This is a genomic window from Bacillus sp. FJAT-26390 (assembly GCF_001682865.1).
In the GTDB taxonomy this organism is placed as follows: domain Bacteria; phylum Bacillota; class Bacilli; order Paenibacillales; family Paenibacillaceae; genus Pristimantibacillus.
Window position 1 is genome coordinate 1 of the sequence record NZ_MAQX01000032.1, and the last position, 57,671, is coordinate 57,671.

At 47.6% G+C, this 57,671-nt stretch carries 36 protein-coding genes and 1 pseudogene; 5 read left to right on the top strand and 32 right to left on the bottom strand.

The window, feature by feature from the left end; genetic code table 11:
* Window positions 1-112 precede the first annotated feature (112 nt).
* Window positions 113-1,423, bottom strand: a complete 1,311-nt coding sequence (locus tag A7975_RS21015; RefSeq protein ID WP_082198354.1) for an anti-phage deoxyguanosine triphosphatase — start codon at window positions 1,421-1,423, stop codon at window positions 113-115.
* Between the two features lie 97 nt (window positions 1,424-1,520).
* Between A7975_RS21015 and A7975_RS21020 the strand changes: the two genes are divergently transcribed.
* Window positions 1,521-2,075 carry a guanylate kinase gene (locus A7975_RS21020; protein WP_065386431.1) on the top strand — a complete coding sequence of 185 codons (555 nt, stop codon included), beginning with the start codon at window positions 1,521-1,523 and terminating at the stop codon, window positions 2,073-2,075.
* Window positions 2,076-2,132: 57 nt separating this feature from the next.
* Here the strand turns inward: A7975_RS21020 and A7975_RS21025 are convergent, their stop codons facing one another.
* The 11 genes from A7975_RS21025 to A7975_RS21070 all read right to left on the bottom strand — a co-directional run bounded on the left by A7975_RS21025 (window position 2,133) and on the right by A7975_RS21070 (window position 14,665).
* On the bottom strand, window positions 2,133-4,544 hold the full coding sequence (locus A7975_RS21025) for an ABC transporter permease (protein ID WP_065386432.1): 2,412 nt from the start codon (window positions 4,542-4,544) through the stop codon (window positions 2,133-2,135).
* A 5-nt stretch (window positions 4,545-4,549) separates the two neighbouring features.
* The gene (locus A7975_RS21030; RefSeq protein WP_176707778.1) at window positions 4,550-5,308 is read right to left on the bottom strand and encodes an ABC transporter ATP-binding protein; all 759 of its coding nucleotides are present in this window, start codon (window positions 5,306-5,308) and stop codon (window positions 4,550-4,552) included.
* Window positions 5,309-5,404: 96 nt separating this feature from the next.
* Complete coding sequence (locus A7975_RS21035) at window positions 5,405-6,835, bottom strand: sensor histidine kinase (protein WP_065386434.1); 1,431 nt, start codon at window positions 6,833-6,835, stop codon at window positions 5,405-5,407.
* Window positions 6,836-6,849: 14 nt separating this feature from the next.
* Entirely contained in the window at window positions 6,850-7,554 is a 705-nt protein-coding gene (locus A7975_RS21040; protein WP_065386435.1) for a response regulator transcription factor, read from the bottom strand.
* 169 nt (window positions 7,555-7,723) lie between these two features.
* Window positions 7,724-8,089: a zinc-binding dehydrogenase gene (locus A7975_RS21045; RefSeq protein WP_065386436.1), complete on the bottom strand. Its 366-nt coding sequence runs from the start codon at window positions 8,087-8,089 to the stop codon at window positions 7,724-7,726.
* A 17-nt stretch (window positions 8,090-8,106) separates the two neighbouring features.
* A complete protein-coding gene (locus A7975_RS35010; RefSeq protein WP_157265606.1) occupies window positions 8,107-8,265 on the bottom strand; it encodes an alcohol dehydrogenase catalytic domain-containing protein in 159 nt (52 codons plus the stop codon).
* A 39-nt stretch (window positions 8,266-8,304) separates the two neighbouring features.
* Complete coding sequence (locus tag A7975_RS21050; RefSeq protein ID WP_065386437.1) at window positions 8,305-9,231, bottom strand: Rossmann-fold NAD(P)-binding domain-containing protein; 927 nt, start codon at window positions 9,229-9,231, stop codon at window positions 8,305-8,307.
* 141 nt (window positions 9,232-9,372) lie between these two features.
* Complete coding sequence (locus A7975_RS21055) at window positions 9,373-10,203, bottom strand: carbohydrate ABC transporter permease (protein WP_053372635.1); 831 nt, start codon at window positions 10,201-10,203, stop codon at window positions 9,373-9,375.
* 12 nt (window positions 10,204-10,215) lie between these two features.
* Window positions 10,216-11,115, bottom strand: a complete 900-nt coding sequence (locus tag A7975_RS21060; RefSeq protein ID WP_053372636.1) for a carbohydrate ABC transporter permease — start codon at window positions 11,113-11,115, stop codon at window positions 10,216-10,218.
* Window positions 11,116-11,192: 77 nt separating this feature from the next.
* A complete protein-coding gene (locus A7975_RS21065) occupies window positions 11,193-12,509 on the bottom strand; it encodes an ABC transporter substrate-binding protein (protein ID WP_483295929.1) in 1,317 nt (438 codons plus the stop codon).
* 62 nt (window positions 12,510-12,571) lie between these two features.
* Entirely contained in the window at window positions 12,572-14,665 is a 2,094-nt protein-coding gene (locus tag A7975_RS21070; protein ID WP_065386439.1) for an amylo-alpha-1,6-glucosidase, read from the bottom strand.
* A 258-nt stretch (window positions 14,666-14,923) separates the two neighbouring features.
* On the opposite strand from A7975_RS21070, the gene A7975_RS21075 reads away from it, so the two are divergent.
* Window positions 14,924-15,934, top strand: coding sequence for a LacI family DNA-binding transcriptional regulator (locus A7975_RS21075; RefSeq protein WP_065386440.1), 1,011 nt, complete (start codon window positions 14,924-14,926; stop codon window positions 15,932-15,934).
* Between the two features lie 263 nt (window positions 15,935-16,197).
* Window positions 16,198-18,597: a lamin tail domain-containing protein gene (locus A7975_RS35015; protein ID WP_082198356.1), complete on the top strand. Its 2,400-nt coding sequence runs from the start codon at window positions 16,198-16,200 to the stop codon at window positions 18,595-18,597.
* 67 nt (window positions 18,598-18,664) lie between these two features.
* Here A7975_RS35015 and A7975_RS21085 read toward each other — a convergent pair whose 3' ends face one another.
* The 12 genes and pseudogenes from A7975_RS21085 to A7975_RS21135 form a co-directional block, all read right to left on the bottom strand.
* A complete protein-coding gene (locus A7975_RS21085) occupies window positions 18,665-20,593 on the bottom strand; it encodes a 3'-5' exonuclease (protein ID WP_065386441.1) in 1,929 nt (642 codons plus the stop codon).
* Window positions 20,594-20,683: 90 nt separating this feature from the next.
* The gene (gene hutH, locus A7975_RS21090) at window positions 20,684-22,216 is read right to left on the bottom strand and encodes a histidine ammonia-lyase (protein WP_065386442.1); all 1,533 of its coding nucleotides are present in this window, start codon (window positions 22,214-22,216) and stop codon (window positions 20,684-20,686) included.
* A gap of 170 nt (window positions 22,217-22,386) precedes the next feature.
* The gene (locus A7975_RS21095) at window positions 22,387-24,177 is read right to left on the bottom strand and encodes a hypothetical protein (RefSeq protein WP_065386443.1); all 1,791 of its coding nucleotides are present in this window, start codon (window positions 24,175-24,177) and stop codon (window positions 22,387-22,389) included.
* Entirely contained in the window at window positions 24,152-25,093 is a 942-nt protein-coding gene (locus tag A7975_RS21100; RefSeq protein ID WP_065386444.1) for a hypothetical protein, read from the bottom strand. Before A7975_RS21100 ends, A7975_RS21095 begins: the two co-directional genes overlap by 26 nt.
* Window positions 25,090-25,362: a hypothetical protein gene (locus A7975_RS21105; RefSeq protein ID WP_065386445.1), complete on the bottom strand. Its 273-nt coding sequence runs from the start codon at window positions 25,360-25,362 to the stop codon at window positions 25,090-25,092. Before A7975_RS21105 ends, A7975_RS21100 begins: the two co-directional genes overlap by 4 nt.
* 191 nt (window positions 25,363-25,553) lie before the next feature.
* Complete coding sequence (locus A7975_RS21110; RefSeq protein WP_065386446.1) at window positions 25,554-26,480, bottom strand: patatin-like phospholipase family protein; 927 nt, start codon at window positions 26,478-26,480, stop codon at window positions 25,554-25,556.
* Between the two features lie 201 nt (window positions 26,481-26,681).
* Window positions 26,682-28,076: an amidohydrolase family protein gene (locus tag A7975_RS21115; protein WP_065386447.1), complete on the bottom strand. Its 1,395-nt coding sequence runs from the start codon at window positions 28,074-28,076 to the stop codon at window positions 26,682-26,684.
* 224 nt (window positions 28,077-28,300) lie between these two features.
* Complete coding sequence (locus tag A7975_RS35020) at window positions 28,301-29,020, bottom strand: galactose-binding domain-containing protein (RefSeq protein WP_255314510.1); 720 nt, start codon at window positions 29,018-29,020, stop codon at window positions 28,301-28,303.
* Window positions 28,997-30,151 (bottom strand): annotated as a pseudogene (locus tag A7975_RS35025) (family 8 glycosyl hydrolase); the annotation flags it as partial. The pseudogene A7975_RS35025 and the gene A7975_RS35020, both read right to left, overlap by 24 nt.
* Window positions 30,152-30,927: 776 nt before the next feature.
* Window positions 30,928-36,378, bottom strand: a complete 5,451-nt coding sequence (locus A7975_RS35030; RefSeq protein WP_255314420.1) for an immunoglobulin-like domain-containing protein — start codon at window positions 36,376-36,378, stop codon at window positions 30,928-30,930.
* Window positions 36,379-36,629: 251 nt separating this feature from the next.
* The gene (locus A7975_RS21130; RefSeq protein ID WP_065386449.1) at window positions 36,630-37,502 is read right to left on the bottom strand and encodes a glycerophosphodiester phosphodiesterase; all 873 of its coding nucleotides are present in this window, start codon (window positions 37,500-37,502) and stop codon (window positions 36,630-36,632) included.
* Window positions 37,503-37,756: 254 nt separating this feature from the next.
* Window positions 37,757-38,233, bottom strand: a complete 477-nt coding sequence (locus A7975_RS21135; protein ID WP_065386450.1) for a GNAT family N-acetyltransferase — start codon at window positions 38,231-38,233, stop codon at window positions 37,757-37,759.
* A 444-nt stretch (window positions 38,234-38,677) separates the two neighbouring features.
* Here A7975_RS21135 and A7975_RS21140 point away from each other — a divergent pair, with 444 nt between their 5' ends.
* Window positions 38,678-42,571 carry a glycosyl hydrolase family 18 protein gene (locus tag A7975_RS21140; protein ID WP_065386451.1) on the top strand — a complete coding sequence of 1,298 codons (3,894 nt, stop codon included), beginning with the start codon at window positions 38,678-38,680 and terminating at the stop codon, window positions 42,569-42,571.
* Window positions 42,572-42,630: 59 nt separating this feature from the next.
* Here the strand turns inward: A7975_RS21140 and A7975_RS21145 are convergent, their stop codons facing one another.
* Both A7975_RS21145 and A7975_RS21150 read right to left on the bottom strand, forming a co-directional pair.
* Complete coding sequence (locus A7975_RS21145; RefSeq protein WP_141680380.1) at window positions 42,631-43,188, bottom strand: GNAT family N-acetyltransferase; 558 nt, start codon at window positions 43,186-43,188, stop codon at window positions 42,631-42,633.
* Between the two features lie 105 nt (window positions 43,189-43,293).
* On the bottom strand, window positions 43,294-44,046 hold the full coding sequence (locus tag A7975_RS21150; RefSeq protein WP_065386452.1) for an SDR family NAD(P)-dependent oxidoreductase: 753 nt from the start codon (window positions 44,044-44,046) through the stop codon (window positions 43,294-43,296).
* A gap of 169 nt (window positions 44,047-44,215) precedes the next feature.
* Here A7975_RS21150 and A7975_RS21155 point away from each other — a divergent pair, with 169 nt between their 5' ends.
* Window positions 44,216-44,857: a TetR/AcrR family transcriptional regulator gene (locus A7975_RS21155; RefSeq protein WP_053372652.1), complete on the top strand. Its 642-nt coding sequence runs from the start codon at window positions 44,216-44,218 to the stop codon at window positions 44,855-44,857.
* Window positions 44,858-44,917: 60 nt separating this feature from the next.
* Here A7975_RS21155 and A7975_RS21160 read toward each other — a convergent pair whose 3' ends face one another.
* From A7975_RS21160 to A7975_RS21185, 6 genes are all read right to left on the bottom strand, one after another.
* Window positions 44,918-48,808 (bottom strand): Ig-like domain-containing protein, encoded by a 3,891-nt coding sequence (locus A7975_RS21160; RefSeq protein WP_065386453.1) that lies wholly within the window; start codon window positions 48,806-48,808, stop codon window positions 44,918-44,920.
* A 399-nt stretch (window positions 48,809-49,207) separates the two neighbouring features.
* Window positions 49,208-52,963, bottom strand: coding sequence for an alpha-L-arabinofuranosidase C-terminal domain-containing protein (locus A7975_RS21165; protein ID WP_065386454.1), 3,756 nt, complete (start codon window positions 52,961-52,963; stop codon window positions 49,208-49,210).
* Window positions 52,964-53,199: 236 nt separating this feature from the next.
* Entirely contained in the window at window positions 53,200-53,853 is a 654-nt protein-coding gene (locus A7975_RS21170) for a M48 family metallopeptidase (protein ID WP_065386847.1), read from the bottom strand.
* Window positions 53,854-54,031: 178 nt separating this feature from the next.
* Window positions 54,032-55,180: a response regulator gene (locus A7975_RS21175; protein WP_053372656.1), complete on the bottom strand. Its 1,149-nt coding sequence runs from the start codon at window positions 55,178-55,180 to the stop codon at window positions 54,032-54,034.
* Window positions 55,155-56,984, bottom strand: coding sequence for a sensor histidine kinase (locus tag A7975_RS21180; protein WP_065386455.1), 1,830 nt, complete (start codon window positions 56,982-56,984; stop codon window positions 55,155-55,157). Before A7975_RS21180 ends, A7975_RS21175 begins: the two co-directional genes overlap by 26 nt.
* A 313-nt stretch (window positions 56,985-57,297) precedes the next feature.
* Entirely contained in the window at window positions 57,298-57,666 is a 369-nt protein-coding gene (locus A7975_RS21185; protein WP_141680382.1) for a hypothetical protein, read from the bottom strand.
* Window positions 57,667-57,671: the final 5 nt, after the last annotated feature.

Genomic DNA, 57,671 nt, shown 5'->3' on the forward strand with positions numbered 1-57,671 from the left:
CTTGCCCACTATTGCAAGTGTTTTTTAAAAATAATTTAAATTACTATATTTGAGCGTTGTAATATTCTGCAACTATTAGATGAAGCAACAGCTTTCACTGCTGCTCCATATGTTAAATATCAAACAGCCTGCCGCCCGCTGCTTCATATAAACGGGAATACATTTTTAGCGCATAAGTATCTGTCATTCCTGCTATATAGTCGCAAACGAGCCTTGCATTCACCCTGTCGGATGATGGCTGCCAGCTCCGTTTTCTATCCTCAGGAAGCAGATTCTTATCATTCATCATCGCTTCAAAGAGCTTCTCGATAATTTTACCGCCGCGCCATTCAAAGGTTTGAACCTTTTGAGAGAAAATCACATGGTCGGTAACAAGGCTTTTCAAATCTTCCAATAGCTGCATCGCATCCTCAGCAATAACCGCCTTGTAACGCAAACGGTTAGAGGCGAATGCTGGGTGCGGCTCTACGATACTAATTTCATTAATGAAACCGGACACCAGATCCGCGAAAAACGGCTTCGTTTTACTTTTAGGACTGCTATTCTCCATATAGAGACGTAGGGCTCCAGCAATTCTGGCCGATGAGATGGACATATGCCGCTTAGCGATCTCGTTTAAATGGTCGGCATGAATCAGATTCAGCTTAAAAGCATCCTCCAAATCATAAGTCGCGTAAGCGATATCGTCAGCTAATTCAATAATGGAGCATTCAAAGGTTTTATTTAAAGTCTTCTTATGCTTCCCCTCTTGAAAATCCGTTACCTCCAAGAAGTAGGCCTTCTCTTCCGGCGCAAAGCTTTGGATCACCCACTCAAATACCGGCTCGTCCTCTTCAAACACGCTGCTTTTGGGCGGCTTTCCCGTAATCGCCGGATTGTTTACTTGCTTCATGCTGGCCGGGTATTTCAAAATCGACAATAAAGCCGCTCTCGTCAGATCCAGTCCCGCTTCCAAGTCTCCCTCTCTATTCGTTAATAACCGAAAGGTATGCGCGTTGCCTTCAAAATTTAGCCCAAATGCACTCATGCATTTGTTCAATGCGCGTTCTCCTTGGTGTCCGAAGGGAGGATGCCCCAAATCATGGGCTAGAGCGGCAGCTTCAATAAGGGAGATATCGATTTTGTTTTCCGACTCTTTGAAGATTTTGTTTTTTTCATTTAAGGTTGTGGCTATTCCTCTGGCAATTTGAGATACTTCAAGAGAATGGGTAAGACGCGTTCTATGAAAATCGCCTTCGCTGATCCCAATAACCTGCGTCTTGGATTGCAAGCGGCGAAACGCAGCAGAATGAATGACCCTGCCAAAATCGCGTTCAAAATCATCCCGGATCGATACCCTTTGCTTCGCATTTTCCGTATTGATATGCCTCTGAATATCCGTATCATTATAAAATGAATTCGAAGAATGTTTATATAAAATCATTGGCTCGCTCCCAGCTGGCTTTGTTTACAAATATTTTAACAATATATGGTCCCTATTAGAAGCAATAGATGAAGAAATCATAAAGGAGCGCTTCCGTTTGGGAAAAATACTTGCATTTTATGGCCCTTCCGCGTCAGGAAAGTCCGAAATACAGAAGGAGCTAAGCCATAACGGCTTCCGCAAAATCATTACGGCAACGACAAGGCCTCCTAGGCCAAACGAAGAAGACGGGGTTCATTATATTTTTATGGATGCCGCGCAATTTGATCAGCAAGTTCAGGCAAATGCCTTCATCGAGTGGACGCAGTACAACGGACACTTTTACGGCACGCTCAAATCAAGCATCGAGCATATATTGAATCAAGATGAAACGGCCCACATCGTACTAGACTTAGCCGGCGTTCTATCCCTGAAGAAGCTGTACAAAGATATCGTGGCTGTCTATGTTGGCGCTAATCTAGAAACGATTGCGAGAAGGCTGGAAATGAGAGGCGGTAGCGCGGAGGAAATCGGCAAAAGGGTTAAAAAAGCGGCAGAGGTTGAGCTGAGCAGCGAGTATATCCAGCATGCTGATGTCATTGTATGGAATCATGATGGCGTTGACTTCAACGATACGATGAAGAGCGTTAACGCATTGATCGGAACCAATTAATCATATTCATTTAAAAATAGGCCGAGCCCCGCACAAGTGCGATGCTCGGCCTTATCGTTATTCGACAACAAGTATTCGCGGCGATGTCTTCTGGATTACTTTTGACGATAGCCATGAACCAAAGCCCGCTGCAATTACGCTTAACAAAGCAACTGCTATGATTCCTCCCCATTCCCGAATTAGCGGCAGCTGCACGATTCCATAACCCGAGAAGAGGTCAGACAATAAGATAGGCAGCACATAAACGCCCACAACTATTCCGATCACAACTCCGATTGCAGATAGCGCCACGATCCCTGCCGAAATGGCTCTTCTCATTTGATTCGAAGTCATGCCTATGGATTTATAGATCCCGTAGCTTTTGCTTTCCTTCCTAATGCTCATCCGGCATATGCTGTAAATAATCATGAAGGTAACGCCAACAAACAGCAGCCCCATCATGCTCATTGGCAAGATCAAAATAGTCGCCGCATCCTTATAGACCGAATCCAATAAAGTCTGCTGGGTTACCGCTGAGATCGAATCCTTGTATTTCGTATTTAATTGCTGTACGATCTGATCCGCTAGCGTACTGTCGGCTAAGTTAATGAAACAAAGCTCCGCCGCGTTATAATTTTGATTATATTTTTTAACCACATCCGCCGTAATTCTTGCTGAATAGGACATGTTCGCTATGGCCTGGTAGACGCCCGTAACGGTAAGCGTATGTTTATGGCCCTCGATATACACATCTACTACATCGCCAACATCCTTGCCAAGACTTTTGGCAACGTTGACGCCAAGCGCAATTTCGTTGCTGTTCCGCGGGTTGTACCCTTTTAGGACCGCCATTCCCATATGATCAAAGCTTCCGTCAAGGACATCCATATTCCCATTAATAGATTCACGCTTAGCTCGTTCAGCGCCCGGCATCTGGTCCGGAGCAAATACCCCATTCAGTGAACTCATCCATCCGATGTTTTTGATTCGTGGATCAGCCAGCACCTCCTTCTCCAAATCCGCCCGTGAAAAAGCCGACTTATTAAAGATCGTCACTGCAACATGAGAGGAGTCGTATCCCCACAACGGCGCCGTTTGCTGTATAGCAAAAATACTGTTTAGCAAAACAAAGCCCAATACGAGCACCGCTGACGTAATCGTGGTGAGCACTACAATGAGGACGGAATCCTTCGCATTTTTCAAAATAGGCCTAAGTCCAATGACGAAAGGGAGCGGCATTCGCTCAAAAATGCTTTTTGCGCCGCTTATGACTTGAAGGCGTTTGATCATTTTATTGTTTTCCATCTCGGACATGCCATACCGAATAGCTTGCATGGGCTGTACATAACGCGCTTTGCTAGCATAGACCAACACGCATAGCAGAACCGCGATAAAAACAACGACTCCAGCTAGCATAGCCATATCATACCCCTGAATCGCGACCCATAAATCCCCTGCTTTTAAATACGAAAGCGAGCTCTCTACTATCATTTTTGACAAAAAATAGCTGATCCCAAGTCCCGGAATAATAGCTATAACAGAAAGAAACGCATACTGCATCACATATATAGCGATCAGTTTGTTCGAAGACAGCCCCAGCGACTTTAATACTCCGATCGTTTTATAATTGGATAAAATGGCGTCGGAAATCGTAAAGCCAATCGTATATAACGCAACCAGCATCATGACGACGCCAACAAAAATCATTACAAAGCCTATTAACTTATTAATAATGAAATAGAAGGATGAGATCGCTTCAAAATCGGTCTTCGACTCCAAGTAGGGAGTTCCGAGACCCTCCTCGAAGCTATGCCAATATCGGCTGCTCTCGCTATAGTCATCGTAACGCAGCCCGAGCATGTACATGTCCTCACCCTGCAGCGTATCGAGCTGCTTATGATAATCCGTGCTGTTCATCCAAATCCGTGCACCGGTTGCAAAGGGACCGCCGTATGGAATATCGACTACAACAGCGGATACCTTAAGCTCAAACATGCGCTCGCCTGTTTTGAAGCCAATGCTGTCCCCGATTGCAATTTTATTGGTCATCGCCATTGAAGTAGGAATCCATATGCTTCCCGCCTCTGGACTAAGCGCTTCGCCCCCCTGTGCAAAAACAAAACGGTCTACCTTTGCCTGCGCCGCCGGCGTATTCATCATAAACAAATATAAATTCGCAATTTCTTTCCCTTGAAAGGTTGCGCCGGACAAATTTCGGTAAGGCAGGAGCTCGGACACCTTCATCCCGTCCTGCTTATCCCACCAGCTCTTGATCATTTGGGGATCATGCAGCTGATTCATCAGCGTCAATATTTGATGGGAGCCATTTGTTTTGCGGTGGATATCCATAAACACATTTTTAGTGTTTGAAATAACCGTAACGGAGGTGGCAAGAAGCAAGGTCGATAATAAAATTAACAAGGCTATTATCCCGTTCTGCAGCTTCTTTTTTCTTAAATGAGCGTAACAAAGCGACCATACTGCATCCATATCGGTTACTCCTTCCCCGACACATAGGAGAAAATAATGTGCTCGCGTTCCGGAATACTTGCTTGGTCAAACTTATCAAACTCTAAGATGCCGCCTATTTTGCCGTCTCGAATTAAAATAAGCCGGTCTGCCCTGCAAGCTGCTTTAATATCATGGGTCACCATGACGACCGACTGGCCTTGACGGTTCATCTTCGTTAAAATATCGAGCACCGCCACGCCTTGATCATAATTCAAGCTTCCTGTAGGCTCATCCGCAAAAATAACGTCAGGCGAATTAATGAGCGCTCTGGAGATGGCCGCTCTTTGCTGCTGTCCGCCAGAGGCCTGCGCTGGCATGCGGTTGCTTAGCGCCTCTATATCCAGCTGCTTCAACAGAAGAAGCGCCTTGCTCTTTAATTCGCTTTTGCGACAACCCGCCACATACCCGGGCATTACGATATTTTCGAACAGGGTAAGGTCGGGCACCAAATTAATGCTTTGATAAATGTAGCCTATTTTTTTCGCTCTAAATTGTGCCAGCTCTTTCTCGTTATATTGGTCAATGCGCTGCTCCCGAAAATAAACCTCGCCAGCCGTTACACTATCCAGCCCGCTTAATAAGTAAAGCAGCGTCGACTTGCCCGAGCCCGAATTGCCCATGATGACGGTAAAATCGCCCTCATAAATGTCTACATCCATGTTTCGAAGCGCATGAAACTGCTCGCTCCCGGTCGAATAGGTTTTGCATAGGTTCGCTGCGCGAATGATTGTTTTTTTGGACACCGATAAGCCCTCCCGTATTGCTGTCATCTAGTCATTGTAAGGGGCCGTTGTTGATAAATACTTATCAGGATATTAATAAAGTATTACAGCATCGATTTAACAGATGGGGATGAAAAAACTAAATACCGTTCCTTGATCCTTTATGCTTTTAAAAGATATCGACCCTTTATGCGCCTCAATAATGTGCTTGCAGATCGAAAGCCCCAGCCCGTTCCCCTCCTGATGCGGTTTGGTACTCTGCTGCCCTTTGAAATAACGCTCGAATATAAACGGCATGTCCTGCGGAAGAATCCCTTTGCCTGTGTCTGCAATCGTTATTTTTAAGCTCCCGCCTTCAAGCTCGACGCTCATCCGAATCGAATCGCCCGCCGTCGTATGCTTTAATGCATTCGCAACCAAGTTGGAAATGACCTGCTCTAAACGGTTAGCGTCAACTTGAATGAGCACATTCGCAATTTCCGGCGGCTCTATGAAAGCAACTCCGGTAGAGCGAACATAATGGCTAATCGGCTTGATAATGGTCGACAGTACGTTTTGGCTGTATTGCTCTGTAAGCTGTATCGAAATTTGGCCCAGCTCCTTTAAAGCATGCAGGAGAAGGTCCTCTACGAGCCGCGCCATTTTGTCCGTATTCGTCTGCATGATTTCAACATAACCCATGACCGATTCCATATTGGGGCAAATCCCTTCAAGAATGGCGTCTATGTATGCTTTGACCGTCGTTAGCGGCGTTTTAAGATCATGCGAAATATTAGTAATAAGCTCCTTTTGCGCCTTTTCATGCTCTGCCTGCTGCTCGCTCAGAAACATAATCTCCAAGCGCATTTGGTCGAACACCGCATAAACCTCGCCTATCTCATCAAGCCTTCCATACTCGGCCTTTTGCTCGTAATCGCCTTTCAAAATCGCTTCAGAATGATCCTTTAGCTTGTGAACGGGGCGAATGATATGGCGGTTGATTTTAAAGCGAAGAAACACAAGCAGCATGATTAATAGGATCATAAACGAAAGAATCATGAGGATTCGGATAAGCGGCACTTCGTGGGCTTGTTCATTCTCGATAACGCTTGCTGGCATCGTAAAAATAGCATTTCCGATTTGTTCTCTCGTTTGATCATCTACGATTGGAAAAGCAATGTTAAACTTATTCTTTTGCACATTGGAGGTGTATAAATCATAGTGAAGTGCCGTTCTAACATCAACCTTCGATAACCCATTATTGTCTGGAAAGGTGCTGAAGCGAATGCTGCCGTCCAGCCCCGCGTACAAGAAAGACAGATCGTTAGCGTTACTCATCTTATTAAGAGTCTCACCGATCGCTTCGTCCTGTATTTCAGCATGATGCCTTTCCAGATAAAAGATGATCTCGCTTACCTTTAAACGTACTTGATTAATAACATAGGCAGAATCTGCCTTATCCTTGCTGCTGTAGCTGTCGATAAGCAAAGAAGCACCACAGCCGATTATGATCGCCAGACAAATCAAAACAGCCGTAAACCACGTTTTAAACCAGCTTTTTAAATACATAGGCTTCTCCTATCTCACGCTTCATCCATGCTGAACTTATAGCCGATGCCCCAGACCGTTTTAATATAGGCAGGGTTTGAAGGATCCGCTTCGATTTTTTCCCGTATCCGGCGAATATAGACGGTTATGGTGCTTTCATCTCCGTACTCCGCGTAGCCCCAAATCGCATCGAGCAGCTGACTCTTTGAAAATACTTGATTGTTATGCTTAGACAGGTAAAATAACAGCTCAAATTCCTTGGCAGACAAAGCGATCTCCTTGCCAGCCACCGTTACGCTGTACGCCTTCTTGTCAATGACGATGTTGCCGAATATCAGACGATCATCAACCGGGCTAGTCGTTCCGAAGCTGTCCATTCTGCGTAAATGGGCATTTATTCTAGCGATCAGCTCGCTCAAAGAGAAAGGTTTGGTCATATAATCATCCGCCCCAAAGCCAAGGCCCAGAACCTTATCCGTGTCGCTCCCTCTCGCGCTCAGAATAAGGATCGGCGTTTGGCTCTTTTGGCGAATTTGGCGGCATAGCTCAATGCCATCCACATCCGGAAGCATAATATCCAAAACGATAAAATGCGGCTGCCAGCCGTCTAAAGCATTTAACGCGTCTCTGCCATTTTCAGCAATTAGCGCTTCGTACCCGTTGATCGTGACATAATCCTTGATGATGCGGGAAATGTCCTGCTCATCTTCGATAATGAGTATTTTGCGTGGTCGATTCATCGTTTGCTCTCCCATACGAATTCATTCAGAAATAGTTTGCGGGCGATAGCTTTATAGATCTTGCAACTTATTCGACAACTTCCAGCATTATCCTTTGCGTATGCTATTGCACAAACAAAAAAAGCGTCCTGCCGCCTGGGCATGAACGCTCTCGAAATTCCGCTTCGCATTATTTGATTTTCACTACGATTTTCCCTCTGGCATGATGGGACTCGCTCAGCTTATGGGCATCCCTTAATCCTTCTTGCGTAAAAGCAAACACATGGCCAACGATCGCTCTTATGCGGTTGCCTGCCATCAGATCGGCTATTTCTTGAAGCTGCTTGCCGCTCGGATTTAGCCATAAGGAACCGTCTTTTATGCCTTTCTCTACTGCTTTAGCTTCATCTGGAGGCGATACGATCGATACGAGCCTCCCGCCCTTTTTTAACACCTGAAAGCTATTTTCTTGGATGGTTCTTCCCATCGTATCAAAAACGATATCATAGTCTGAAATCACCGTTTCAAAATCAACCTTGGCGTAATCGATGAACACATTTGCGCCCAGCGATTTTAGAAGCTCTTCGTTTTTTGAGTCACCTGCGCTCCAACCTCTGTTACAATGCCCGCTGCGTCCCAGCCGAGAATGATCGGAAATTCAAATGGCAGCATTTCTTTTAAATAACCTTCTCTTAGCTTCCAATCAATCGGGTTGATGGAGGTGGCAAACATTTCAATCAGCGCCTGATTGTCGCATATACGCCCGAGATATCATGCACAGCAACCTGGTTTGAGCAAATACAGGAGCAGCGCTTTTTGAACATGCATCCTATTCTCGGCTTGCTGATAGATGACGGAGCGATCCGATTCAACGAGCTCTGCTTCAATCTCATAACCCGGATGAATGGGCATATCATGCATAATATAAGGAGAAAATCCTTTCAGATTATTCCGGTTCAGCTGATACGGCAGCATCTGCTCCATTCTATGGTTTTTCTCTTCCTCGTAATGGCTCTCGTGAAAAAACTCCATATCGACCCATGTGTCCGTATAAACAAAATCAGACCGCGATACCGCCTCCGACAAATGAGCCGCATTTTCGACGTATCCGCTTTGATAGGCAGCTTGCATTAGCTCCTCATCCCATGAAGGCGTATTTACGATAGGCGTTACAAGGAGAAGCTTGACGCCCATTGCGGTGCAGCCTGCTACCAATGAATTGGCTACATTGTTGTGGATACCGACATACGTCAGCGTTATTCCCTCAAACGTCCCCGCTACCTCATAAATCGTCATCAGATCCGCTAAGGCTTGGCATGGATGATATTTTTCACAGCAGCCGTTAATGACAGGAACGCTCGAATACTGGGCTAGTTCGAGCACGTCGGAATGTTTTTTCAGTCTAGCCATGATCACATCGCAGTTTCTTGACGCATACCGGGCTTCATATTGGATCGGGGATATGCTGAAATTGCTTGAATCCCAATCCATAACGACCGAGTATCCGCCCAATTGGTTGATGCCGGATTGGAAGGACAGGCTAGTTCGCGTAGAGGTTTTCTGAAAAAGCATAAGCAGCCCTTTTCGCTCAGTTGCATGATAGAAGCGCTCTGGGCTTTGTTTCATTTCCACAGCTTGATGGATAATGGATTGAATCATGTCCTTGCTGAATTCTTTTAACGATAATAAGTGGATCATCGGTTCACCTCGGTTATGAATATTTATACGTAATAATGAATTTATATTCATGTTATATGCGATGAAGAGGCTTTGTCAACTTGCAGATAAAAAAAAGCTCTGCAGATTACTCTACAGAGCTTACTTTTAACGAGCTTATGGCTATTTCCCGCCGGTGAACGTAATTCCTTTAATAAAGAATCGATTGAAGAAGGCATAAATCAGCAGCGCAGGGAGCGTGAAGACCATAGATGCCGCCATAATGTAATTCCAATGACTGATGTACTGCCCCTTGAAGGTATTGAGTCCAAGCGTGAGCGTAAACATCGACTTATCGGACATGAACATAAGCGGCTTAAGGAATTCATTCCACGCTCCCATAAATACGAAAATCGTCTGTGCCGCTAACGCAGGCACTGCCAGAGGAAGGGCAATTCGGAAAAACACGCCGAACCGATTGAGGCCATCCATCTCGGCTGCCTCCTCCAGCTCCTTCGGAAAGCTTAGGAAAAATTGCCGCATCATAAAAATAAACGTCGCATTCGCCATCATCGGCAGCGTTAATGCCGCATACGTGTTCAACAAATCGAGCTGCTTCATAATTAAGTATGCCGGCACGATCGTGAGTTGGCCCGGAATCATCTGTACAGCCAAAATAAGAATGAACATGACCTTGCTTCCGGTAAATTCAATCCGCGCAAGCGCATAACCTGCCATGGAGTTGAACAGCGTATTGCACACCGTAGCAACTACGGCAATCAAGGCACTGTTGTACATCCACCTGAGGAACAGCGGTTCTTTTACGAAAATGTCGTAATAGTTCTGAAAGGTGAACTGTTTGGGAATAAAGTTGATGCCTCCTGATACAATTTCGCTTAGCGGCTTAAACGAAGAGGAAAGCGCCCATAGAAAGGGAGCGACCGTAACGCAGCCGTATGCGAATAACAGGAAGTAGAGAATCGCCTTTCCCCATTTGGATTGTTGAAATACCACCTAATCGCCCTCCTAGTTCAGCTTCTCTTCGGCGAACAGCTTGCGCTGAATCAGCGTAACGAGCATAATGACCGCAGCCAGCATGACAGCGAGCGCGGATGCGTAGCCGAAGTCGAGATTTTTGAAAGCATATTGATAGATCAGCAGCGCTACGGTCAAGGTGGAGTTGTTCGGACCGCCAGAGCCTGCCGAGAAAATATAAGATTGATCGAAGAGCTGAAACGTACCGATAATACCCATGACGACCGTAAAGAAGGTCGCCGGTTTAATTAACGGGAGCGTGATAGAGATGAATCTCCGCCAAGCCCCTGCCCCGTCCAGCATCGCTGATTCATACAGCGCGTCAGGAATATCCTGAAGCGCAGCTAGAAAAACGACCATAAAAAACGGTGCGGTGGACCATATATTCATAAGCATAATCGCCTTCATTGCGACCGCAGGATCTCCAAGCCAGTTATAGCCATGCAAACCGACGAATTCAAGCACACGGTTCAAAAGACCGTTTGAATTGTATATCCACATAAAGATTAGCGACAATACAGCCGATGACGTAACGGTCGGCATAAAGAATACGATTCGGAAAAAGTTTTTGTATCTCAATTTAGCATTCAAAATAACGGCAAGCAAAATAGCAAATGCCGTCTGCAGCGGTACTACAAAGAGTGCGAAGGATGCCGTGTTCTTAAGCGCGATCCAAGCGCGTTCGTCTCCGGCCATTCGGGTAAAGTTGCCTGTCCCCACCCATTTGTAGCTGACGTCGCCAAGCAGATTAACCTTGTGTCCCGAAAGATAGAGCGAATAGAAAACGGGCAAGAACAAAAAAGTGCCCAGCACTAAAATCGTTGGAAGCAAAAACAGATAGCCTGTTGCATTATTTTTCAGCTTCTTTCTCCATGAAGAAACTTGGGTCATGCTACACCTTCTCCTTTCGTATCAAAATGAAAGAATGAAGGAGGGAGACTGTCGATGCTCTCCCCCCTTCCTTTCGTTTACTTAGCTGCTGCGATTTCCTTATTCGCAACGGTTTCGGCTTTTTTCATAGCATCCTCAAGCTTCGAATTGCCCATAAAGGTATCAACGAATTGATTATTGAAGTTGCTCATAATTGTTGGCAGTGTAGAACCAGCTTGCCAAGGCGTTGCATAGGACGCTCCCGCCACAATTGCGCTGCGCATCTCATCCTTGTCATATCCTAGCTCTTGTGCGACCGACTTCCGCGTAGGAAGCGCGAAGCCTTTGCTGGTCCAAGTCTTCATGCCTTCCTTGCCAGTCAAGAAAGAAATCAACTGCCAAGCTGCCTCTTTCTTCTCCGATTGCTTGTTCATCACATAAGCAACCGTGAAGGCCATCGTGCCTTTAGTGCCGTTTACAGTTGGCAGCTCCGCTGTTCCGTAATCCAGATCCTTGTAGTTGGATTCGAGGAATGGGATCGCCCAGTTTCCTTCGAATACGATCGAGGCTTTGCCTTGGCCGAACATCTCTCCGCCCCAGCCAGCGCCAACTTCTTTTGGCTCGCCGGATGATTTGTCTACATTGTGCATATCTGTAACTAGCTGCAAGCCTTTAAGCGCATCCGGGGATGCGAATGCGGCATTGCCTTTGTCGTCTGCCACTTTGCCGCCAAACGCTTGAATCATGAACATTTGGCGCGCAAGCTCAGGCGCTACGCCGAAGCCATATCGAACGGTTTTATCGCCTTCTTTTTTGGTCAGCTTAGCTGCAGCTGCCTTCAGCTCATCCCAGGTTGCAGGCGGCGCTGCAATGCCTGCTTCTGCAAAGTCCTTCTTATTGTAAAACATGGCAAGGGTAGAGAAATCCTTAGGGAAACCGTAAGTGACTCCCTCTTGCTTGAATGCATCAACCATAGGCTGTTCAAAGTCTGCAACGTCAAAGTCTTCCGTTACATAGCTATCCAGCGGCTCAAGTACATTGCGCTCAATGAGTCCCGGCGCTTCGAATGCGTCCAAGTAGAAGACGTCTGGACCTTCTCCGCCGATCAGTCTTGTCTTGATTACATCCATGTATTGATCAGCAATCACTTCATACTTAACCTTCACGTTCGGATATTTAGCTTCAAACTCCTTCAATGTTTGGTTAAGCAGATCCTGCTCTTCCGGGCTTGCTCCCCAGCCGGCAAGCGTTATGGTAACCGGTTCGGCCGCTGGCTCTTTTGTGGCCTCTTGCGCCGTACCATTATTCGTTGCCGCAGTTCCTTTGTTCGTGTTCCCCTCATTGCTGCCGCAAGCACTAAGCATTAGTACAGCAGCCAACGTTAACGATAAACCAACAACCCCTGATTTCTTCATCATACATACAACCTCCTTAAGTAATATGAACTTTGTATATATAGAAACATATTGCGTAAAACCTATGAAATCAGCAGCTCATACCCTGTTAGATTAGACAGTATTTCCACCTCGGGACCATTAATTCCGCGTGTAACGCGCAGGCTGAGCGTGCCGCTGCCGATTAGAAGCTGCTCCACTTTAAGCTCATTCATCCCTTCTAATAGAGAAGGTCTGATCGTAATCTGGCGCGACAAAGCGTCTGGTTGAAGGCCAAGCAGCGCTTGCACAAAGGTTAACGGCGTTCCCGCTGCCCATGCCTGCGGAGAACATGCAACTGGATAAGGTACCGGGGCACCAAGCAGATTATCGTATCCGCAGAACAGCTCAGGCAATCTGTTATATTCGAATTTGTCAGCAGCAGCGAGTAAACCCTCTATAACCGTGATTGCTTCATTGGCGAAGCCCAGGTGGCTAAGGCCAAGTATGCATAAGGAGTTATCATGCGGCCATACGCTGCCATCATGGTAGCTCATCGGATTGTATCCCGCTGCATCCGTGCTCATTGTCCGAATGCCGTAACCTCCGAATAGATCGGGAGCGACAAGTCGCTCAGCAACAGCCTTAGCCCGCTCCGGAGAAGCAATGCCCGACATAAGAATATGCCCAGCATTCGAAGTGACCGATTCCACGCGTTTCTTGTCTTTATCCAAAGCAATTGCGTAAAACTGCTCATCCTCCATCCAGAAATCGCGCTCAAACCGGGCTTGAAGCTGCGATGCGTCTTGCTCCATCTGATCCGCCTGCTCTGCATGGCCTAAGCTTCTGAATATAGGAGCAAGCCGGGTGAGCGCCTGATAGACATAACCCTGAACCTCAACGAGTGCGATCGGAGCTTCCGCGTAGTCGCCGTTGCGGTGCACCACGGAATCCGCTGAATCCTTCCAGCCTTGATTCGCAATGCCTTTGGATGACTTCTGATAATACTCCACGAAGGAATCATCATCTGCGTCGCCATATTCCTTCACCCAAGTTAGCGCTGCTTGAAGATGCGGCATTAACGCTTTTATAAAATCAGCATCGCCCGTCCAGTGATAATATTCAGCAGCCAGCAGGAGGAAGAGCGGTGTCGCGTCAATCGTTCCATAATAAGGCGTAAACGGCACTTGATTCGTGCTCGCTAATTCGCCGTACCGGATTTCATGCATCACTTTACCCGGCTGCTCATCGCGCCATTCATCCTCATTTTGGCCTTGATAAGCCGCCATCGTGAGCAAGGTGCCCTTCGCGACTTGCGGATTCAAGGAAAGCATTTGCAGTGCGGCAATCAAGCTGTCGCGGCCAAACGGCACCGAGAACCATGGCAAGCCGGCAACGGGAAACGCTCCGTATCCAAGATCGGTAAGCAGCACTCGCAAATCTTGAACCCCGCGATGATAAAGCTTGTTGAACAGCGGCAGATTGCTCTGAATCGAAGTGGAAGAAGCATTCCAATCCACGTAGGAGGCTCTAAGCTTGCTCATCGCTTCCTCAGGCTCATGTTGAAGCGGCTCGTTCCCATCGATAATCGGCGCGATGAAGAAAGCGATTGCAATATTTTCCTGATGCCCTAGGGCAACATCGAAGTGGAGCTCCCCTGACTCGCTTATTTTGCTTTCCTGCGTATTCCATTTGATCTTGGTCTCGCGGCGCACGCCGTCTGCCCCTAGATAGCCGATTACTCTCTCCCTTGGAGCACTCCGCTCCATTGTCTTGCTTCCAAGCTCTCCATATTGAAAGCCGCGAACGACGAACATGTCGGCAAAATCCGTATCGAGCAGCACCGAGAAATCAAATTGAATAGGCTTGGGATAGTAGCTTGTAAGCTTGATGCTCTCATATAACGCACCTTCATAAATGAAACGCGTGCGTTCGATTTCTACGGACTCACGCCACAAAATCAGCTCGCCGTTCTCCTCCATATGCGGATTGGTAAGACGAATCGTGGAGATATAATTATCGTCGGCAGCGGAAGACAGCAGTATGGGCTTCTGACCGTTGATTCGGATCTCCATCCTGCTTAGAAACCTTGTGTCTTTCGTATAGAGACCTTTGCCGGAAATATCGCCTTCCGGGATGTCGCCATTCCTATCCGTCATGAGGAATAGATCGTTTTCTTTGATGACTCGATAATCCAAACTTCTCCCTCATTTCTCTCTTAGTGGCATCTTTACTCACTTATTTTTGAGTAAGCTCATTGGTATCCGAAACGTTTCGGAAAAAGGGTAAAAAAATATTTACACTTCATTCATAATTCGGTGATCCAACTTTCCAAAACGTTTCGGATACGTTATAATCGAATTATAGATCATGATGAAAGCATTTACAACCCTGAATTTAAATTTTAATTTTTCCTATCTTTCCTTACATGTTTCCTAACAATCCGGAGGTATCCTATGGTCACCATCAAAGATATTGCCAAAGCTGCCAGCGTATCCGTCACGACGGTATCGCGCGCATTAAATGGCTATGACGACGTTAACGAGGGCACACGGCACAAAATTAAAACCATTGCAAATCAGCTAGGCTACAGCCCTAATATGGCGGCAAGGTCGCTTATATCCAAAAAAACGAAAACGCTCGGCCTGCTTCTCTCCAATGTGACAAGAGACAGCTCCAAAGACAATATCGCCTTTGAAGTGCTGTGCGGCATCAACGACCGTTCTGGCGAGCTTGATTATGATCTCGTATTGTTCAGCACGACGCCGCAAAAGCAAAGAATGAAATCGTACAAGACATTATGCCAGGAGCGCGGCGTGGACGGCGTTATTATTATGGGCATTCGGCTGGACGACCCCTATTTGAAGGAGATCGTATCCTCTGATATTCCATGCGTGCTTATCGATATTACCCTTCAAGGTCCGAATGTCGGGTACGTCACTTCAGATAATACGCACGGCGCCTTTACCGCAGTGAAGCATTTGCTTGAGTCCGGGCATCGCCAGATTGCGATGATTAACGGACACGCGCAAGCGGACGTAAGCCTTCTGCGTTTAAAAGGATACCGCGAGGCGCTTGCGGAGTATGGCATTCCTTTCGACGAATCGCTCGTAGTCGACGGACGATTTTCCGAGCATGGGGGAAAGCTAGCCGCTTCTCAAATTTTTACGAGCCGTTCTGACGTAACGGCTTTATTTTGCGCGAGTGACCTCATGGCTTTAGGAGCACTGCAGACCGCTAAGGATATGGGCAAAATCGTGCCTGATGATATCTCCATCATTGGATTCGACAACATAGACCTGACCGCTTACTGCACGCCTGCGCTCACTACCGTCCACCAGCATAAATACGAGCTTGGCTTTGAAGCCGCTCAAGTGCTCATCGATTTGTTAGAGGGAAAAGACGTCGTTCATCATGTCATGCTCGATACGACGCTAATTTCGAGAGATAGTGTTCGCAAAATCTAAAAAGCCATACGTATAATAGCCCTTCTAATTGATGATGCGCGACATTAGAGGGCTTTTTTTCGCGTTCCCACATCCTTCTGTCCGCAGCCTCTCCGAATCTACTCTATCAAAATCGTTGCACAAAACTTCCTTTCCGCTCGCGGTCCTTCTCTCTTCTCACTTTTCTATTATTCATAAAACCTTATTATATGGAAACATTTCCATATGCTAGAATGATCTTGTGTACAGAGCTGCACAAAATTACTAGATAGGAGATGAGTTTAATGATTGCTAGACATTCATGGTCACGTTTGTTGCTAGCTACCGCTTTAAGCTTCAGTGTTCTATTCTCCAGTATCGGTTATGCGCCACAAGTCCATGCAGAGGGTCCCGCCGATCCGGCTCCCGAAATTTTGCATGTCGGCACAGCTAACGGTAAAAAAGTGCTTTTTGATAATACACACGCTCAAACGGCGGGCGCAGCCGACTGGGTCATCGATGGCGCTTTTTCTGATTTTGGACATGCTTTAGCAAATGAGGGCTACGATGTAAAGGAGCTGCGTAAATCAACGCCGATTGTCCTGAGCGACCTCTCCAGCTACGACGTATTCGTCGTCGGAGAAGCGAATATTCCTTACAAGGCGACGGAGCAAGCTGCTATGCTGCAATATGTGCAAAATGGCGGAAGCATCTTTTTTATATCGGATCATTATAATGCGGACCGCAACAAAAACCGCTGGGATTCCTCCGAGGCGTTTAACGGCTACCGCCGCGGAGCGTGGAGCAATCCAGCCAAAGGCATGACTGCCGAGGAAAGCAGCTCCGCAGCGATGAGCGGCGTAGTCAGCTCCGACTGGCTAGGCTCCAACTTTGGCGTTCGCTTTCGCTACAACGCGCTTGGCGATATAACAGCCAATCAAATCGTCGCACCTGCACAAGCTTTTAATATTACAGCCGGCGTATCCACCATAGCTATGCATGCCGGCTCGACGCTCGCTATTATTGATCCTAATAAAGCAAAAGGAATTGTGTATTTGCCCACCACCAACGCCAAATGGGGCAATGCCGTCGATCAAGGCGTGTATGCGGGAGGCGGTATCGCCGAGGGGCCTTATGCTGCCGTGTCCAAGGTAGGCGCAGGCAAAGCAGCCTTCATCGGCGACTCCTCGCCGGTCGAGGATGCTACTCCAAAGTACAAACGGGAAGAAACGGGCGGCACGAAAACGACCTACGCCGGCTTTCAAGAGCAAGATGATGCGACTCTACTTGTTAATGTAGTGAACTGGCTGGCGCAGCAGGAGAGCTATACTAGCTTGAATCAAGTGAGCGGCCTAGTGCTTGACCAACCAACGCCTCTGCTCGCGATAGAAAATCCACAAACATCCACCGAGCCGCAAAACGAGCCTTGGTCCGCTCCGGCCGCAGGCTACAAATGGTACGATCCTTCAACGTTCAAAGCCGGCTCTTACGGCTACGGGACGGGCGGCGGGCAGCCCGAAGAGCCTGGCGGCAGCGGCTCCGGCGTTTTCTTCTCCGAATATATCGAAGGCAGCAGCAACAACAAGGCGGTTGAAATTTACAACGGCACCGGCTCAAGCGTGAATTTATCGGGATACTCCGTTAGCTCTTCAAACACCTCGTCGGCCATTAATCTAAGCGGAACGCTCGCCAGCGGCGATGTCTATGTAGTTGCCCATACAAATGCAGCCGCTGGCATTTTGTCACAAGCAGATCTGCTCTCAAGCAATTTAAGCTTTAATGGCGATGATTCCGTCACGTTGAGCAAAAACGGAACAAGCCTTGATGTGATCGGCACCGCCGGCCAATCTTTTGGTACGGATAAAACACTCGTTCGCAAAGAAACGGTAACAACCGGCACAACCACATACGTTGCAATGCAGTGGGATGCTTTAGCGAATAATACGTTTACGAACCTTGGCAGCCATACGATCACCGCCGCCAATCAACCACCGGTAGTCGCTAATCCGATTGCAAATCGGAGCACTGCTGTAGGCAGCGGCGCATTGGTTATTGATGCAACAAATACATTCAGCGATCCTGATGGGCATGCGCTAACCTTATCGGCCGTCTCGAGCAGTCCTTCAGTTGCAGCCGTTAGCGTTGTCGGCAAGCAGCTCACTGTTAATCCGCTTGCTCTTGGTACGGCTGCCATTACAGTAACAGCAAACGACGGCAATGGCGGATCTGCGAATGCAACGTTTACAGTCACGGTAACATCTACATCCGCCGTTATTTTGAACGAAGCTTTTGAGAGTGGAAGCAAGGGCTCTTACACGGCAGGAAATGTCACGCTATCAAGCGGATCATGGAATATGGATAATGCCTTGATCGGCAACCTGAGTACGGACAAGAAAAACGGGCTGCAAGCAGCCCGGATCAAAGCTGCCGGATCGATCTCTATGAATTTTAATGCTGCCGGCGCCAAAACGGTCAAAATAAGGCATGCTGCCTTCGGCACAGACACAGGCGCGGTATGGAAGCTGCAAAAATCCGTCAACAGCGGCACGAGCTGGACGGATGTAACAAGCACTTACTCAAGCTCAGCTGCGCTAACGGTTCAAAGTATTACGGTAAACGAGAATGCCAGCGTTCGCTTCCGCATACTCGTATCCGGCACTTCCGGCAGCCGCATCAACATTGATGATATTCAAATTTTCAACTAAAATGAAGCAGGCTGCCGAGAAATGATCTCGACAGCCTGTTTTTTCATATTTGGAACGAGCCTTTGCTTCATCCCATCTTCTTCGCGGATTGCTCCAGCTCCTGACGCCGATGCTGGAGCTCGTCCAAATAAAGCGTAAACTTCGAATCTCCGCTGTAGGAAATATAAAGCCAATCTAGAGCACGTGTCATTGCGATGTAAAACAGCGACACCTCGCGTTCCTCCACCTCTTCCAGCGAAAAGGGCATATTCTCAGCATTCACGATAAATACCGCCCGGAAATCAAGCCCTTTCACGCTGTCGATGTCCGATACGTTAATTGCATCAGCGTAACTGCCGGATTCCTGATCGATATTCTCATTTTCCGTAATCCAATTCATCGGAAGCCCTTGACCCTTAAGCGCCCTGCGGATCGAATCGGTGTAGGAGGAATAATAGTTGTTTTTCACACGGTACAAAATAACCATCTCGGCAAAAGGAACCTTATGGTCGTTATGCAAATACCGGATTTGCTTGATGACCGCCTGCAGCTCCTCTTGAAAACCGCTGTGCCGGCTCATCGTAGGCTCCGCCCCCATTCTTCGGGTGCTCTGCGGCGGAATAATCTCGACCCCTTTGGTGGAACCGAGCTTCACCTTGTTCTGTAGCAGCGAGTGCTGCTGATAGAAATCCCATGCAAATTGGGCAATCTGCGCCGTGTTGCGGTAATTAATAGAGAGGATGCGCGACCTCCCGCGGAAATCAAGCCCCGTATCCTGCAGCAAGCTCGACTTGCGCTTCATGAACGTCTGCGCCCGATCCTCCACCAGCAGCAGATTTTGCGTAACCGGATTAAGCAAGCAGCTAAGCAGCTTGAGCCATTCCGGGTGGAAATCCTGGCCCTCGTCGATTAGTATCGCTTCATAACTAGGAAGGATCGCTTCCTTCTTCTCCAGCTTATCGATGAGTGAAGGGATATCCGTATCCCGGGCATTCAGCGCTTTTTTCAGCCATTCATGAAAGTTATACACCTCGATGTTTTGCTGGCGCGGCTTGCCTTCCTTTTGCTCCTCCAGCCTAATCCAGTCCAGCAGATCCTCCGGCTCCTCCATCCTCCGGTCGATCGTTCGCCGAAGATTTTGCGACAAGGCGATGCTGCTGCAAATGACAAGAATCTTCCAATCCGGATGATGGTTCGCCAAATGTTTGGCACGGCTGGCGAGGACGAGCGTCTTCCCGCTTCCTGCCACGCCGCGTATCAAGCGGTGACGGTCGCCGAGATGCTCTGCCATATTTTCCTGGTGCAGATCGAGCGTCTTCATATTGTGAAGCGAAAGCACAAACTGCTCCTGATGCTTCTGCTCGCCTGGCTGGCGAAACTCTGCGCTGAGCCTTGCCTCGGGTATGAGGTGATGGCGAATCGCACGAATATCTTCCTGCGACAAAATGTACGGCTTACGTCTAAACGCCGTAAACATGCCATGTATTTTCTCAATCAAGGAGTCGGCGGTAAAGCTGCCATCCTCCGGGTCGATTTCGTCGCGGCTCAGCACGAATGGCTGCGCAATGACGTCGTATAAGCTATATTCGATAAAATCCTTCTGCTTCATTCGCGTAAAAGCAGCTCCGAAGCCATGAGGGAATTTCAGCTGTCCTTTAAATTTGCCTTCTTGCTCAACGAGGGTATCATCCTTCTTAAGCTCGCCCGCCACATGCCGCAGGCTCTCCCTCGCTTGCTGATAAGGGTTCATCACCGTTTCCATTTGTCCGCCGGACCCATGCAGCAGCCACTCATCGCGGCCCACCTCGAATATTGCGGATTTCGTATAATCCTTCACTTCCAGAACGACTAATCCTAGATCGGGGCCAATAATGACAAAGTCAGGCCGGCTCCCCTGAATCTCTGGCTCAAAATAAACCACATAATCGCTCGGCAAATGATCCTTCAGCGTCCGAAACAATAGCCGTTCCCCAGCAGTCGCGCTCGTCCGAATAACCTCCGGTACCATATAAGCCATCCTTTGTCACCTCCAGTTCGATTTTTTCAGTTCTTATTATTATAAACGATCTTGGGCGGGTTGGTGTGAGAAAATAGGAAAGGCGAAACGTTATTTTATTGGAGTGACAGAAGCGAGTTCTTCCGACACATCCATATTTCTCATCCAATCGGCGACGATCCGAATATCGTTTGATAATACGCGATCCTCGTCCACGAAGCTCACCTGTTCCCGGCAGCGGTCGTAGATCCATTTTGTCCCTTTACCAAGCAGCTCGGGACCCCGGAAATCAGCCGCCTGCGCAGCGCACATAAGCTCGATGGCAAGCACCGAATAGGCGCTCCGTACAATTTGACTTGCTTTGCGGGCCGCTATCGTACCCATGCTGACATGATCCTCCTGATTGCCCGACGATGGGATCGAGTCTACGCTGGCCGGATGCGCGAGCGATTTATTTTCGGAGACGGCTGCGGCAGCCGTATATTGGGCGATCATGAAGCCGGACTGTACGCCCCCGTCCTTAGCAAGGAATGGAGGCAGCTGCTCATTCAAATGCGGATTGACTAGCCTTTCCGTGCGGCGCTCCGAAATATTGGCGAGCTCGGCGGCGCAGATAGAGAGATGATCCATCGCGAGCGCAATCGGCTGGCCGTGGAAATTGCCTCCGGAAATGACCCGATCCTCAGCAGCAAAAATAAGCGGGTTGTCCGTTGCGGCATTCATTTCAATTTCCAGCTTCTCTCTTATATACCGCAGTGCATCGCGGCTTGCTCCGTGGACCTGCGGCGCGCAGCGGATGGAATAGGCATCCTGGACGCGCATTTGGCCTTGGCTTGTCATTAGCTGGCTTCCGAGCGTCAAGCGCCGAATATTCTCGGCTGATTGCCCCTGCCCAAGATGCGGGCGAATGGCATGGGTGAGGGGATCAAACGCATCGCGAATTCCGCGGAGCGCTTCTGCCGTTAACGCGGCTGCGCAGTCCGCCCATCTGGATAAATTGATCGCATCAAAGCATGCAAGCGCACCGATTCCCGTCATTACCTGCGTGCCGTTTATTAAGGCTAAACCTTCCTTCGCCTCAAGCGCGATAGGTTGTATGCCGGCTTTGGCCATCGCTTCGCTGCCAGGCAACCGTTCATTCAAATAATAAGCTTCACCTTCACCGACAAGCACGAGTGAGAGATGGGCAAGCGGCGCGAGATCCCCGCTTGCTCCTAGCGAGCCTTGTTCCGGGATGACCGGCGTTACCCCGGCATTCAGCATCTCAGCGAGTAACTGAACCACTTCCGGCCTGATGCCGGAATAGCCGAGCGACAAGGCGTTTATGCGCAGCAGCATAGTCGCTCTTACGGCTTCCACACTCAGCGGCTTCCCTATGCCGCAAGCATGGCTTCGAATAAGATTTAACTGCATCCGCTTCGCGTCCTCCGGCGAAATATAGGTATCGCTGAACTTCCCGAACCCCGTCGTGAGCCCGTACACGACTCGTTTCTCACGAAGCAGCATTTCAACATACTCTCGGCTTAGCTTCATCTTCTTCATGCATTTCCGGCTTATTTTCACTCTCTCCATGAAGCGGGCTACCCGGACAACATGCTCCATCGTCATCGCTGCTCCGTTAACGAGCACAAATTTCTCGTGCATAGCTCCCACCTGCTTTTCGAGTAATTAAAAAAAACCAATACCTTGGTGAAGGTATCGGCTTCTGATTGCTGGGCTGTTAAATAGTCAATGCCATATGGCTATTCGTTTTGTTGCATGCCTAAACGCTGTACTTATCTTATTTTATGGGGATATGGAGCGTTTTAGTTCAACTAATTCCGAGATGCAAGCAAGGAGAAAGCTTCTTCCTTAGCTCCGTCTTGAAGCATATCGGATTCATCCGTAAGTCCAATATATCGCGACCACTCTTGCTCGAATGGAATCCCCATTTGAAACATCCGGTTGAACTTCTCCAAATCTTCTTCAACCGAATGCTCATACATATCGGCCAAGAGCAATCTTTCCTTCATCTCGGTTAATTGCTGCTCGGCTTGCTCCAGAATTAATTCCCGTTTTTCATTAACGCTTTTTTCGATATGCTGCAATTGGCGAACATAGTCATTCTCGGTATCGTCAATCGCCTTCTCGATGTTCGCTACCAGCAACCCGTAACGCACATCAAACAAATCGGCTTTTTTCAGCACCAGCAGCACGATGTTAGAGATAAGTACCGTTGCAATCATCTGCAGAGGACCGGAAATAAATGCGGGTATGCCGAATTGCTTCGACACATAATCAAGCATGGTGTCAATGACAAATGCAGTAATCGTTACCGAAACGAGATTAAATACCCCGTCAGCCTTTTGCGCCTTCGTGGCGCTTTTGTCGAGCATTATTTTGGCAGAGTCGACTAAGGCTAACACTAGATTTTTGGCTAATCCGACGACCTTCTTGACCGTTTCCTTTAGCAAGCTAAGCAGAATATCAAAAAAGGTTTTAAAAAACTTCTTGAAAAGCCCTGATGCCGCATTAGAGAAAATCTCTTTCATTTTGGATAAGACATATTTCCCAATTCGTTTCATAGCAGGCTTCAATTTATGAAAAAACGCCGAGAGCGAGACGCTCTTATCCTTCAATATGGCTCTCGTCTCAAACAGCAGCGGAGGCATCGTGTAATAAATGAGCTGGCCCGCCAATATTTTCGTAATTGCCTTGCCGGAATCATTTAGCGCGTCCTTGCTGATCGCCTTATAGTCTGCATGCTTCAACGCTTGAACGCTTTCCTTATTTCCAATCTCCCTGAAAGTTCCCGCAAGCTCTTTCTGAACGTGCTTCGGCACTTTCCCTTCTTCGTTCAGATAACCTTTGTTGATGAGATGCTCACGCGTCTCCCCTTGGCTTCTCTCCCATCGCCCAATTGTATCCTCTACGGATTCGGCAGCGCCTTTAGACATGTTCGCCCTGGAATCAATCCATTGCATATTACCCTCAGAATGATAGACCTTCTCCATATCCTTTCGGTAATCGTCTCCCAGGTAGCGTTCGTTGTACTCTGCGCTTTTTACCGCCCGAACGTGATCGCCCGCTATTGAATCCTTCTGAACCACTCTGCCGGTAAGGTCATCCCTTACGGTGTCCCCGCCGTTATTCAGTTGATCATTCTTAAAAGCCGTCCGGGAGCTGTATCTATTGCCTTCGCTATCGTAAAAAGGCTCGTTCCCTGACCGCTCACCCTGGAACATCTTAACCGTCGACTCTGAATTCCGCGCATCAATGGCGCGAAGCGAGGACGATAATCCCTCATAATCATTGTAATTATTAACTTCGCTGATATAGGCTTTGTTCTGTCCGAGCGGGTCGTATTCATTGTCGTATTGGAAATTAACCATCCGAAGAGCAAGCTGGTCCGCTGTAATATATAAATCGCTTAAATCGAAATAATTTCGAATCACTTCCCCTGACAGGTCTCGCGAGCATGACTTTACTAGCTCGGCACCAAAATGATCCGGGCTCATTAGCTCTTTCATCTTCGTATTTAATTGATTAACCGAGTTGATATACAACGTTTTTTCCATCTCTGCAAGCTGTGCCCTCTGCCTAACAATCTCTCGAAGCTCCACCATCTTGTCCCTCCAAAATACTAGCGTTATTCAACATTCGCGATTGCTCCTGCAAAGCTTCCGTATGCTTCTCTACTTCTATAAGATCCCTCTCGCTCGTTTCCTCATGAAGCAATCGCGTTAGAACGGGCGTGTCGTATATTTTTTTGCCAATCTGATAGAATAGAAACGCGTTTCTGATGAATCGGTAATGCTTCTCATGCAGTGTTCCATTCAGCAGCGTGATCTTCCGGTTAACCGGTATGTTCTGCAGCTCTCTTTTGGCAATGATGACATTTTTAATCGCTTCCGCTTCCATGAAGGCATCAATCAGCTCCAGCTCGGGAATAATCTTCTCTTCTATTACATCATCGATCATTCGAATATTGCTTTCATATATCTTTGATATGCGAATGTCGGTTGCTACCTTCTCCTGAATCAACCGTGCCTGGCTTTCCGTGGAGGCGATTTCCAGCCTGTATTGGCCTAATGTCTCGCGGAGGACTTGGTTTTTTTTCCGGATTTCCATCCTTGCTCCAAAAACCGTCTTGAACAAAATTTTCTTAATATACTCTTTCTTCTCCCAATCGTTATCTTCTATATATTTCGTTTTGGATTCGAATATTTTCTCTGGCAGTATAATCTCTTCTTTGCCGCTCTCCGCAGCAAATAGCTTCGTTTGAAATACATTTCCGAATTTGGATAAAAACCGATAGAGGCTAGAGATGGTTAAGCTAACTTTATTTTTACGGAAGCCATTAAGCTTTCTAATCGTGTCGTTGTAGCTCTGTATCCGATTGTTCGTTGTATCAATGATGTCTGTAATATTGCTCATGTACGCCTTATGTAAAGCCTTAAGCTCCGAGACAAGCTGCTCACGCTCGGTTTCTCCAGTAAAGTCGTTAATTTTCCCGCCAACCCAGTCGAGCACCTTCTTCATTTTTCTACCTCCGTGTAGAAAACAAAGTCCTGATGCTTCTGGTTGTCCTTGCATGCGACGATGACACCGTCTCGAACCAAAAACGCGAAACGGTCATTCTTCTGAATGACAAAGTCGTCCAGCTTGCCCCGGGCTAGAAAGGTACCGTTTTCGTTCGTGTAATTGACGTCGACTTTTGCAGCAGCCATCGCTTTTCCCCGGTTTTGGATAATGAAAAACGCGACCGCCGCAAGCAAAATAAGCACAACTGCTGTAATTAGAAAAACCATTCCTCTTTCGCTCCTAAACTAGTAATATATTCCCATAGATCTTTTTGTCATCGTACGACAAAAGTCGCATATTGTCGAGATGAAAGTAAATAAGGGATACCCTTCAACCAGTTCTCCGACTGTTTGAAGGGTATCCCTTTCATTCATTTACGTGCTTAATGGGCAGCTAATGTTCGTTTATATCATTTGGCTCATTTTCCGCCAGAAACCCGAAACGCCTTCACATACCCCTCATAATTCCACTCCGCCAAAAATTCATGAGCTGCAGCTTGCCCGGATTGAAACAGCATCTCCCGGTCTTCGGCGCTCAGCCCAAACTGCGTTGCGCCTACCCCTCCCGTCGGTATAAAAACAGTCCGGCTCTCGGAATGGCTGTCCACATGCCGCTGGTCATGAGCCTTCAGCATCGTCTGGAACATCGCACGGAACATGGATATGGGGCCCCGTATATTATAGAATGGCGTTTCCGTATGCTCGCCTAACAATCGGAAGCCAAACGTAGGCCAGTTCGGAATCCCCTCTACGTCAAACAACCAGATCGGATAGTTGCTGAGCAGCCCGCCGTCGAGGATATAAAACGGTTTTCTTCTTAGCTTCGTTTTTAATCGGTAGGGCTGAAAAAAATAAGGAAGCGTCGTGCTCATTCTAACCGCAGTCGCAATTCGGAACTCGGATGGTGAAAGGCCATAACGCGGCAAGTCGTCTGGCAGGACCAGCATTTTTCCGCTGCTGATATCGGAAGCAATGATTTTCAGCTTGCCCTCTGGCAGGTCGCCAAAGGTAGATACGCCCTTTTGGCCTAGCCAATACGTCAGCTTGTCTTCCAGCGGTGTATTTAAATAAATCCCTGATCGCAAAAGAAGCGGTAGCGCCATGCCTAAAAAGGGCAAATGATGAACCCACGTCTTGCCCAGCAACTGGCGGTAATCGAGCGTATTCATAATACCGATCAATTCGTTAGCATGATATCCGCAGGCGAGCAGCGCAGCCACTACGGCACCGGCAGATGTTCCCGCTAAGCGCTCCCACTGGTATCCGCTAGCCTCCATCTCTTTTATCGCGCCAATGAATGCAATTCCTCTTACTCCTCCGCCTTCAAATACGGCATCCGCTTTCATAAACGTCTCTCCTTCCAGCCCTTCAGAAGTGGAATGAACGTTCGATGGGTTTATATATACATATCAATTTTTAATGAAATCATGTATGCAGAGGAAACATCGTTTGCTGGAACATTCACGCATACAAAAATAAGCACCACCAAGAAATAGCGCTTAAACCATACGGAAGCTTCACTATGTAGCATGCGCTGCGTATCGGTATTACCTGGTGATACCGGCGCGTTCCAATAACCGCATAATCGCGTCATTTGAGCTTTTCAGAACCTCACTCCTATCCATGCTCAGCAATTCGCCATCCTTCATGACGATACGGCCGTTGACCATGGTCAGAACAACATCCGAGGATTTGGCAGAGTACACGATCCTTCTATAAATGTTTGGCTCTTCATTTAGCTGCGCCGCACTTGGCCACGCATGCGGTTTTCTCAAATCCACAATCGCGAGATCCGCCTTTTTCCCAATCTCGATACTGCCAATCAGTTTCTCTAAACCAAGGGCACGGGCACCGCCTAGTGTCGCCATTTCGAATGTTTTTTGGGCATTAGGCTGAATCGTTGGATGCATATGAACTCCTTTTTGAACGAATGCTGCCAGCTTCATCTCTTGAAAAACGTCCATATTCGTATGGTCTGCCGCATTGTCGGCCCCCAAGCCGATGTTGACTCCATGCTCGATCATTTTTGGAATTGGAGCGATTCCCGAGGCTAAATAAAGGTTTGCTGTAGGACAATGCGCCACATGGGCACCGCGCTTTGCGATCATTTTGATTTCATGATTATCCACGTGAACGCAATGAGCCAAAACCGTCCTAGCGTTTACGAGTCCAACCGAATCCAAATAATCGATAACGCGCATACCCGTATGCTTCATAATAATCGTTTCTTCCTCTTTGATTTCCGAGGCATGAATATGAACCCTTGCCCCGTACTTTGAGGAAAAATCGGCTGCCATTCTCAAAAGCTTCTCCGAGCAGGTAATGGCGGAAGCTGGGCAAAAGCAATACCGGATCCGCCCGCCGTCGCGTCCATCCCATTTTTCAAACAGATGCAAGCTCTCCTCGAAGACGATATCCGCGCGCCCGACTGTCTTCTCTGTATATTTAACGCCCGTATACAGCTTATCTGTCATCCTTTTTCCGGAGAAGGCGCGAATGCCGGTCTGTGCGATCGCCTCGAAGGCGCTATCCGTATATTGATCGGCTTCCATATCATAGATCGCTGTTGTGCCGCCGAGAAACAGCTCCGCAATGCCTAACATGCTTGCCCAATAATTTGAATCTCTATCATGTGCAGCTTCAAGGCTCTGAATGATATCCAGCCATTGATTCAGATTTTTGTCAGCTACCAAATTTCGAAATAACGTCCGCGTAAGATGGAGATGCGTTTGGATCAGCCCCGGAATAACAATCTGTCCAGCAGCAAGAATGACTTCGTCAACTTCCTCCGACATCCCATCCAATTTGCCGATATCTTCGATACGATCCCCCACAATGAGAATATCCTGATCTACTAAGACATCACGTTTTGGATTCATCGTGACAATCGTTGCACCGCTAATCAATACACGCTTATCGACTTCGATTTTGATACCCGCCATAAAAAGACCTTCTTTCTTGATCCTTGAATACGTGTCTCTAAATAAAAAACGACCCGTCTGCAATGGTTTCTGCAAACAAGATCACGAATTACATCCCTATTTATATTGCGAAGCCGTGAGTTGCAGGCATTCGACCTAGTATATGATCTTTTCTCGCGAAAGGTGTTTTAAAAATAACAAAGCCTGACGGAGCAATCCCATCAGGCTTCATTACATTTCAACGATTAAGAACCGTAAACCTCAAAATCAAAGAGTGAATACCCATATGCTGTGCCTCTTAATGTACCAAGTATTCTTACATATCTTCCGCTTTGCGCTGTGAACGTAATATCATCAATTGCGCCATTGCCGGTTGTTGTTGTAAAAGCATCCGTCCACGTGGTTGCATTGGAGGAGATTTGGATTTTATACCCTTTACCGTAAGCAGCCTCCCAATTCAATTTCACACGGTTGATGCTTTTGGTCGCTCCAAGATCCACATAGATCCATTGGTTATTGCTTCCTTCAACACTTCCCCATCTAGTCGACGAGTTGCCGTCAGTTGCTTTGGATGCCTCAAATCCCGTTCCTTCTACTGAACTTGCTACTGCCGTCTTGCCGAGAGCAAGATTAGAGCCTGTTGCAATTGCACTTGTCGTTGCAGTCGCTGTATTGCTAATTGCCGAAAGGTTGCCCGCAGCGTCAATTGCTTTTACCGTATAGCTGTATGCCGTAGATGCCGTTAGTCCCGTGTCGTTAAAAGTAGTGCCCGTTGGTGTTCCGACTTGAACGCCGCCACGGAATACACGGTATCCCGATACGCCAACGTTATCCGTCGAAGCCGTCCAGCTTAAATTGATTTGGCTGCTTGATGCAGTAGTTGCAGTCAGATTAGCTGGGGTAGTAGGTGCTTGTGTATCCGTTGTGCCGCCACCAAACTCAGGCTTCCACCAGTTTCCTGAAATGAAGAGCAAGTTCAGCATATTGAACGAATCGCTAAAGTAGGATTCTTGCTTGTTCTTCATCCAATCCCAGCCTGCATTTACCCATGCTTGGTGAGCGCTGCTCGTGGTCGCAGCCGAAATGAACGGCGATACGAATACTGCTGTAGCGTATGTTCCTCTTACATTGCCATTCAATTGGTAGCCGTCTTTTACGTTATTCGGATTTCCGCTTGTTTTGCCTTTAATCCATACTGCTATTTTGTCAGCAATATCCTTGCCTCTCGTATCACCGTACAAAGCGTAGTCCATTACAATTCTTAATGGAACTCGGCTAGCGTTGTAGTTGTACTCATTGGTTTCCGGGAATTCATCCAGATAGTTTTGCGGAGCTGGTTGTGGAGGATTCCCTACCACAAAGTCAGAGATTAGGCCCGTGCTATTCGAATACGATGTAGTGAATTGGCTGTATAGCGTATACAGGTTATTGATGACATTCAGCCATGTTTGATCCCCTGTAACATCATAAAATGCTCTTAAATGTGAAAGCATCCAATCGGAAGGGCGGGTGTTCAGGGCGCTTTTGGTATCCCAGTCACCAAGGTTCAGCCTGTTATTTGTGGTTACGTTGCTAACCTTGATTCCGTTTGTGATCATTTTTTTGGCTTCTTCCAAATAGTTGATCGTTCCTGTCGATCCCCACTGGCGATCGGCAAGAATTAGCGAATAGGCAATATCCAAATCTCCGTCAGTAGCAGAGTCAAAATGGCCTTGGGCACTGCTGCTGTCCGCTACAACCCAGCCCATTAAATTAGCATTATTCGGGCTTTTGAAGGCTCTTGCCGTTTTGAATAGCCCATCGTAGATCGTTTTTGCATTCGTATCGTAACCTGCCATCAGAACCGTGATGATCATTCCATATCCTTGGCCTTCAGAGGTTCCGAGAGGATTGTATCCGTCCGCATCGCCGGTAATATCACCTTTTACATAATAACCGCCAGGCAATGATGCTAAGTTGTTTCTCAAATGAGCAGACTTCCAGTAGTCATAATAGGCGCTTACTGAGCTATTCATAGCTGCTTGGGTTACATGGTTTGGCTTAATAATGCCCGGATAGTTAATTTGTTGAGGGAATGGTTTTAGTTCACCGGCAGCATGCGCCTTCGACTGAAATTTAGCTGGCGCACCCAGTAGTGTCATAAGCATGGTTAGACAGAGAAGAATGAGACCCAGCAACTTCATCATACTTTTGTTAGATTTAATCGTGTACAATTAAAATTCCTCCTTTTATTGTGCTGCTACCAACTTTAACTAAAACCATGGCTCCTTTCCCTTTAATAACATTCGTCAAGCTCTTCCTCACTCCGCAATAAGTTTAAGCGCTTTAACTTTAGGGCAAAAGTAACTTGTTTATGGAAAAAAAGTATGGAAGGCGACAATAGCAGCTCCTTGAGACACGGCTGTATCAACCTCGTTACTTTGTGGCCCCTCCCTTTCATGTGAGTAAAGGTAACACAACATTTCTCCTTATGTCTACTAAAAAAATGAGCATCTAATAAACTTATATTGGTAAAAATGTTTTAATAGATCGGTGCTTTTCCCTGCTATATCAATCCTTTCAAACCGTTGATCAGCATTTATATTGATCTCTTGTGTGATAAGCTGCCACCACGCATCTGGGAATTTAAACCTGATAATTTCAAACTTGGATGCTGTGCATCGGAATATGAATCATCCTTAATTTGGTATTAATTTAAAAATATGATATGAACATTTCTGTCTCGCTGCAACGCTTTGACTTCTGCATTCAGCATATGCTGGTACGTCCCAAACAAGAAGCTGGTTCGCAATTAGGTAAAATAATGAACAACGCCATATATAAAAGGACTCAATCACGCAAGCAGCGAGATTGAGCCCTAAGGTCAAAAATATTAGATCAGCTCTGATTTTTGGAGCAGCCTGTTCACGATAGCCGCAACCTCTGCTCTTGTAATGAACGCTTTTGGCGCAAGCGTAGTGCTAGTTCTTCCCGATACAACGCCGGACTGCACGCTGTCAGCAATGCTGGCCGTCGCCCAAGAGGACGCTTTAGCCGCATCTGCAAATGGACGCAACGTTTCGGTTGCCGATTGAACAGGCAGCTTAGCTTTCAAATCCGTAATCGACATGGCTTTGGAGATGATGACCATCGCCTGTTCGCGAGTGATCTTGTCATTAGGCTTGAAGGTCCCGTCTTCAAATCCATTGATCAAGTTGTATTTGTAAGCCGTGTTAATCGCTTTGCTGTACCAAGCTGTCTCCTTCACATCCGAGAAGCTGCTCGCTCCGCTCTCCAGCTTAAGCCCTAGTCCCCGAACGATGATTGCTGCAAATTCAGCGCGCGTAATGTCACGGTCAGGACTGAACATTCCGTCCCCTGTACCATCAATGATCATTCGTGAGCCCATATCATTAACTGCGTTTTTCGCCCAGTGTTTCGATACATCGCTAAATTCAATTGGATGCCACACAACCGAGTACGTACTATTGGTCAAGCTGTTGATGACGACAAAAAACTCGCCGTCCTTCTCCACCACTTTGGTCGGTACATGACGTACAGTTCCGTCTGGATCAACCACAATGCCCGTTGTAATCTTATTCGGGTCGAAGCCGTCCGGAACTGCGATCGTGCGCTCTACATACGCATTAAACGTAGAGATTTCAATGTTAGTCCCCTTATACGAGCTTGTAACTGTAAAATTAATCGGCGGAACGACAAGCGTGAACGTTCCTTTCTCTGCTGCATTCTCCACCACTTTTACCATATCCGCTTGCGGAGCCGCGATTTCGATCTTCAGCTTGATGTCTTGCAAGGAGACCGACGCGCCAAGCTGCTTGGATATAGCGTCAATGTTGATAAGCTGTGCAGGCAGCGTATACGCTGCTTTGTCCGTCTTTATTTCCAAAACCGCTTGCTTGCCTTCCATATTTTTAACCATTTGACCGTTCAGCTCGCCAATGACCACATCTGACTTGGTGTTTACCGGAATCGTGACCACTGCGCCTTGGCCTTCTAATGCAAGCTTTTCCTCAAGCTTCTTCTGATCGACAACGACTGTAGTAACGGTTTGATCATTTACTTTCGTTGTTGTTGCCGTTCCCGCATGCTCTACCTTGCCGTTAACAAGAACTTCAATGTCGGTGCTTGTTGAAGGCTGCGATGGTGTATTGTTGCCTTCGCTGCTCGTCGGAGCGGTCGCAGGCGTTGCATTCACTTGATTAGATTGAGCGCTAAGACCGCCCAAATTGCCCGCTTTTACTACAAAATAATATGGCGTTCCGTTGACTAGATTCTGGACGGTATAGGTAGATCCGGTCACAGTAGCAACTGAATCATCACTAAATTGTCCCGAAGCCGTGGACATATAAACATTGTAATAGGTCGCACCCGTTACCGTATTCCAGTTCAGCACAACCTGGCGATCGCCCCCAGCAGCTGCAAGGCTCTGCGGATTCGCAGGAGCATCGGGCAAATTAACCACTTGCGTCAACGTCAAAGCAACTTCCGTCATGTTGTCTGCTTTAATCGTAACGGTTGCGGTGTATGTTCCTGCCGCCAAACCGTCTTTTGCTTTAACGGTGAAGCTGGTTGCAGGCGCTCCGCTGTTCAGCGTCGTAGCTAGCGGCTGAGAAATGGCAAAAGCATTCGCATGGCTTCCGCTTAGCGTTGTTGCCAGATTAACTAAATGCCCCGTTCCTGCATTCGTCACATTAATGCTCTTCGTCTGCTGAGTTCCCTCCGCATAACCTACCGTTAAATTGGACAGCGACTGGTCGCCAATGGGTTGAAGGATATAAGTAAGCGCGGCGATAACGTTAACGTCAATGCTTTTGGTATCCGCCGTTCCGCTGTTTACCCATGCCGTTCCATTCCAAATTTGCTTTTGGAAAGCAGCCGTTACCGTATATTTGCCTACTGTTGAAGTTTCATATACATCTTTATAGCTGCCGCCATTCAAAATAAAACTGCCGGCTTTGCCACCCTCGGTTGAAGCCCATGCTGTCGGTATATAACGTTCTTCGCCGTCCACAATTCCGGCCGCCGACTGACGATCACCGGTCGCTTGCAGCGATAAGCTCCCGCCTACAGTAATCGTGTAGACATCTGCACCGAGACTGTTATTTTGAGCAGACACCATAGGAGGCAATGCTTTTACAGTCAGTGTGAACGTCTTCGTATCCGTTGCTGTTCCTTTGCTGATCGTTGCCGTCAGCGTCACGGTTGCATCGCCTTGCTCGTAGCTTGGGCGCACGACTGCTCCACTTGCTGCATTGACTGCTGCTGAATCCGAGCTCCAAGCTACTGTCGTTCCGCTCGTTCCTGACTTGTCCAAAACTATGTTCTGCGTCACGCTCGCTGCCGATTCGCTGCCTGTGTACCCAACTACTACGGAGCCTTTCGCTTCAGCCACCGCTTCCGCGTCCGTTTGCGCCAGCTTCAGCACTTTCAGCGTGAACGTCTTCGTATCCGTTACTAAGCCTTTGCTGATCGTTGCCGTCAGCGTCACCGTTGCATCGCCTTGCGTATAGCTTGGGCGCACGACTGCTCCGCTTACTGCATTGACTGCTGCCGAATCCGAGCTCCAAGCTACTGTCGTTCCGCTCGATCCAGACTTGCCCAAAGTCACGTCCTGTGTCACGCTTGCTTCCGAGTCGATGCCTGCATACCCAACTACTACGGAGCCTTTCGCTTCAGCTACCGCCTCCGCGTCCGTTTGCGCCAGCTTCAGCACTTTCAGCGTAAACGTCTTCGTATCCGTTACTCCGCCTTTGCTGATCGTTGCCGTTAGCGTAACCGTTGCATCTCCCTGCGTATAGCTTGGGCGCACGACTGCTCCGTTTACTGCATCAACTGCTGCTGAATCCGAACTCCAAACTACATTCGTTCCGCTTGTTCCTGACGTGTTCAAAGTCACGTTCGACGTCACGCTCGCCGCTGAGTCGCTTCCCAAATAGCCAACTTCTAGCGCAGTTTTCGCTTCAGCTACCGCCTCCGCGTTCGTTTGCGCCAGCTTAACCACTGTAAGCGTAAACGTCTTCGTAGCCGTTGCCGAACCTTTGCTGATCGTTGCCGTCAGCGTAACCGTTGCATCGCCTTGCGTGTAGCTTGGGCGCTCGACTGCTCCGTTTGCTGCATCCACTGCCGTTGCATTCGAGCTCCAAGCTACTGTTGTTCCGTTCGCGCCAGACTTATCCAAAACTACGTTCTGCGTCACGCTCGCTGCCGAGTCGATGCCTGCATACCCGACTACTACCGCATCCTTCGCTTCTGCTACTGCTTCCGCGTCCGTTTGCGCGAGCTTAACCACATTCAGTACGAATGTCTTCGTAGCGATTGCTCCGCCTTTGTTGATCGTTGCCGTCAGCGTAACGGTTGCGTCGCCTTGCGTATAGCTCGGGCGGATCACTTCTCCGTTTGCTTTAATGGCTCCCGCTGAACTCGAACTCCAGACTACATCCGTTCCATTCAAGCCGTTCTCGCTCAAAGTCACGTTCGACGTCACACTCGCCGCCGAGTCGCTTCCCAGATAGCCAACTTCTAGCGCAGCTTTCGCTTCGGCTACCGCCTCCGCGTTCGTTTGCGCCAGCTTAACCACTTTAAGCGTAAACGTCTTCGTATCCGTTACTCCGCCTTTGCTGATCGTTGCCGTCAGCGTCACCGTTGCATCGCCTTGCGTATAGCTTGGGCGCAAGACTGTTCCGTTTGCTGCATCAACTGCTGCTGAATCCGAGCTCCAAACTACATTCGTTCCGCTTGTTCCTGACGTGTTCAAAGTCACGTTCGACGTCACGCTCGCCGCCGAGTCGCTTCCCAGATAGCCAACTTCTAGCGCAGCTTTCGCTTCAGCTACCGCCTCCGCGTTCGTTTGCGCCAGCTTAACCACTGTAAGCGTAAACGTCTTCGTATCCGTTACTCCGCCTTTGCTGATCGTTGCCGTCAGCGTCACCGTTGCATCGCCTTGCGTATAGCTTGGGCGCAAGACTGTTCCGTTTGCTGCATCAACTGCTGCTGAATCCGAGCTCCAAACTACATTCGTTCCGCTTGTTCCTGACGTGTTCAAAGTCACGTTCGACGTCACGCTCGCCGCCGAGTCGCTTCCCAGATAGCCAACTTCTAGCGCAGCTTTCGCTTCAGCTACCGCCTCCGCGTTCGTTTGCGCCAGCTTAACCACTGTAAGCGTAAACGTCTTCGTATCCGTTGCCGAACCCTTGCTGATCGTTGCCGTCAGCGTAACCGTTGCATCGCCTTGCGTATAGCTTGGGCGCACGACTGTTCCACTTGTTGCATCAACTGCCGTAGCATTCGAGCTCCAAGCTACAGTTGTCCCATTCGTTCCTGACGTGTTCAAAGTCACGTTCGACGTCACGCTCGCTGCCGAGTCGCTTCCCGCATATCCAACTGCTAACGCCGCCTTCGCGGCAGCTACTTTCTCGGCATCCGTAAGATCGTTTGTCGTAAACGACTGGTCACTGCCGTACGCAATCCCGCCGCCGTTTTCCGCCTTCACGCGGTAATGATAGGTCGTATTGGGGGTCAAGCCCGATAGCGTAAGCGAGCTGGCCGTATTACCCGCTCCAGCCGATATCGTTCCGCCAACCGTTGCAGCTAAATTGCTGCCGTAGCTTGTTGTGAGGCCATAGTCAAAAGAGACCGACGTATTCGAGCCGTTGTCGTTCACGGTTCCGCTTAGAACAGCGCTGCTCTTGGTCACTGCACTGGCTGCGTTCGTTACCGCAGCAGCCGGAATCACCGCGCTATCAATGATAATATTGTTAATTCCATGCCAGCTTTCATTGCTGGAATATAACAATACCTGATCGACATTATCAAAAGCCGAATCTAGCGTGACGTTTTTTGATATGTAGTCCGATACTACATCACTTGCTACAAATGTAGTGTCCGCCACCTTTGTTCCATTGCGGTAGCCTTCTACTGTAATCGTAATGGGTGACACTTCGCCAAAATTGGAATAAAAGAAGCCGTTGATCTGAAACTCGCTTCCATCTGCCGACTTTATCCCCATCCCTTTCCATCCGTCGTAGGTAAAACTCGGATCATAGGTTGTAAGTGCGTCAAAATGGTCGTTACTCTCTGTGTGACCATGAACTAATGGCTTTGTTATCAATGTGCCGATCGTATCGCTAATATTATAAAATTCCAAATTCAGACCTGGGATATTAAACGAGGAGCCCTCGCCGTCATGAGCAATCCCACCGTTCCATAAACTAGCTTCATTCGAAGAAAACGTTATAGTCTCTGGACCTGCTGCCGCAAATACGGCTTCACTAGAACGATTAAACGTGAAGCCTCCAGAAAGCACGAGCATACAACTTAATGTCACAACCAATACTTTCTTGCATAATTTTAACGAACCTTTGATAAAAACCAGTCCCTTCATGAGGTATGTAATAAGATAAGGCTGCCACGTCAGCACTCTCTAAATCCGCCGGTGCCAAAGAATGGAAGATACTTGTTTTATTAGAAAAATTAATTCGACAAATAATGCCACAATCCTGCAAACCTCAACATCTCCGCACAAATAAAAGAAGCCAAGGCTTAGTCGCCCTGACTTCCAATCATAGGTATCCATACTTATCCCGGATAATCGGTAATTACGCCATCCACTCCAAGCTTTTTCATCCGTTCCATATCGCTGTCATTTTGAATCGTCCACGCGATCACCTTCCGATTTCGGTCATGGATTTTCTGTACAAGCTCCTCATCTAGCAAATCATAGGTATAGTTAATGTACGCTGCATAAGATGTCAGCTCATCAAGCGTCTCATCCGATAAAGGATGTTGATCCTCATGGACGAGAGCAGCGACAGGTATGCCAGGCAGCAAGTCGTGCATGCGTCGCGTCGAGTCAAAATCATAGGATTGAATGATGATGCCTGAGCTGTTCTTAATCTTTGCCATCCCTTGTAACTGCCCGTTGTCCTTAAACGCGGTATAATTATGCCGCTGCTCATACTGGCGTACAATCTCAGCCACTTTCTCTTCAATTCCCGGAAATAGCTTTGAATCCTTAATCTCGATGAGCATGCCCATTTTCCCCGCGAACCGATCCATCACTTCTTGGAAAGACGAAATCGTCTTATCTTCTTCCTCCGCGCTTGAGCTGATTCCTGCATCCATTCCTTTCAGCTCATTCAACGTGTACTGGTCCACGGAACCTGTATGCTCCGTCGTGCGATCAACCGTATCGTCATGAATGACGACAAGCTCTCTGTCTTTGCTGAACTGTACATCGTATTCAATAAAGTCGGAGCCAAGCTTCTCTGCCTCCTCAAAGGCAGCCATCGTATTCTCAGGCGCATAACCGGAAGCTCCACGGTGCGCAATAATTAAAAATCCCTCAGGCGTATTGGGGTTTGATGCAGATACGATAAAGACCGCACAGCACAGCATGACCAATACCAGCCCGATTCTCCGCCAAATCTTAGAAATGGTTTGTCTCCTCATCCATCTGCCTCCTAAACACTAGTCTTAATACTATAACCATGAGCCACATAGCCCGAAACACAGAAAGGCCAGAACAGCCTTTTCCAAGGCGGATCTGGCACGAATTTGTTCATCTGCATTCACTTCCAAGCCGGAAAAATAGGTTTAGTGGGGGCATCGCTGTAAACAAAAAAAAGAGATGCATACGCAGCATCTCCTCGGTCATTTATATCGTTCAATCCTTTTCCTTCACTATTCCGAGCACGTGAATACCCTTAGTTATAAGTCATCCACGCCGTGCTGCTCAAAACCTCGAACCCTTGCTTAAACCAGAAGTTCTGCGATTTATCTATGGAATACACATACATTTTTTTGTTCGGATATTTCTCTTTGAGCCAGTTAATGAAAAAAGCAGCATAACCCTTGCCTTCAAACGGTTTCAGAACATCCAGCGCTTCAATAAATATAAAATCCTTTTTGTTCTTGATATCAATATAGAAGTCCTTCTGCAGATACTTCTCATCATCGCTAAAATAATCGGCTTCCGCCTTCTGAATTAACTGCTTTCCATTCTCGTATTCCCAAATGACGCCGTATCCGGCCATCTCTTGATCCGCTTCAATCATATAGATCTGTTCGGGCAGCTCCGAGCGATCCTTCCTGCTCAATTCCCCTGCATGATAACCCGATTGTAGCTCGCTCAATAGCGTCTGCACGTCCTGATCGAACGGTTTTGCAATAATTGTAGGCATGTTGTAGCTCCTTTAGTGTCCTTAAGCGACTTTAACAATAACCTATTCGTTTCCTGCCGTCAATCAAAGCGGAATGATATAAACATTTTGCGTTTCATGCACTTATCATCCAAATATCGCAATTACTCCGCCAAATTGCATAATTATACAATTTTACCCCATTGTAAATAGAATATCCCCCTTCCCATCTCTCTCTATTCGTCCCATGATAATAGTAGGTACACAAAATCTTTACAATTGCTAAAGGGGAGGTGCGGGTTTAGTACGTTCACTCACAACACAATCATCGCTTTAAAATGCTTTTACGGCTCTTCTCCCAGTCATCGAGATTCCCCATTCATAATGCCATCCGGAACTATCCAACCAGCACGATCGGACATCGACACCCAGACATGCGCATGAATTAAAATGCTGCACGGTTCGACTATTCCAATTAGAGGTGATATGGTGGATTTTTTTGCCAGAAAAAAAGATTTGAAGATATATATGCTGTTGCTCAGCTTTGTCCTCTTGTTTAGCTCGTTTCTTAATTCTTCTGTATCCTACGCCGCTGAAAACGCCCCCCCGGCTCAAGCAGACCCTTCTGCTCCGCAAAATTTAAGAGTTGTAGCCGACTCTATAACCGCTACTAGCGCTAAGATTGAATGGGATCGTAATGACGCTATTTCCGACATTGACGTTTGGTATGCGGGGACGGATGACTACTACACTTGGGGAAATAACGGAAGCCGTACACTTACTGATTTGAAGCCCGAGACGACGTATAAGCTTTATATTACTTGGTTCGAGAGGCCCTATACCCTAGCACACAAGAGCAATATCATCGAGTTTACGACGCCAGCGGGCGAACCTGTCAAACCTCCCGCCGCGGGTGCTAAGAATTTAAAAGTCGTTGAGGTTACGCATAATACCGTTTCCTTAACCTGGGATGCCGCACCGGGTATTAATGATTATTGGATTTGGGACCAGAACAATAAATATATTCTTTGGGCGAACAGCGGAGCCCAAACCGTCGGCGGCCTAACGCCAAATACTACGTATTCCTTCTATATTGGCCCTGACGGCATCCAAGCGCCAAATCTTACGCCTGAGCTTAAGAGCAACTTGGTCACCTTTACCACTACGGAAGATAAAAGCGAATACAAAGAGCCGCCACTCGCGCCTCCACAACATTTGAAGGTGACAGCCGTAACAGATTCCAGCTTAACCTTGAAATGGACGGGAAGTCCTGGCGCGGATGGCTATGATTTCTACGTCAATGGAAAATGGACATCCGGCGTATGGGACGGTTCCAATATGGTTACATATACCGTTCCTGACACCGTAACTGGCTCGGTTTATTTTGAGGTTGGCGCACAAAAAACGGTTAATAAATTAATGACGGCATCAGAGAAAAGCAATAAGGTGGAGCTTATATGGGGACAACTCGCAGCTCCCAGGGATGTTCAAGTCGTCACGGCTAACCGGACGACCGCTTCACTAGGCTGGGCTCCTACGCCTGGCGCTACAAGCTACGATATTTATCAAGACGGCAAGCTAATCGGCTCAAGCCAGTCGAACCGTTATGTTGCGGCTGCCCTACAAGAAGGCCAATCCTACGCTTTTGCGGTCGCAGCCAAAAACAATCTATGGGAATCACCGAAGAGCGCTTCGATTAGCGCCGTGCCGGGAAGCAACTATAATATCGTAACGTACTATACGTCTTGGTCTGTCTCCGAGACAGCCCGGAATTTCAAGCCGGATCAGGTTGATGTATCGCAAGTGACGCATATCAATTATGCCTTCGCGGATCTGTGTTGGAAAAAGTACGGAACAGGCTCGACAGCATGTCAGAACGAAAAAATTCCACTACAAAAAAATTATGTATATGACGGCGAAATCGTCCTAGGCGATCATGACAACGATATAAAAAACTTTGAAGCGTTTGCTTCGATCAAAGAAGATAATCCGCATTTAAAAATGATGGTTTCAGTAGGTGGATGGTCATGGTCCAAAAACTTCTCGAACATGGCAGCAACCGAGGAAACCCGTCGTACATTCGCTAACTCCGCTGTGAAGTTCCTTCGTGCGTATGGCTTGGATGGCCTCGACATCGACTGGGAGTACCCCGTTGAGGGCGGAGAGACGCACAATAGTCATCTTCCAGAGGATAAGCAAAACTTCACGCTCATGATGCAAACCGTTCGTGATGCGTTGGATGCAGCCGGCTCGGAAGACGGCAAATATTACTTGCTGACGATCGCTTCCGGCCAAGGCGACAATTTTACTGTGAATGCGGATTTTGCTAATTCCGTCAGCTACTTGGATTTTATCAATATTATGACCTATGATTACAGCGGAAGCTGGGAGCTGCTCGCTCATCATAATGCTCCGTTGTACGCAGATAAGAACCATCCGCGAGATTCTGCGCCGCGCAACAATGTAAGAGGCGGAGCAACAGGCCATTTGAATGGCGGGGTTCCTGCCTATAAGCTGGTGCTCGGCATTCCGTTCTACGGCAAAGGCTGGAGCGGCTGCCCTGAGAACGGCGAATATCAGACCTGTACCGCCATTCCGGCGGGGTCTTGGGAAGCAGGTATCTTTGATTACTCCGATATAGAAAACAACTATATAAACAAAGATGGTTATGTCCGCAATTGGAACGAAGCATCCAAAGTTGCCTTTTTGTACAACAAGAAAAATGGCTACTTTATTACGTACAATGACCAAACATCAATGATCTACAACGCTTCCCTCGTCAAATCATTGGATTTGGCCGGAGTAATGAGCTGGGATATTAGCGGTGACCGCAACAAAACCTTGTCCACGCAGCTCGTTCATGATTTGCCAATTGACGGCTCCGTGAATGCTTCCGCGTTGCCTGCTCCTTCCAACCTTGCGATTATTGCTAAAACCGACAATGAGCTGCAGGTGAAATGGGACGCAGTAACCGGAGCATCGGGCTACGAAGTGTACGTCAATAATGTATATGCAGGTACCGTTACCGAAACCAAATTTACTGAAAGCGCGTTTGCTTCCTATGCCGACTACAAAATCCATGTGCTTGCTGTCGGGAAAAAGGATGCTCAAGTGCTGAGAGTTTCCGCAGCTAGCCAAGTTATTGTCGCGAAAACACCAGTAACCACTTCACCAGGAGGAGGCTCGACTCCGCCGCCAGCTAAAGCGAAGGATGAGCTTGATGCAAGCATCACGAAAGACGGAGATAAATGGACCGTCAATGTGCAGGCAGATGCGGCTATTAAGACCATCAATGCTGCCGATTCTGCAACGTTTAAAGTAACGGTAGGCAAAGAGGCGAAGCAAGCGGATATCCTCATCACTAAAGCCGTTATCGAAGCGATTGCCAAAAAAGGAGAAATGCCGTCCATATCCATCGTCTTGCATGGCGTTTCCTACTTGATTCCGGTTCATGCTATCCATCTCTCCGCCGACATTAAAATCTCGATCACAGCGCCGGATGCAAGCAGCGCAGGCAAGATCGAGCAGCTATCACAAGCTAGCGGGCTGAAGGTGCTTGCTAAGCCGCTTGATTTTAAAATCGAGAAGCTCACAACGGGCAGCACATACGTTGAAGTGACTGATTTCGGTCAACATATGTTCAGCCGCATCTTTACTTTAAGCGCGAAGGATATCGACGTGAACCGGGCAACCGGCGTTGTTTATCTGCCAGGCTCCGACCAGTTCCGCTCCGTCCCTACCAAATTCACTCCGAATTCGGATGGAACCGTAACCGCGGAATTAATAAGAAACGGAAACAGCATTTACACCATCGTTGAAACAAGCTTCAAATTTAATGATGTAACGATGGAATGGGCACGCAAAGATGTGGAGCGCGCAGCGGCCAAGCTGATCGTCTCTGGAGAGACGACAGATCGTTTCGGCGCAAACAGCGCTATTACCCGAGGCGAGTTCATCTCCATGATTGTCAAGGGTTTGGGCATATTGCCTAATGCAGCTGATAACCCGTTCAAGGACGTAGACAGCAATTCCGAGTTTGCCGGTGATATTGTAGCTGCCAAGAAACTAGGGCTGATCAAAGGCACAACCAAGGATGACTTCAACCCTAACGGCTCCATCACCCGTCAGGATTTGTCCGTCATACTCGCGAATGCGCTGAAGTATGCGGGCAAGACGAGTGTAGCAGACAATTCGGTGCTTGAACATTTCAAGGACCAAGCAGCGGTTTCCTCCTATGCCAAACCATCGGTTGCGCTTATCGTAGAGCAGCAAATTATGTTAGGCGTGTCCCAGGATACGTTTGCGCCTTTGTCCAAAGTGACCAAAGCGCAAGCAGCTGTAACGGTCATGAGATTGCTTGATGCTTTGAAATTGACTTAGCAAGGCGACAAAAGGACGGAGCAGGCTGTTGCAGCTGCTCCGTCCTTTTCATTTGCAAATTATTTGGAGCTAATAAGCTTCTCATACTTATTAAACTCTCCCATCGGATTAGAGGCAGAGCCTTTACATTCATAACCACAGCTCACATAAAAGGCGTTCAGCCTCGGGTTATTCGCAATGCAATCAAGCCGAATCCGGTCTTTGCCTGCGAATTGAATACCGGAGTCGGCCCAGTGAACGATGGCCTCGCCTAGATTTTTGCCTGCGGCTTCACGGTTAATATTTAGACGGTGCAGATAGATGGAGGAGGAATGGCCCTCATCTCCCCATAGCTCCCTATCCCAAGCGCTCTCGCGCTGCATAAGCATGACCATGCCTGCCAAAATATTTTCTTGCATGAAAATGTAAACTTCCCCGCGCTTGATTGCCTCCGGTGTCTGATGGGAATCCTCGCCTTGCAGCAAGCCGCTCCACTGCGTAGAGCCTTTGCTCTTTAACCACTCAGCCGTACGGACGAGCAGCTGCAATACAGCATCCGTATCCTCTGGCCTAGCTTGAAACACGGTAATATTCGGTGGAATGATTCCAATGGAATCTGTACGGGAAAAGGTTGGCATGATGATTGTCCTCCAAATGGCTATAAGCTCCTTTTATTATATCCTTTTCTCCACTCACAACAAAAGGGCTATCCCGAAGCGGGATAGCCCTTAAGCAATCGATTATTATTTTGCGGTAACGCCGCCATCTACAGGCAGCTCAACGCCTGTAATATAAGCAGATTCGTCAGACGCTAGGAACAAGACAGCTTCAGCCACCTCGGATGCACGTCCAACTCTAGGCAATGCCGTCTGAGACAAGAACCATTGCAGCATTTGTTTGTTATTTACGAATTCCGCGCTCATTGGCGTTTCAATAAAGCCCGGATGTACCGAATTGACACGGATATGGTCCTTGCCAAAATCGACAGCCGCCGCTTTCGTCAGCATACGGACAGCCCCTTTGGAAGCCGTATAAGCCCCCGCTCCGCTGCCGCCTGATAGACCCGCAATCGATGATATATTGACGATCGAGCCGCCGTTATTAGCTTGCATATGTGGAATGACATGTTTCATGCCAAGGAAAGTGCTGGTCAAATTAATGCTCATAACTTTATTCCATTGTTCAACCGTCGTATCGAGCAGCCCGACAGCATGAGAAATGCCTGCGTTGTTTACTAAGATATCCACTTTGCCATACGTCTTGATCGTTTGATCAACAACGCTGACCCACGCTTCCTCCGAGCTTACATTATGCGCATAGGCTGCAGCTTGTCCTCCACCTGCTTCAATTTCCTGCACAACGGCCTGCACAGCGGCTTCGTTAATATCGGTTGCGACAACCGTTGCCCCTTCTTTTGCAAACAAAAGTGCTTCTTCGCGCCCCATACCACTGCCTGCTCCAGTAATAATTGCGACTTTCCCAGTAAGACGAGTCATGTGTGCATGTCCCCTTTGTTGTTTAATCACCTTAATGATAGTTTTACTATCACTATGATAATAATCATATCACACTCATAAAAAAAGCTCAATCCTTCCTTGCTTAAAGGATAAGCAGTGGATATACTACATGTAATCGAAATCGCTAATCTGAAAGGATTAACCTCTCATGGATCCAAAAGAAAGATACGAGAAAGAACGGCTTGACGGCAAGCAGCAGCGCCTCATCACGATTCTAGAAGCGGCAGAGCGCGTATTCAATCATAAGGGCATCGAAAAAACGACGATGCAGGATATTGCCACTGACGCGAACATCGGCATCGCAACTTTATTTCGCTATTTTCCAAAAAAAGAAAAGCTTATCGTCGCGGTCGCTACCAAGCTGCTTGAACCGATGCTTCAACGGTTTCATGATGTAGCAGAATTGCCTCTTTCATGCCTCGAGCAGCTTGAAAAATTATTTGATTTGTTTATCGAGGACCTTGACCATTCAAGCATAAAATTTATGGTTGATTTCGAGAGCTATGCCTCTCACTCACCCGTCCCTTTAGAGGATATTCAACAATTCAACGCCATGAATCGATTGATATCACGCGAGTATGCGAGGATTATTCAAAATGGCATGGAGGATGGATCCATTCGGTCCGATCTTCCGGTCAAGGAAACATTAACTACGCTCATCAATACATTTGGCCTTTTTTCAAAAAAATTATCCATGCAAAAAAACATTCTCCTGTTCGAATCGGATCTAGAAAACGATCATCAGCTTGCTGTTCTAAAAAAAATATTTCTGGATTACCTGAAAGCCTGACTATCAAAAAAAGCTGTCCCAAGCCACATGATGCGGCTCGGAACAGCTTCTTTTTTCTAGTTATGAGTTTGCTTGTATTTCCATCAATTTAACGATCACCGATGCTGCTTCGCCGCGGTTCATCGCTTTATCCGGACGGAAGGAACCATCCTCATAACCTTCGATAATGCCTTGGCTTACTAGTGCATGTAAGGAGCCGACTGCCCAATCGGAAATATCCTTTTGATCCACGAATTTAGTTTTCTCCCCGTTGTCGACCTTCAGCTTTAGGGCGCGAACGAGAATAACCGCCATTTGCTCTCGTGTAATCTTTTGTTTTGGCGCAAACGTTGAATCGCTTACCCCTTGGATAATGCCTAGCGTAGCAGCTGTCTTGACTGCTTCTTCAGCCCAGTGGCCGTTAAGATCGCTAAATTCAGGACCGTCCGTACCCTTCAAATGCAGAGCTTTCACTAACAAAACAACGAACTCCGCACGTGTCATCTCTTTTTCCGGCTTGAATGTCTGATCCGGGTATCCGCTAATGATATTTTGTGCGCTTAGCTTGTCGATTGCGCCTTTAGCCCAATGACTGGATAGGTCGTCAAACTTCACAGGAGCTGCAGGCTTTTCGGTGTTATCCGCAGGTTTCTCTGGTTTTACTGGCGGCACGGTTGGCTTTTCCGGCTTATTATCGCCCGGTTTTGGCGTCTGCGGGATCACGACCGGTCCTCCAACGCCGCCATTATTGCTCGAAGGTGAAGAAACAATAATATTAACTTCAGCTGTATTGGAGTCAGACATTCCGTCGTTTACCTTATAAGTAAACTTGTCCGTTCCGGTAAAACCAGCGTTAGGCACGTAATTAAACTTTCCGTATACGGCATCGGTTACGGTCAACTTGCCAAACTTCGGCTGGTCGACGACCATGTAGCTGAGTGCATCCTTATCGCTGTCACTCGCATCCATCCGCCCCTCCACCTTGCTCTCCCTCAGCGTTTGAAGCTGAAGGTTCGCGGCTATTGGCTTGTTGTTTGGCTCGATATGGAAGAGAACATAAGCTGTATTCGTCAGTCTTTTGCCATCGCTAATTTTGAATGTGAGCACATCTGTGCCTGTCTTGCTTGGATCAGCTTTGTAAACGAACGACCCATAAGTCGCTTCGGTTACGGTTACCTGTCCTTTTTCCGGAACGCTTACTAGCGTAACGCCCAGTACTTTTTCGCGATTGCTTTGATCGACCGCATTGGAGAAGGTACCGTTAAACGTTCCGCCTTGGCGAATCGTATACTCCAAATTGGACGCCTTCCAATCTCCTGTACCGGATGCATTTGCAATTTCTACGATTACTGCCGCTTCAAGCGATTCGTTTTTGCCGTCCGTTACGCGGTAAGTAAAGTAATCAAAATCTGATTGTCCACTTGCTGGCACATATTTGAAGGCGCCTTTGGACGCATCCGTCCATTCAAACGTTCCTTTGCCCGGCTGCTTGACTAGTTCATAAGTAAGCTTGTCCTCGTCTTTATCTTCCGCTTTCAGTATTCCGGTCAATTCATTTCCTAGAGCAACGATAAAATTGCCGTCAAATGCTTTAGGCGCATTATTTTTCACGACCGTCACACTGACGTGGGCGTCGTTAGAGTACACCTTGCCGTCATATACACGGTATGTGAATTGATCGGCGCCGCTATAGTCATTATTCGGTGTGTAAACGTATTCGCCTGTGTTTTTGTCCACCGAGACTGAGCCGTACTTGGGCTGAGCTACGATTTCATACGATAGCGGGTTCATGTCTGCATCAGCAGCCGAAAGCTTGCCGTTAACTGCTTTGTTCTGGTCCGTCGTCACCTGTGCATCATTGCTGACTGGCATCGTATTGTCGTTCAGCAAAAACTCGGAGTGGTCAAGCGGATGGTCCGTAATCCGAATTTCATTAATCGACCCGTTAAACGCTCTTTCAAATACATTGTCATAATGATAAGCACCAACGATCCATGGCACGAACTTGCCGTTTTTTGTAGCCGTGGATAAACCTACAGAATCTGGACCGTCATCATTCATCATGACTTGGGAGCCGTTAAAGTACATTTTCGTCGTTTTCGTATCGTTTACAAGTGCCACGTGAATCCAGTCATAGAACATTTCACCGGACCAGTTGGTCTTAAGATCATTGGAATTGCTTGGATAAACAGCCCACTGCAGCTGTCTAAGATTGGAGATCGACAACGTAGCGATAGGCTCTTCTTTGTTCCCATCGGTTTTCCCGCCGTCAGCACCTGTGCCATAACGTCCAAGGATACCCATCCAACCGTTTTTGTCCTTATCAAAGTTATCAGCCAAGCGGATGTAAGCTTCGACGGTATAGCCATTTTGGAATGTCATGGCGTTTAACGGCGCATCGTCCGGTGTCCGCAAATAAGCCAATTCTTCTGGAAATTTACCATAGGATGAAATTTGCAAGCTGCCCATGCTTTTGGAGAACGGTGCCCTATCATCCGTCCATTTCATCCCCATATCAGGAAGATCCTTAGTGCTGAGATCAACCATGTACAAATCATTGCCGTTACCGGATACATCCTTTACGTTAAAAGAACCGTCAGCCGGCTTCTCGAATTTCCAATGCGCAACCTCGCCGTTGTTATCCGAAGCTTCGCGAATTTTAATTTTCACTGTCCCGATAGCAGAGTCGACGAAGCCGTCATTCACCTTAAACGTGAACAGATCATCTCCTGTCTTGCCTGGAGCGGATGTATACAAGAACGTTCCTTTCGATTTGTCGGTTAATTTGAGAGTGCCCTTCGCAGGCGAATCAACGATAGAGTAAGTCAGCTTGTCCCCATTTTTATCAGAAGCACTCAGCCTTGCGCTCATTGTCTTCCCTGTCGAAGTGTTATACGTTGAATCAGACACGGTTGGCGCGCTGTTTTGCGTATCCCAAACCCCTTTGAACCGTTTTTTGAAGTCCATGTTAATCGTGAATTTGTTATTGCCATCCGTAATTTCTTCTAAATCATAGCTAGGGTCCCGCTCATCCAAAGGCATATTCATGACCCAAGGCGAGAATGTTTCCGTTGAAATCGTCCCGGCATCCAAATTAAATTCCATCGTACGCATAATGCCGTTTCCGCCCAGATAAGAGCCTTGATAATCAATAACGGACATAAATACGTCATTGCCTTGGGCATTCTTTTGGACCATATGTGCTGTTCCATGGTGGTGGCCGTTAAGCGTCATAAAAACTTGATTGTTGTTTTTAACGAGATTGTCCCAAATATATTGGCCATTCCCCGTCATTTTCGCTGTTTTCCCATCGGCTTCAATATCTAGAATCTGGTGGGTAGCAATGATGGTTGGAAGGGTAGGGTTATCATTCAACACGGTTTGTGCCCAATTCAATGAGTCTGAGCCTGTCTTCCAGTCTAGGAAAAGAACAAGAAAGGTTTTCCCTCCGCCGTCAAATGTGTAGTAGGAGCTGTAGCCTTTCGGTGACGCGCCTTCAAATCCAGGTTTGTTAGCCATGCGTTTGGAAGGCTTAAAGTATTGATTAAAAAACGTATTATACATGTCATTGTCATCACGAGCATCCTCATCGTCCCAGTAAGCAACATCATGATTTCCCGGCGCGTATCCATATGGAATATTCGCATCGTCCAAAATCTTAAAGGCATGGTCGGCATTTTTCCATTCTTGTTCTTCCGTGCTTTGATCGACAATGTCACCAAGTTGAGCAGTGAACACGATATTTTCGCTATGCTGGAATTTTTTTATCCAGTTCGTTTGGGAATTGAACATTTCCGGGCTGTGACGAGCATACATTTGCGTGTCAGGGAGAACCGCAATTTTGAATGTAGTGTTCGCAGCAGCTTCAGCTACTTGACGATCTACCATACCCGAAATGGGCAACAATGCGACTTGCAGCATAATGGCAAGGGATAACAAAATCTTCGTTAGTCTTTTTTCTAATAACACCATACGGCTTATCTCCACCTCTATTTTTCTTATTGTGCTCTTTTGGCAAATGATCATTTCCATCGGCAAAATGATTTTTGTTGTCTGGTTGCCCTGTCTTTCCTCACCCTTCCTCTCAAGTTGTTGTTTAAGCGCATAAACTTATAAGGGTAGCGACAGTCTTTATCATGAGTCCGTTTTGTAATGGGAATATTAACATCAGTAATAAAATTGTGTAAAAATCACACAAAAACAAGAACACTAAAATAAAATCGGACATAAAACAACATTTCTCGATTTTATCCAATCGATATTATGTAAATATCTGTTTAAATGACTTTCGAGGAATTGAAATGGATTATAGACAAAAATAGGATGAAACAGGTTATTATTCCTGCTCCATCCTATTTGACTTGCATCCTGTTAAATGAGTGCCAAAATAAGCACGTTTACGGAATGGGCAGCCAAGGTTATCGTTGCCGTGCCGTTATCCACATTTATTACCTTTTCGCATGGTGCAATCTTCTCATCATTCTTCTTGTTTACATTCGGAAGATGCACAAGCGGGGAGTCGCCGGTTAATGATACCCATTTGCCAGCGGACGTCACTTTTATCCCTGCAAAATCAAGCTTAATAGCTTTCTCCACGCTGTCGGCATTCACAAGCTTCACGTATATATGCTTGTCATCCTTCGTAACCGAGTTGTAAATCTCTCTATTATAAGCTTCGAGCTTGTATTCCAAAACCTTGCTAGTCGTTATGCCATCCGTATAAGAGCAGATTAGCTGTTTCCCATTCGCGCCGCCGTAGTCAACCGTAATCGTATATTCCGTTTGATTGGTTAACGCTTCATAACAGCTCGCTCTTAGGTTGCCGGCTGCCGTGCTGGAGGAATAATCGCCCAGCGTATACCCTTCGATTCCTCGCTTGTACACTTTGACGCCGGTTGCGCTGCCCTTGTAGCCGATCGCATATTCGATGACATCTTTTTGATCCGGCGAGATATCCGTCAAGCCAGCGCCAACGTAGAAGCCGTCTTCGCCGCCTATCTTTTCCGCAACGACCTCTAATTTGTAGTTCGTCCATGCTTCATTCAGCAAATACAACCCGTTCAGGCCGCTGCTTTGTGCGTGAAGCACTAAGCCTTTGACCGGATCAACCGTATAGCCATCCGAGCCCGGAATGACTTTCCATGCAGCGTCCAATGGCTTCGTAAAATCCTGCTCCAGCAGCACGCTGCCGTCCGCGTTTGAGGTCACTTTTGCGTGCTTGACCACAATCGCTGCATTTCCTGCTGCCAATTCAATTCCGCCATGAGGAATAAGCGCTGTCCTCTCGCCGTTCCGATAAGTAGTGAATGAAGTGCCTACAACCTTGTTGCCGAGGTATTTGGCATACAGCTGCTGGACGTAATAGTTTGGCGTATACCACACCGTCTCGTCATCGAACCAGATGCAATCCGGCGTCCATCTATACGTGCCATCTGTTAGCACCTTGTTGAATAATGGCGCTGTTGCCGCCAATCTGACCACATCCGCATTATTTTCGAAGCCAGTCATGATCGCTGCCTCTGCAACTGCGCCTGCCAACGTGTTCTTATCCGTAGAGGCATATTCGCCAACAAACACCTTGGAGGTCTCCGCCTCATTCAGGCTGCCGTCTTTATGATAGGCTCGGTAATAATAGTTGTAGCGGTCCGCGTTCTCTAGCAAATACTCGTTGGAGCGATAGTAATGCTCATCGGCTATCGTATCCATGTAGTTTTTCTGCTTCTCATACCACGTAACCGTTTCTTCGATGCTCGATTTCCCATCGGTAAATTTGAACAGTTCCGAGCCCTTTACGTTACCGCTTAAAAACTTCCAGCCCTGCTGATAGGCATCATCATCCGCTTGCGCGCCAACGGTAGAGATAATCGTTAATTCATAACCCGGATAATGCCTGTCCATATATTCATCAATCGCTGTTTTGAAATACTCAAAGTTGGCAAAAAACTCCGTTCCCCAGTTTTCATTGCCCACGCCCAAATGGTGCAGGTCAAACGGAGCGGCATGCCCCATCCTTTTGCGCAGAGCAGCCCACTCATTATGTTCAAAATCCGTGCTAATCGCAAAATCGATTAAGTCCGTAAAGTTTTTAACGTAATAATCTCTCAGCGCGCCGCCGGCAGGATTAACATAATCCGAACGGGCTTGGCAAAGCACGCCGCAGGCCATAACCGGGAGCGGCGCTGCATTCAGATCCTCCGCTAATTGGAAATATTCCATATAACCAAGGCCCATCGTCATCATGTAGCCCCATACGTTAAAGTTTTCTTTGCGCAGCTCAATATCGTTGACGGATTCTTTCCAGTCGTAAATATTTTCCCAGACGTGAGAGCCCTCTGAAATACAGCCGCCGGGAAAACGCAGGAAAGCAGGATGCAAGTCAACTAACGCATTCACTAAATCTTTTCTCAATCGGTAGTTTGGATTTCCAACATAGTTGGCATGGGCTGTTAAGGAGCGTTTTTCCTCGCCAGCACCCCATACATCCTCCGGCATTAAAGAGACCATATCGATCGAAATCTCGCCGCTAAACGTCATAGAAAGCTGGCCAAGCATGGTAGCTGAACCCGTTAATACAAGCTTCGCGTCCATGCCGTATTTTCGCCATGTGCCATCGCCATTTACTTCTACAATTACTGTATCGCTTATTGCCTTGCCCTCTTCATTAAGCAATTGCAGCGTTATGGCTGCGGCGGCTTCTGCTTTAGCCCAAATGGTAAAGTTGTACCTCGCATCCTGCCGAATAAACATCGAGCAGCGCTGATTGGAATCCGCAAAGCCTCTATTAAAAATGGTAGCGCCGCCTGCTGCCGTCACATAGTGAGCATTCACATCTTGATCTTCGATTCCAAAAAAGTCGTAAAGGCCGCCCTCGTTCTTGACTACCACTTTATTCAAATCGCCTGACCATGCGTGCAGAGGCGTATAATTTCTGCCTGTCGAAGTGCCGTGCTCACCGCATACATGCGAATAGCTGTCGAACGCAAACGCTTCGAAGGAGCGGTTTTGAATGAGCTCAGCATAAATGCCGCCGTCAGCAGCGTTGTTGATATCCTCATAAAATAGACCGTACATCACGTTGCTGACATCCAATATTTCATGGCTGCCATTAATCGTTAACGTGTAAGGCGGCAAGTCTTCGGGAAGCACGGACACGGCGAAGCTTTTTTCCACCGCACTAACGCCTTTCTTTAAAACGGCGGTAATGGTTACGCCTTTTGCCGAATTAATCGTTTTGCCAATCGCACCGGCATTTGAAATAATTTCGGTATCGTTTGATTGCCAGCATACCTCTACCTTTCCGCCCATGAGCGCTGAAGGCAATGTAATATCCTTTGCAATAATAGAGGTTGGAAACGATAAGTATTTATCCTTGGCAAGATTGACAATCTCTTCATCGGTCAACGCTTCGCACATGACCTCGATGATTTCGTCCTGCGTTAATCCCGCCTTATAGATTCGGAAGTCCGATAGCGAGCCGCAAAAATCCATATCCGCATCATATTGGGACTTCCCGATTGTATTGTTGCTGTAATTCGATGAGTCCGAGAACGAGGCAAACCATGCGCGCAGCTTGGCATACGTACCGCTTGAAGTCTGGCTGATCGACCCGTCGGCAACCATTTCGCCGTTAACATATATAACAGGGCCTGCACTGCTTAATGTGCCGCCCTTTGTTCCTGTAACAGACATGGAAATATGCATCCATTCTCCCGCTGCAAAGGACTTTCCAGGATCAGCGACTAAGTCCTCTCCTGCAAAGCAAGTACCGCGCAATTGACGCGTCAGGAAGAGATAAGGCCCTGTCTGGCTTTTGCCAAAATCAAAAATTCTTTCCCATACGCTGGCTCCTTTACCGGCGTAAACCCAAGCAGCAACCGTGATCCCCGTATGGTCGCTGACTTCCTCCAAAAGACCGGCAGGCAGCTGCAAATAGGATGTGCCGCTTTGTCCGCCAGCAAGCGTAACCGCAGCTCTGCCTCCTACCGTTTGAACCCAAGGTTGCGCTGAGCCTGATGCAACCGCGTCATTGCCTCTCCCGGAGCTGTCCAGTCCAACATGCCCGGGATTATCAAATCTATAATGCGCTATCTTGTTATCGTTAATCCTGTTTCTGTTGTCATGTTCCATAGAAGATCACCTGTCATCTTTGTATTAGAAAGCACACATAACCTAATGTAAAGCTGATCATTTTCTTTCCACACGGACATAATAACATATTTGCTAATCAATTAATATATTAACTAATGTATATTTTATAACTGATTTTACTCCGCTCCATAGCCTAAAATAGCAAAAGAAACCTCTGTTAATCGAACGCAGAAGTTTCTTTCCTGTTATTTCGCATATATATTCGTGTCTCGTGTCTAAAGTGTCATTGCTTGCCCGTGCCGCGCCAAATACTCTTCCTTCTCTTTATAATCAGGCATAATGCTGCCGACGCGCCGCCAAAAAGACCGATCATGATTCATATGAAGCAAATGGCATAGCTCATGGATGATTACATAATCGATCACATCAATTGGCGCCATGGCCAGCCGGTAATTAAAGGTTAAATTTTTGCTGGAGCTGCAGCTTCCCCATTTCGTCCGCGACTCTTCGATTTCTATGGATTTAGGTTTGACCTTCAGCTGCGCTTGATAGCTCTTAATTCTCTCTCCTATTACTTTCTTACAGCTATTAAAATAAAACTTCTTAAGATTTTTCTTTAGCTCCTCTTCATCCAAACCCGCGGTGTCAATTAGCTCATGAAGGAAATACTCTTTGCCAAGGTGAAGAAACTTTCCTTGCTCTTGATATTCTTTTGTCCTAGGCTTGTTCCGGGCTTCCGCGATGAGATGCAGCTTGTCCACAATCTTTTTCCCATGATGCTCCACAGCCTTGACAATAACCGCTTCGCTAGTCCCATTGGGAGCCTTCACGGTAATAAATCCTAACGAGTCTATTTGAATGGAAATTTTCTCTCTGTTTCCGTATATCACATTACATTCGATTATTTCGTTCTCAAATTCAATTTTCATATCCACCATCGTTTCCTTAAGGCTATTTCTAAATGACAAAAATTGAGGGGAAAGAGCGCAGGGATCAAGGTTTCTCCTTGTTCCCTTCTCTTTCCCCTATTTTAGCATGCTGCATAGTATATCAGGTAATACCCATGCTTGCAGGAAAAAAATAGATGAATTAAACAAGCCAGCTATATTATTTTTTATCGGCAAGCCGGCTTATCAGCAAGTCGTATAAATGGATCAGCTCAGCGGATGGGCGAATGCCAAGCTCGCGGTTGAGAAGCCGAACATAATCGGTGTACAGAGCGTTTAGCCCTTTTTTGTCTCCGGTCATCTCGCGTATCGTCATGAGCTGGCGGATTACCGATTCATCCAGCGGATTGCGCTCGTTCAGCTTAAGCAGCAGCTTTGAGGCGGAGGACGTATCACGTTTCGAAATGAGTACCTCGGCAACCCTCTTAACGAACGAGGCGTACAATTCCGCGTAACGCTCCGTCTCGTGAATCGCCCACACATAAGCCTTGTCCCCGAACAGATCGCCCGTATACAGCCGTTCGATTTGCAGCGCCCTCTCCACATTATCGCTATCGATGGATTGCAGCTGCTCCGCTTGCTTTTCAAATGCCGCGTAATCGATGACGGGAGCTTTTAACTCCAGGGCGTAACCATCGTTCTCCGAGCGCACGGCCTCTCGCATCCCAAGCGGCTCGAGCGATTTGCGCAATTGATAGACGGTCGTGTTCAAATAGTTCTCTGCATTGGCTAGGTGCATCCCTCCGAAAATATCCGTGACCAGCCTGGAACGGGGGATTCGTTTGCCGCGGTATAACAGTAAATAAGCGAACAATTCCGCGCATTTCCGCGAGATCCACTTGACGCGGCCCGCTCCATTGCTCACGGCGACGTCGCCTAGCATCGTTAGGACGATGCTGCCTGAATCTGTGGTAGCCGGAGGCAGCATCGACAATGAATCGATCGCACGCTGATTCGCAAGCGCGCGGTATACGGTCCGCTGCAGCCTCTCTTGTGAAACGGGCTTAACCAAATAATCCAGCACGGACAGCTCATACGCTTCAAGAGCAAACTCCTTGTGCGACGTGACAAAGACGACTTGTATGCGCGAATCCGAAGCCTCGAGCTTGGCTGCGAACTCCATCCCGCTCTCGCCCGGCATAGAAAGGTCTACCAAAGCCAATCCAATATCGCTGTTCTCCTTGAGAAAGGAGGCTGCGGACTGCGTATTCGTAAAAGTGCCCGCCACGTGAATGCCGGGCAGCTTAACCAGCATCTTACGCAAAATTAAATGCATCGTTGGCTCATCGTCCACCAAAATAACTTTCATTTGCGTCCTCCTCCCATCCACCGTTATCGAACGTTTCCCGTATACCAGCCGATCCGAACAAGGTAAATGAAAAGGTCGTTCCAATGCCCGGCTCGCTCTCGAACCAAAGGCTTCCGCCATGTATGCGAACAAATTCGCGTGTCAGCGCTATTCCGAACCTCGTATCCCCCGAATCATCCCCGCTAACCAATCCTTTCAAAAACGGCTCCTCCAGGCGCAGCAATTCCGATGTCTCATCGTCGATTCCCGCTCCGTTGTCTCGTACGGATACGACGATCATATCGCCTTCGAGAGCAGCCCCCACTTCAATCACCCCGCCTATTCCCGTAAACTTGATCGCATTCGAAAGCAGGTTTCGCAAAATGAGATCCAGCATCTCCTTATCCGCTCTAACCGTAAGCTTCTCATCGATATTCTCCAGCATACGAATTTGCTTCATGCCAGCCTTCGCGCCGGAGAGCAGCAAAGCCTGACGCACGACCTGCTGCAAGTTCCAGCCTAAAGGACGAAACACGACCTTCCCTTTCTGGCTGCGATACCAATCGAGCAAATTATCGACGAGATTGAACGTGCTTTGTACTTGTCCTTTGAGCTCCCGCACCAATTCGGCATGCTCGAAGTCAGCGGCCGTCCACTCATCGCCCAGCAGCTCGGTCAAGCTGACGAGGAGCGCAATCGGATCACGAATGTCATGCGCCACGACGGTGAACAGCTTGTCCTTGAACGCATTCAGCTCTGACAATTGCCGGGCATTCTCGCGAAGCCGCGCCTCGCTCTCCTTCAGCTCCGTTATATCGTTGAACATTAAAATTCTGCCTATCAAAATATTGCCCGAATCATAGACGAGCGAAATGCTGCAGTTATAATATTTGTTCCGGTTCGCATGCACTCTATGGAACGGGAAACGTTCTTCCCCGCCGCTTGCGGCTCGAATGCGCTCAAGCAGCTCTGGGTTTGCCGTCAGCACTTTCTCCATATCAGCGGGGTAGCGCTTCGTTAAACCAAGTTCGGGAAGCACCTCTTCCGCCGCACGGTTGTAGCTGACGATTTGATCCTCATAATCGAGTAAGACGACCCCGTCCCGGATCGTTTCAAACACTTTCGCCAGCGCAAGCGGCGTTAAGCGAAGCAAATTAAACCGGAGAATCCCCCACACGTAGGCGATACCTGATACGGCGAATCCGAACGGCGTCAAATCGACGCTCAGCCCTGTCCAAAAGAACGTATTAAGAAACATAGGCGCAGCAGCGCCGAGCAGAAGAACGACGATTTGCTTGCGCACAATCGGCAAAGCACGCCAATACATAGGAATGAACAGCAGTATCCCGCATAATAGAACGGAATAATTATAGAGGGTGTGCACCTCATACCATGGCCCCTTGATTGTCGTGTACAAAGGAATCGCAGAGTCCGTATTCAGGATATATTGCTCATAAATCAAATGATGCCAGTCGTTGGTTAAATGGAGGAAAAAGACGATTACGGGGACAATAAACAGCAGCAGCACGAGCCGCCTTCGATAACGAACCGCCGTCCCGGTAAATTGGATCGCTAGAAGCAGCCAGAGCGTAGAAACAAAAGGTATGCCTATATATTCGATTTGAAGCGACAGCTTCATTTCGTCCAGATTGCGGCTCAACACCTCGAACGCGTAGCCAAGTGCATAAAAAGCCGCTGACAGCATGATCAGTATCATCGTTTTGGCAACGGGCAGATGGCGTTTCCGGTAGGATAAGAATGAGACAAACAGCATTATTGCCGTTGCGAGGAAAAGCGTTACCGACATCCATTGTCTTGTGTCCACAGCTGAGTCTCCCTTGTATCAAATGACTGCCGCGCCGCTTTATGCGCCAGCTAGGCAGCATTATTTTAAAACAGATCATGCAGGCCTGGGGAATGAACTCCCTCTCTATCTATTATACTCGTAAGCGTAGAAGCCTTGATATACCCCATTTGTTGCTCTAATGCACGCCAAAGAGTCATAGACCGTCGCATACAGAAGACCGACCCGTAACCGGATCGGCCTTCTTTGGACTATGCGCGTAACGTTAATTACTCCATTCATAAATGGTTGCCGTTCGCCATCTGCAGCGCGACAACCAAATCGGCGAGCGTAATCATGTTGGAGACCGGAAGCCATTCACACTAGACAGACTTGCCATAGCCGTTACAGCCGTCTCAACCGGCGGATTTGGTATCGGCGCAACAACAGGTCCGCCGCCGCCACCGCTGGGCAAGGTGCCCGAAGGAGAGCCTCCGTTTTCTGCTATTTCCAAGCTGCGCGGCCCTTTAGCCATCCATTCGTTCATTGGATTCTCCGCCCCATGGCCCGCGATATCATGCGGAGAGGGTGCCACGGACTCCGCAGCTGCCACTTCATACCCTGCGCCGAGACCGTGCTGAATAATGCCCCCGACCATACTTGCGATCAAAAGCCATTTGAGCATGATGCCTTTCCATTTTCCCGCAAAAATTGTTCCCAACATAAATT

What these genes read in the sequence shown, in the direction of transcription:
- A7975_RS21105 (WP_065386445.1), bottom strand. Translation starts at nt 25,362, where the DNA reads ATGGTTTTTCTAATTACAGCAGTTGTGCTTATTTTGCTTGCGGCGGTC.
- A7975_RS21110 (WP_065386446.1), bottom strand. Translation starts at nt 26,480, where the DNA reads ATGAAAGCGGATGCCGTATTTGAAGGCGGAGGAGTAAGAGGAATTGCA.
- A7975_RS21135 (WP_065386450.1), bottom strand. Translation starts at nt 38,233, where the DNA reads ATGCCTACAATTATTGCAAAACCGTTCGATCAGGACGTGCAGACGCTA.
- hutH (WP_065386442.1), bottom strand. Translation starts at nt 22,216, where the DNA reads ATGCACGAGAAATTTGTGCTCGTTAACGGAGCAGCGATGACGATGGAG.
- A7975_RS21160 (WP_065386453.1), bottom strand. Translation starts at nt 48,808, where the DNA reads ATGGTGTTATTAGAAAAAAGACTAACGAAGATTTTGTTATCCCTTGCC.
- A7975_RS21145 (WP_141680380.1), bottom strand. Translation starts at nt 43,188, where the DNA reads ATGCCAACCTTTTCCCGTACAGATTCCATTGGAATCATTCCACCGAAT.
- A7975_RS21060 (WP_053372636.1), bottom strand. Translation starts at nt 11,115, where the DNA reads ATGACCCAAGTTTCTTCATGGAGAAAGAAGCTGAAAAATAATGCAACA.
- A7975_RS21050 (WP_065386437.1), bottom strand. Translation starts at nt 9,231, where the DNA reads ATGATCCACTTATTATCGTTAAAAGAATTCAGCAAGGACATGATTCAA.
- A7975_RS21085 (WP_065386441.1), bottom strand. Translation starts at nt 20,593, where the DNA reads ATGGCTTATATGGTACCGGAGGTTATTCGGACGAGCGCGACTGCTGGG.
- A7975_RS35015 (WP_082198356.1), top strand. Translation starts at nt 16,198, where the DNA reads ATGATTGCTAGACATTCATGGTCACGTTTGTTGCTAGCTACCGCTTTA.
- A7975_RS21155 (WP_053372652.1), top strand. Translation starts at nt 44,216, where the DNA reads ATGGATCCAAAAGAAAGATACGAGAAAGAACGGCTTGACGGCAAGCAG.
- A7975_RS35010 (WP_157265606.1), bottom strand. Translation starts at nt 8,265, where the DNA reads ATGTTTGCCACCTCCATCAACCCGATTGATTGGAAGCTAAGAGAAGGT.
- A7975_RS21095 (WP_065386443.1), bottom strand. Translation starts at nt 24,177, where the DNA reads ATGGTGGAGCTTCGAGAGATTGTTAGGCAGAGGGCACAGCTTGCAGAG.
- A7975_RS21100 (WP_065386444.1), bottom strand. Translation starts at nt 25,093, where the DNA reads ATGAAGAAGGTGCTCGACTGGGTTGGCGGGAAAATTAACGACTTTACT.
- A7975_RS21075 (WP_065386440.1), top strand. Translation starts at nt 14,924, where the DNA reads ATGGTCACCATCAAAGATATTGCCAAAGCTGCCAGCGTATCCGTCACG.
- A7975_RS21170 (WP_065386847.1), bottom strand. Translation starts at nt 53,853, where the DNA reads ATGAAAATTGAATTTGAGAACGAAATAATCGAATGTAATGTGATATAC.
- A7975_RS21175 (WP_053372656.1), bottom strand. Translation starts at nt 55,180, where the DNA reads ATGAAAGTTATTTTGGTGGACGATGAGCCAACGATGCATTTAATTTTG.
- A7975_RS21165 (WP_065386454.1), bottom strand. Translation starts at nt 52,963, where the DNA reads ATGGAACATGACAACAGAAACAGGATTAACGATAACAAGATAGCGCAT.
- A7975_RS21035 (WP_065386434.1), bottom strand. Translation starts at nt 6,835, where the DNA reads ATGTATTTAAAAAGCTGGTTTAAAACGTGGTTTACGGCTGTTTTGATT.
- A7975_RS21040 (WP_065386435.1), bottom strand. Translation starts at nt 7,554, where the DNA reads ATGAATCGACCACGCAAAATACTCATTATCGAAGATGAGCAGGACATT.
- A7975_RS21065 (WP_483295929.1), bottom strand. Translation starts at nt 12,509, where the DNA reads ATGAAGAAATCAGGGGTTGTTGGTTTATCGTTAACGTTGGCTGCTGTA.
- A7975_RS21025 (WP_065386432.1), bottom strand. Translation starts at nt 4,544, where the DNA reads ATGGATGCAGTATGGTCGCTTTGTTACGCTCATTTAAGAAAAAAGAAG.
- A7975_RS21015 (WP_082198354.1), bottom strand. Translation starts at nt 1,423, where the DNA reads ATGATTTTATATAAACATTCTTCGAATTCATTTTATAATGATACGGAT.
- A7975_RS21185 (WP_141680382.1), bottom strand. Translation starts at nt 57,666, where the DNA reads ATGTTGGGAACAATTTTTGCGGGAAAATGGAAAGGCATCATGCTCAAA.
- A7975_RS21140 (WP_065386451.1), top strand. Translation starts at nt 38,678, where the DNA reads ATGGTGGATTTTTTTGCCAGAAAAAAAGATTTGAAGATATATATGCTG.
- A7975_RS21130 (WP_065386449.1), bottom strand. Translation starts at nt 37,502, where the DNA reads ATGAGGAGACAAACCATTTCTAAGATTTGGCGGAGAATCGGGCTGGTA.
- A7975_RS21150 (WP_065386452.1), bottom strand. Translation starts at nt 44,046, where the DNA reads ATGACTCGTCTTACTGGGAAAGTCGCAATTATTACTGGAGCAGGCAGT.
- A7975_RS21115 (WP_065386447.1), bottom strand. Translation starts at nt 28,076, where the DNA reads ATGGCGGGTATCAAAATCGAAGTCGATAAGCGTGTATTGATTAGCGGT.